General features: G+C 64.5%; 36 protein-coding genes. 22 read left to right on the top strand and 14 right to left on the bottom strand.

The features are described 5' to 3' along the window. Positions 1 to 56: 56 nt before the first annotated feature. Positions 57 to 1,175: a vWA domain-containing protein gene (locus QMZ05_RS26135; protein WP_353703367.1), complete on the bottom strand. Its 1,119-nt coding sequence runs from the start codon at positions 1,173 to 1,175 to the stop codon at positions 57 to 59. 148 nt (positions 1,176 to 1,323) lie between these two features. Here QMZ05_RS26135 and QMZ05_RS26130 point away from each other — a divergent pair, with 148 nt between their 5' ends. Further along, positions 1,324 to 1,809 carry an MmcB family DNA repair protein gene (locus QMZ05_RS26130; protein WP_353703366.1) on the top strand — a complete coding sequence of 162 codons (486 nt, stop codon included), beginning with the start codon at positions 1,324 to 1,326 and terminating at the stop codon, positions 1,807 to 1,809. Between the two features lie 173 nt (positions 1,810 to 1,982). Here QMZ05_RS26130 and QMZ05_RS26125 read toward each other — a convergent pair whose 3' ends face one another. Continuing rightward, positions 1,983 to 2,537 (bottom strand): ActR/PrrA/RegA family redox response regulator transcription factor, encoded by a 555-nt coding sequence (locus QMZ05_RS26125; protein ID WP_353703365.1) that lies wholly within the window; start codon positions 2,535 to 2,537, stop codon positions 1,983 to 1,985. A 135-nt stretch (positions 2,538 to 2,672) separates the two neighbouring features. Further along, positions 2,673 to 3,992, bottom strand: a complete 1,320-nt coding sequence (locus QMZ05_RS26120) for an ActS/PrrB/RegB family redox-sensitive histidine kinase (RefSeq protein WP_074131593.1) — start codon at positions 3,990 to 3,992, stop codon at positions 2,673 to 2,675. Positions 3,993 to 4,115: 123 nt separating this feature from the next. On the opposite strand from QMZ05_RS26120, the gene QMZ05_RS26115 reads away from it, so the two are divergent. The 4 genes from QMZ05_RS26115 (at position 4,116) to QMZ05_RS26100 (ending at position 8,239) form a co-directional block, all read left to right on the top strand. Beyond that, on the top strand, positions 4,116 to 4,922 hold the full coding sequence (locus tag QMZ05_RS26115) for an ABC transporter ATP-binding protein (protein WP_353703364.1): 807 nt from the start codon (positions 4,116 to 4,118) through the stop codon (positions 4,920 to 4,922). Further along, a complete protein-coding gene (locus QMZ05_RS26110) occupies positions 4,919 to 5,743 on the top strand; it encodes an ABC transporter permease (protein ID WP_353703363.1) in 825 nt (274 codons plus the stop codon). Before QMZ05_RS26115 ends, QMZ05_RS26110 begins: the two co-directional genes overlap by 4 nt. Before the next feature lie 129 nt (positions 5,744 to 5,872). After that, entirely contained in the window at positions 5,873 to 7,201 is a 1,329-nt protein-coding gene (gene phaZ / locus QMZ05_RS26105; protein WP_353703362.1) for a polyhydroxyalkanoate depolymerase, read from the top strand. 198 nt (positions 7,202 to 7,399) lie between these two features. Next, positions 7,400 to 8,239: a SprT family zinc-dependent metalloprotease gene (locus QMZ05_RS26100; RefSeq protein WP_353703361.1), complete on the top strand. Its 840-nt coding sequence runs from the start codon at positions 7,400 to 7,402 to the stop codon at positions 8,237 to 8,239. A 185-nt stretch (positions 8,240 to 8,424) separates the two neighbouring features. Here the strand turns inward: QMZ05_RS26100 and QMZ05_RS26095 are convergent, their stop codons facing one another. After that, entirely contained in the window at positions 8,425 to 10,692 is a 2,268-nt protein-coding gene (locus QMZ05_RS26095; RefSeq protein ID WP_353703360.1) for a penicillin-binding protein 1A, read from the bottom strand. A 222-nt stretch (positions 10,693 to 10,914) separates the two neighbouring features. Here QMZ05_RS26095 and QMZ05_RS26090 point away from each other — a divergent pair, with 222 nt between their 5' ends. Then, a complete protein-coding gene (locus tag QMZ05_RS26090) occupies positions 10,915 to 11,340 on the top strand; it encodes a DUF1330 domain-containing protein (protein WP_050426137.1) in 426 nt (141 codons plus the stop codon). A gap of 351 nt (positions 11,341 to 11,691) precedes the next feature. On the opposite strand, the gene QMZ05_RS26085 is transcribed toward QMZ05_RS26090, so the two are convergent. From QMZ05_RS26085 to QMZ05_RS26075, 3 genes are all read right to left on the bottom strand, one after another. Continuing rightward, entirely contained in the window at positions 11,692 to 12,918 is a 1,227-nt protein-coding gene (locus tag QMZ05_RS26085; protein ID WP_353703359.1) for an ABC transporter substrate-binding protein, read from the bottom strand. A gap of 364 nt (positions 12,919 to 13,282) precedes the next feature. Further along, positions 13,283 to 14,503, bottom strand: coding sequence for an ABC transporter substrate-binding protein (locus tag QMZ05_RS26080; RefSeq protein ID WP_050426139.1), 1,221 nt, complete (start codon positions 14,501 to 14,503; stop codon positions 13,283 to 13,285). A 326-nt stretch (positions 14,504 to 14,829) separates the two neighbouring features. Next, complete coding sequence (locus QMZ05_RS26075; RefSeq protein ID WP_353703358.1) at positions 14,830 to 15,192, bottom strand: DUF1304 domain-containing protein; 363 nt, start codon at positions 15,190 to 15,192, stop codon at positions 14,830 to 14,832. A gap of 210 nt (positions 15,193 to 15,402) precedes the next feature. Here QMZ05_RS26075 and QMZ05_RS26070 point away from each other — a divergent pair, with 210 nt between their 5' ends. Beyond that, positions 15,403 to 15,927: a methylated-DNA--[protein]-cysteine S-methyltransferase gene (locus tag QMZ05_RS26070; RefSeq protein ID WP_353703357.1), complete on the top strand. Its 525-nt coding sequence runs from the start codon at positions 15,403 to 15,405 to the stop codon at positions 15,925 to 15,927. Positions 15,928 to 16,289: 362 nt separating this feature from the next. Here QMZ05_RS26070 and QMZ05_RS26065 read toward each other — a convergent pair whose 3' ends face one another. The 4 genes from QMZ05_RS26065 to QMZ05_RS26050 form a co-directional block, all read right to left on the bottom strand. Continuing rightward, positions 16,290 to 16,616, bottom strand: a complete 327-nt coding sequence (locus QMZ05_RS26065; RefSeq protein ID WP_353703356.1) for a hypothetical protein — start codon at positions 16,614 to 16,616, stop codon at positions 16,290 to 16,292. 13 nt (positions 16,617 to 16,629) lie between these two features. Continuing rightward, positions 16,630 to 17,019, bottom strand: a complete 390-nt coding sequence (locus QMZ05_RS26060) for a response regulator (protein WP_353703355.1) — start codon at positions 17,017 to 17,019, stop codon at positions 16,630 to 16,632. Between the two features lie 90 nt (positions 17,020 to 17,109). Beyond that, positions 17,110 to 17,784 carry a response regulator transcription factor gene (locus QMZ05_RS26055; protein ID WP_353703354.1) on the bottom strand — a complete coding sequence of 225 codons (675 nt, stop codon included), beginning with the start codon at positions 17,782 to 17,784 and terminating at the stop codon, positions 17,110 to 17,112. Then, on the bottom strand, positions 17,778 to 19,547 hold the full coding sequence (locus QMZ05_RS26050) for a PAS domain S-box protein (protein WP_353703353.1): 1,770 nt from the start codon (positions 19,545 to 19,547) through the stop codon (positions 17,778 to 17,780). Before QMZ05_RS26050 ends, QMZ05_RS26055 begins: the two co-directional genes overlap by 7 nt. Positions 19,548 to 19,898: 351 nt before the next feature. Here QMZ05_RS26050 and QMZ05_RS26045 point away from each other — a divergent pair, with 351 nt between their 5' ends. The 3 genes from QMZ05_RS26045 (at position 19,899) to QMZ05_RS26035 (ending at position 23,839) form a co-directional block, all read left to right on the top strand. Beyond that, a complete protein-coding gene (locus tag QMZ05_RS26045; protein WP_353703352.1) occupies positions 19,899 to 20,165 on the top strand; it encodes a hypothetical protein in 267 nt (88 codons plus the stop codon). A gap of 360 nt (positions 20,166 to 20,525) precedes the next feature. Continuing rightward, on the top strand, positions 20,526 to 21,896 hold the full coding sequence (locus QMZ05_RS26040; RefSeq protein WP_353703351.1) for an HlyD family efflux transporter periplasmic adaptor subunit: 1,371 nt from the start codon (positions 20,526 to 20,528) through the stop codon (positions 21,894 to 21,896). After that, entirely contained in the window at positions 21,893 to 23,839 is a 1,947-nt protein-coding gene (locus QMZ05_RS26035; RefSeq protein WP_353703350.1) for a glycosyltransferase, read from the top strand. Before QMZ05_RS26040 ends, QMZ05_RS26035 begins: the two co-directional genes overlap by 4 nt. Positions 23,840 to 24,051: 212 nt before the next feature. On the opposite strand, the gene QMZ05_RS26030 is transcribed toward QMZ05_RS26035, so the two are convergent. Further along, positions 24,052 to 26,844 carry a [protein-PII] uridylyltransferase gene (locus tag QMZ05_RS26030; RefSeq protein ID WP_353703349.1) on the bottom strand — a complete coding sequence of 931 codons (2,793 nt, stop codon included), beginning with the start codon at positions 26,842 to 26,844 and terminating at the stop codon, positions 24,052 to 24,054. A 198-nt stretch (positions 26,845 to 27,042) separates the two neighbouring features. On the opposite strand from QMZ05_RS26030, the gene QMZ05_RS26025 reads away from it, so the two are divergent. The 5 genes from QMZ05_RS26025 to QMZ05_RS26005 all read left to right on the top strand — a co-directional run bounded on the left by QMZ05_RS26025 (position 27,043) and on the right by QMZ05_RS26005 (position 31,424). Next, positions 27,043 to 28,017 carry an aliphatic sulfonate ABC transporter substrate-binding protein gene (locus tag QMZ05_RS26025; protein ID WP_353703348.1) on the top strand — a complete coding sequence of 325 codons (975 nt, stop codon included), beginning with the start codon at positions 27,043 to 27,045 and terminating at the stop codon, positions 28,015 to 28,017. 227 nt (positions 28,018 to 28,244) lie between these two features. Then, a complete protein-coding gene (locus QMZ05_RS26020; protein ID WP_353703368.1) occupies positions 28,245 to 29,081 on the top strand; it encodes an ABC transporter permease in 837 nt (278 codons plus the stop codon). Further along, positions 29,081 to 29,866: an ABC transporter ATP-binding protein gene (locus QMZ05_RS26015; RefSeq protein ID WP_353703347.1), complete on the top strand. Its 786-nt coding sequence runs from the start codon at positions 29,081 to 29,083 to the stop codon at positions 29,864 to 29,866. The genes QMZ05_RS26020 and QMZ05_RS26015 overlap by 1 nt, the downstream gene beginning before the upstream one ends. 56 nt (positions 29,867 to 29,922) lie before the next feature. Continuing rightward, a complete protein-coding gene (locus QMZ05_RS26010) occupies positions 29,923 to 30,432 on the top strand; it encodes an OsmC family protein (RefSeq protein ID WP_353703346.1) in 510 nt (169 codons plus the stop codon). 185 nt (positions 30,433 to 30,617) lie between these two features. Continuing rightward, positions 30,618 to 31,424: a hypothetical protein gene (locus QMZ05_RS26005; RefSeq protein ID WP_353703345.1), complete on the top strand. Its 807-nt coding sequence runs from the start codon at positions 30,618 to 30,620 to the stop codon at positions 31,422 to 31,424. Between the two features lie 194 nt (positions 31,425 to 31,618). On the opposite strand, the gene mutS is transcribed toward QMZ05_RS26005, so the two are convergent. Beyond that, on the bottom strand, positions 31,619 to 34,345 hold the full coding sequence (gene mutS / locus QMZ05_RS26000) for a DNA mismatch repair protein MutS (RefSeq protein ID WP_353703344.1): 2,727 nt from the start codon (positions 34,343 to 34,345) through the stop codon (positions 31,619 to 31,621). A 213-nt stretch (positions 34,346 to 34,558) separates the two neighbouring features. On the opposite strand from mutS, the gene pcaF reads away from it, so the two are divergent. The 7 genes from pcaF to QMZ05_RS25965 all read left to right on the top strand — a co-directional run bounded on the left by pcaF (position 34,559) and on the right by QMZ05_RS25965 (position 40,169). Next, a complete protein-coding gene (pcaF, locus tag QMZ05_RS25995) occupies positions 34,559 to 35,767 on the top strand; it encodes a 3-oxoadipyl-CoA thiolase (protein ID WP_353703343.1) in 1,209 nt (402 codons plus the stop codon). A gap of 105 nt (positions 35,768 to 35,872) precedes the next feature. Then, positions 35,873 to 36,574 (top strand): protocatechuate 3,4-dioxygenase subunit beta, encoded by a 702-nt coding sequence (gene pcaH / locus QMZ05_RS25990; protein WP_353703342.1) that lies wholly within the window; start codon positions 35,873 to 35,875, stop codon positions 36,572 to 36,574. A gap of 1 nt (position 36,575) precedes the next feature. Continuing rightward, a complete protein-coding gene (gene pcaG / locus QMZ05_RS25985) occupies positions 36,576 to 37,166 on the top strand; it encodes a protocatechuate 3,4-dioxygenase subunit alpha (RefSeq protein WP_353703341.1) in 591 nt (196 codons plus the stop codon). A 145-nt stretch (positions 37,167 to 37,311) separates the two neighbouring features. Beyond that, a complete protein-coding gene (locus tag QMZ05_RS25980) occupies positions 37,312 to 37,635 on the top strand; it encodes a metalloregulator ArsR/SmtB family transcription factor (protein ID WP_353703340.1) in 324 nt (107 codons plus the stop codon). Between the two features lie 10 nt (positions 37,636 to 37,645). Then, positions 37,646 to 38,110: an SRPBCC domain-containing protein gene (locus QMZ05_RS25975; protein WP_353703339.1), complete on the top strand. Its 465-nt coding sequence runs from the start codon at positions 37,646 to 37,648 to the stop codon at positions 38,108 to 38,110. Between the two features lie 21 nt (positions 38,111 to 38,131). After that, positions 38,132 to 38,983, top strand: coding sequence for a shikimate dehydrogenase (locus QMZ05_RS25970; RefSeq protein WP_353703338.1), 852 nt, complete (start codon positions 38,132 to 38,134; stop codon positions 38,981 to 38,983). 16 nt (positions 38,984 to 38,999) lie between these two features. Next, positions 39,000 to 40,169, top strand: a complete 1,170-nt coding sequence (locus tag QMZ05_RS25965) for a Gfo/Idh/MocA family oxidoreductase (RefSeq protein ID WP_353703337.1) — start codon at positions 39,000 to 39,002, stop codon at positions 40,167 to 40,169. 280 nt (positions 40,170 to 40,449) lie between these two features. On the opposite strand, the gene QMZ05_RS25960 is transcribed toward QMZ05_RS25965, so the two are convergent. Then, positions 40,450 to 41,760, bottom strand: a complete 1,311-nt coding sequence (locus QMZ05_RS25960) for an ABC transporter substrate-binding protein (protein ID WP_353703336.1) — start codon at positions 41,758 to 41,760, stop codon at positions 40,450 to 40,452. Positions 41,761 to 41,976 lie beyond the last annotated feature (216 nt).

Genomic DNA, 41,976 nt, shown 5'->3' with positions numbered 1-41,976 from the left:
ACCCATCCCCTCCCCCGCAGGCGGGGGAAGGGATGGAGAAAGCGTGCCACCAATCCCTACCGCTTGATCTGCGTCTTCAACGTGTCCTCGACCACGCGGTCGAACGACGATGCCTTCGGCGCACTCTTGCGGTGCTCGGCGACATATTTGTCGCGCTTGGCGACCAGCGCGGCGAGCTTCTCGTTGAGCGCCTTGCGCTGGGCGATCTGCTTGTCGATCTCGGCGCTGCGTGCCTCCGGCTTCATCGCGCGGAGATTATCGGGCAGGTCCTCATCCCTGACCTTGGCGATCTCGTTGCGGCCGGCTGCGACGTCGGCAACCAGGTCGCCATCGCCGGTCACCGCCTCCGACGTCGCCTTGGCGCGCTTGTTGATGAAGCTTGCCATCTCCGATGCCCGCGCCGGCGAGGCCGCGGCGACGCTCGCGAGCTGCTGGGTCTTGGATTCCGTGCGCTTCTGCAGTGCGCGTGGCCCGTAGGGGATCACGGTGCCGTTGATCTCACGCTGCAGGATGATGATGTCCTCGTCGAACGGCGTCTCGATGGTGACGATCTGGCCGCCGTCCTGCGGGATCGGGATGAATTCGCCATTGCCGTTCTGCGCGATATCGCGCCACACCCGCTCGGTATCCTCCGCGTTGCCGGCGAGCACGGCGTTGACGATGATGTCCTTCTGCTTGGCGACGGCAAGCGTCACCGGATATTTGGTGTCCTGCGCATAATCCATATGCGGCGGGGCATCGCCGACCAGGAACACGATGCGCGTGCCGTCGCGTCCCTGCGTCCACTGCATCTTGTTGACGGCGACGTCGAGCGCCTCGTTGACGCTCTCCGGCCAGTCGCCGCCGCCGCGCGCCTTCAATTCCAAGAGATTGGCATAGAGGTCCTGGATATCGCGGGTCAGCTCGACCTTCTTGGTCACATACTCATCGCCGATGTCGCGATAGGCGATCAGGCCCATCCTGATGTCGGCGTCGGGATTGGAATCGACGATCGCGGTCGCGATCGACCAGATCTTGCGCTTGGCGCCCTCGATCAATCCGCCCATCGAACCCGTGGTATCGAGCACGAAGGCGACCTCGACCACGGGCTTGGCGATGGCCGAGGACAGTCCGACTGTTAGCGGCAGGGTTGCGAGAGCGAAGACGAACGAGCGAAGTGTGATGCGTGACCGCATGGGTCTCTCCTGCAGTGGTTTCGTCCCTCGGAACCCAGGTTCCATCGGCTTCGCGGTGGCTTGAGGCCGGAATCAAGGCGCCTTCCTCGCGAATTTGCGGCCGATTCCGGCGCTGCCGTTGGGTTATGGAATCGGCTAGTCTTGGCGGATGGAATCGCCCGCCCGCCAGATCGCGCTCGTGCCCGCGCCCGACCGACGCCAGTCGGAAACCGCGCTCGCGATCGCGCGCGGCACCGCGAGACTTCTGCGATCGCTCGGATTTTCCTGCATCAGCGAATTGCCGCTGCCGTCCGGCCGAAGGGCCGATCTCGTGGCGCTGAACGAGCGCGGCGAGATCTGGATCGTCGAGATCAAGTCATCGATCGAGGATTTGCGCGCCGACCAGAAATGGCAGGACTACCGGATGCACTGCGACCGGCTGTTCTTCGCGTTCACGCAGGACCTGCCGTGCGAGATCTTCCCGGTCGACACCGGCCTGATCATCGCCGACGCCTACGGCGCGCATCTGCACTGCGAGGCACCGGAGCATCGCCTGCCGGCGGCGACGCGGAAGGCGATGACGGTGCGCTTTGCGATGGCTGCCGCGCAGCGGATCAACCGCCTGGTCGATCCGCAGGGGCACAGCGAGTTCTAGAAGCGCGATCTCGTAGGATGGGTAGAGCGCAGCGAAACCCATCGACTTCGTGCCGCTGGGACAGATGATGGGTATCGCTTCGCTCCACCCATCCTACGCAGCTCTACGAAGCGTTCAACAAAAGCAAATGGCCGGGACTGAGCCCGGCCATCGCAAAACAATATGAATGCTGCTTACCGCGGCGCGCGCTTGGCGAGGATGCGCTGCAGGGTGCGGCGGTGCATGTTGAGGCGGCGCGCGGTCTCGGAGACGTTGCGGTTGCACATCTCGTAGATGCGCTGGATGTGTTCCCAGCGCACGCGGTCCGCCGACATCGGATTGGCCGGCAGCTCGGACTTCTCGGTGCCGGTCGCCAGCAGCGCGGCGACGACGTCGTCGGCATCGGCGGGCTTCGACAGATAGTCGACCGCGCCCATCTTCACTGCGGTCACGGCAGTTGCGATGTTGCCATAGCCGGTGAGCACGATCGCGCGTGCTTCGGGGCGCTTGCGCTTCAACGCCGAAACGACGTCGAGACCGTTGCCGTCGCCGAGGCGGAGGTCGACGACTGCGAAAGCGGGCGGGGCGCGGCCGATCTCGGCGAGACCATCAGACACCGTGTCGCATGACTTCACTGCGAACCCGCGCGTCTCCATCGCGCGCGACAGGCGTTCCAGGAACGGCTTGTCGTCCTCGACAATGAGGAGCGAGCGGTCGGCATGGTCATTCAGTTCAGTGATGGCGTTCACGTTCCATTTTTCCCTGTGGCAGACACCTATAATATGGGGACCTAGTGGGGCGCTGCCAAGGCAGCCGAAAGTCGCGTGCCATTCTGGAAAGTGTGCTGCATCCGGTATGCCAGGAGTTGCGATTAAGAACCGTTCTTAAGCTTCGGTCTCGTCACCAGGCGCGGATTCCTCAAAGCGCTCGCGCGGCCAGACGATCTGCACCACGGCGCCGTGATCGGGGAAGGGCCGATTGGTAAACGACACCTTGGCTCCGGTGCGTTCCAGCAGCGTCCGTGCGATGAAAACACCCAAGCCCAAGCCGCCACGTGCATTTTGGGCCTCATCCGCGCCCCGGCGGCGCGACAGATACGGCTCGCCGATCCGCTTCAGCATGTCAGGCGCGATGCCCGGGCCATCGTCGGAAACGACGATCTCGATGGTTTCAGCGTTCCACCACGCGTTCACCTCGACGGTCTGGTGCGCGAAATCGACCGCATTTTCGAGAATATTTCCGACACCATAAAGGATCGCGGGATTGCGCGCGGCGACCGGTTCGCGCGTTGCTGCGACAGCAAGCCGCACCTTGATGTTGATGCCGAAATCGCGATGCGGCGCCACCGCCTCCTCGATCAGGGTCGACAGCTTCATGGTGTCGAACGGCGCGCCGCTTGATGACAATTGCGCAATCTTGCTCAAGATGTCGCGGCAGCGCTGCGCCTGTTCGCGCACGGTCTTGAGGTCGCCGGCAATCGCCGGGTCGTGCACCGTCTTCTCGAGCTCGCGCGAGATCAGGAAGATCGTCGACAGCGGCGTGCCGAGTTCGTGCGCGGCGGCGGCGGCGAGACCGTCGAGCTGGGTCAGATGCTGCTCGCGCGTCAGCACCAACTCGGTCGCGGCAAGCGCATCGGAGAGCTGGCGGGCCTCCTCCGTCACCTGGAACGCATAGAGGCTGGTGACGCCGATCGCGAGCAGGATCGAAAGCCAGACGCCGATCAGATAGATCGGCGGCAGCACCAAGGGATCGTCGCCATCCCAGGGCAGCGGCAGATGATAGAAGAACAGCGCCGAGGCGCAGGCGACCGCAAGGCAGCCGAGCGCGATCGTCAGCCGGATCGGCAGCACCGTGGCCGAGATCAGCACCGGTGCCAGGAACAGGAACGAGAACGGGTTCTGCAAGCCCCCGGTGAAGTAAAGGAGGCCACCGAGCTCGACAATGTTGAAGGCGAGCAGGGCCGCGGCATAGGCCGGCTCCAGCCGCTGCATTGGATTGAATGCGATCTGCAGCGCCAGATTGAGCAGCGCCGAGAACGTCACAATGATGACGCAGGGCACGATCGGAACGTCGAATTCTAATCCCTGGGCGACGACGAAGATCGCGACCAGCTGGCCGAGTGCGGCAAGCCAGCGCAGCCGCAGGATCGTATCGAGGCGGACATAGCGGCGAGGTTGGCGGAAATCGGAAGCGACGTCGGTCATGTCAGGGACTTTAGCTTTGCCGTGGGCGGCGCACAAATTCGCGACTTAGCGCAAGGATGCAGACCAAGCCTTTATTACCGCTAAGCCTTGCGCTTATTGTCGCAATGGCTCAATGACGGCCATATGCAACAGCGCGGGACAGGTCAGGCGCAAGCGCCCAATCAGCCGCCGGTGGCCGATCAGGACGGATCGGCCGCGATCGAGGTCGTGGACCTGGTCAAGCTCTACAAGACCACCCGCGCCGTGGACGATATCTCCTTCCGCATCGCGCGCGGCAGCATCACCGGCCTGCTCGGCGGCAACGGCGCCGGCAAGACCACGACGATCGCGATGATCATGGGGCTGGTGCTGCCGACCTCGGGCCGCGTCAACGTGCTGGGCGCGAAAATCCCCGAGCAGCGCTATGATGTGCTCGGCCGGATGAATTTCGAGAGCCCCTATGTCGACATGCCGATGCGGCTCACGGTGCGGCAGAACCTGACCATTTTCGGCCGCCTCTATGCCGTGAAGCAGCTGCGCGAACGGATCGACCAGCTCGCCACCGATCTCGATCTCAAGGAATTTTTGGACCGCTCCAACGGCAAGCTCTCGGCCGGACAGAAGACCCGCGTCGCACTGGCGAAGGCGCTGATCAACGAGCCGGACCTGCTGCTGCTCGACGAGCCGACCGCCTCGCTCGACCCGGATACCGCCGACTGGGTGCGGCAGCATCTCGAGACCTATCGCAAGACCCATAACGCGACCATCCTGCTGGCGTCGCACAACATGCTGGAGGTGGAACGCCTCTGCGACCGCGTCATCATCATGAAGCGCGGCAAGATCCAGGACGACGACAGCCCGGAACGGATCATGGCGCGCTACAACCGCGACACGCTGGAAGAGGTGTTTCTCGACGTGGCGCGCGGCCGCCTCCGCGAGGACGCACCATGAGCGAGATCGTCAGCCATCCGCCGCGCAGCATTTCACTGCAACGCATCAATGCGATGGTGCTGCGCTATTGGTATCTCCTGATGTCGTCATGGCCGCGGCTGCTGGAGCTGATCTACTGGCCGGCCTTGCAGATCATCACCTGGGGCTTCCTGCAGAACTACATCTCGCAGGCATCCGGCTTTTTCGCCAGAGCGGGCGGCACGCTGATCGGCGCCGTGATCCTGTGGGACATCCTGTTCCGCGGCCAGCTCGGCTTCTCGATCTCGTTCCTCGAAGAGATGTGGGCGCGCAATCTCGGCAACCTGATGATGAGCCCGCTGAAGCCGATCGAATTCCTGCTCTCGCTGATGATCATGAGCCTGATCCGGCTTGCCATCGGCGTGATCCCGATGACGCTGCTGGCGCTGTTCTTTTTCGGCTTCAACTTTTACGCCATCGGGCTGCCGCTGATCGCGTTCTTCTGCAATCTGATCTTGACCAGCTGGTCGGTCGGCGTGTTCGCCTCAGGCCTCGTGCTGCGCAATGGGTTGGGGGCGGAGAGTATCGTCTGGACGCTGATGTTCGCGGTGATGCCGCTCGCCTGCATCTACTATCCGGTCGAGGTGCTGCCGGCCTGGCTGCAATACGTCGCCTGGACGCTACCGCCGACCTATGTGTTCGAAGGCATGCGGTCGCTCCTGATCCATCAGGTCTTCCGCGCCGACCTGATGGCGTGGGCGCTGGTCATCAATGCGATCCTGCTGGCTGCCTCTTTTGCGATCTTCCTTGCCCTTTTGCAGAGCGCCAAGCGCAACGGGTCGCTGCTCAACAGTGGTGAATAAATGTCACTTTCGCGTGGATTATCGGTGTTTTAGCCCGATATCGACCCCACATTCGGTTAGCGGCGCATTGACGCATTGTTACTCATTCGTCAGAGTGTTGCAGCGCAAAAGGGGGTCTGAAGAAATACTATGCCCATTGGTGAATTTGGCGGTGCACCGCCCCTAGCGGCGGGAGGCAGCCCGGCACTCACAACGCCGCTGTACTGGATGTACGAAATGGCGCAGGCGTCGCTCAACCCGGCGCGCGCGGTGACCGACGCCACCAAGATCCTGTTTGAGAATCCGCTCAATCCGTGGACCCACACCCAGTTCGGCAAGTCGGTCGCGGCGGCCTGCGAGCTGTTCGAGCGCACCACGCGCCGCTACGGCAAGCCGGATTGGAACCTGCCGACGACCGAGGTCAACGGCATCCGCACTCCGGTCGAGGTCCGCTCGATCTGGGAAAAGCCGTTCTGCCGCCTCTTGCATTTCGATCGCAAGCTGACGCGTCCGCTGCGCTCGCCGCAGCCGCGCGTGCTGATCGTGGCGCCGATGTCGGGCCACTATGCGACGCTGCTGCGCGGCACGGTCGAGGCGTTCCTGCCGACGCATGAGGTCTACATCACCGACTGGGCCGATGCGCGCATGGTCCCGCTCGCGGCCGGCCGGTTCGATCTGGACGATTATGTCGATTACTTGATCGAGATGCTGCATGCGCTCGGCGGCAACATGCACGTGATCGCAGTGTGCCAGCCCTCGGTGCCGGTTGTCGCGGCCGTCTCCGTGATGGAAGCGAACCACGACCCGTTCGTGCCGCTGTCGATGACGCTGATGGGCGGCCCCATCGACACCAGGCGCAATCCGACCGCGGTCAACAACCTCGCGGAAGAGCGCGGCATCGAGTGGTTCCGCAACAACGTCATCACCAAGGTGCCGTTCCCGCATCCGGGCGTGATGCGCGACGTCTATCCGGGCTTCCTGCAGCTCAACGGCTTCATCAGCATGAACCTCGATCGGCACATGGACGCGCACAAGGCGCTGTTCGCCAATCTGGTGAAGGGTGACGGCGATCTCGTCGACAAGCACCGTGAGTTCTATGACGAGTATCTCGCGGTGATGGACCTCACCGCCGAGTATTACCTGCAGACCGTCGACCTCGTGTTCGTCAAGCACGCGCTGCCGAAGGGCGAGATGACCCATCGCGGCAAGCCGGTCGATCCGTCGAAGATCCGCCGCGTCGCGCTGATGACGGTGGAAGGCGAGAAGGACGACATCTCCGGTCTCGGTCAGACCGAGGCAACGCACGCGCTCTGCACCGCCATTCCGAACCACCGCCGTGTGCACTATGTGCAGAAGGGCGTCGGGCACTATGGCGTGTTCAACGGCTCGCGTTTCCGCTCCGAAATCGTGCCGCGGATCTCCGATTTCATGGTTTCGGCGGCCAATACGCGGCTTTCCCTGGTCGCCGCGGCCGAATAGGTATCACCCCGGCCCCGATTATCGCGGTCGGGTAAGCCACTGATTTAACTAAAAGAATCTCAAATCAGCCGAGGCTCAAGTGATGAATTTAATTTCATCCCTTGGGCCTTTTTCGCGACTCCGATTCATCGCAAAAATTCCGGTTCCGACCCCTGCCGGTAGAGGTCAATTAACGGCCGACCCCTGTATATTGGGCAAATGATTTGTTTTTGCGCCGAGCGCTTTCCCTGGCGGCGGATATGGCAAAGTTCGGGCGAACTCCTGCTCCCCGGACTCTCAGAAATGGCTACTCGCGCGCTCCTCTATCGGCGGCCTGCCGAACCCGCGACCGTATTGGTCAGACACGGCTCCCAGTTTTTCACTGTCAGGTTGCGTCGGCATCGGCGTGCGCGCCGCTATACGCTCAGGATTCATCCAACCGACCGTGAAGCAATCCTGACCATGCCGCCGCGCGGCACGATCATCGAAGCCAAGGAGTTCGCCAATATCCATGGCGGCTGGATCGCCGCCCGCCTCGGCCGTCTGCCGAAGGCCGCGCCGTTCCAGCCCGGCACCGTCGTGCCGTTGCGCGGTGTGCCGCATCGGCTGGTGCATCGCTCCGGCGAACGCGGCACGGTCTGGACCGAGACGCGCGACAGCGGCGAGAAGATCCTTTGCGTCGCCGGCGGCGTCGAGCACATGGATCGGCGAGTGCATGACTTCCTCAAGCGCGAGGCGCGCAGGGATCTGCAGAAGGCGGCTTCACTGCATGCCGCGGAACTCGGCGTGCGGGTGCGGCGGATCTCGATCCGCGATCAGTCCAGCCGTTGGGGCTCGTGCACTTCGGCGGGGTCGCTGTCGTTCTCATGGCGGCTGATCCTGGCGCCGCCCTTCGTGCTCGATTACCTCGCCGCGCATGAAGTCGCGCATCTCGTCGAGATGAACCATTCGGCGCGGTTCTGGCGGGTGGTCGACAAGGCCTGCGCCTCGGTCACGCGCGCCAAGACCTGGCTCGACACCCACGGCAACGACCTGCACCGCTACGGGATCCAGGAGTAGGCGGCGCTCCCGTCGCTCTACCCGTCCCACACTATCTCCGTCACCTCTGCTGTCATCGCCCGCGAAAGCGGGCGATCCAGTATTCCAGAGGCGCCAGTTTTCAATCGATAGGCCGCGGCGTACTGGATCCCCCGCTTTCGCGGGGGATGACAGTTGGCGTTTTGGTGAGACTGTGCGCCTAACGCCTACCGAAACAACCGATCCGCCAGCCAGCCGTCCAGTCCCGCTGCCGCCTCGGGCCGCGCATTCGGGTTCGGCGGCGCCGAGGCGCGCGCCGGCATCGGCGGCGGCTGACGGTAATAGCCGCCTCCGGATGGCACCGGCGCGGGCGGCGGCGCCTGCATCGGCGGTTGAATCTGCATCGGGGCCGCCGGCGCCGAAGGTGCAGTGATCTGCGACGAGATCTGCATCAGGTTCGCCGGTGCCCAACTGCCTTGCGAGTTCGGGATCGCCGCGACCGGCACGCCCTGATGCGCCGCCTTCATGAAGCGGCTCCACACGTCCACCGGCAACCCGCCGCCGGTCGCCTTCTTGGTTGGCGAATTGTCGTCATTGCCGAGCCAGACGCCGGTGACGAGCTTGGCGGTGTAGCCGATGAACCAGGCATCGCGGTAATCCTGGCTGGTGCCGGTCTTGCCGGCGGCGGTCCAGCCGGGGATCTCGGCCTTGCGCGCGGTGCCCGAGATCAGCGTCTCGCGCATCATGGTGTTCATCATCGCGTCATAGCGCGGCTCGATCACCTGGTTGGGCGGATCAGTGGGGCGATCGTAAAGCAGCTTGCCCGAGCTGGTCTTGATCCTGGTCACCACATGCGGCGACACGGCGTAGCCGCCATTGGCGAACGGCGCATAGGCGCCGACCAGTTCGAGTACGGACACTTCCGAGGTGCCGAGCGCGATCGAGACGTTCGGCTCGAGCTTGGATGAGATGCCGAGCCGGTGCGCGGTGCGCACCACGTTCTTGGCGCCGACCTCGACGCCGAGCCGCACCGCGACCGTGTTCAGCGACATCGCCAGCGCCTGGGTCAGGGTCACCGAGCCGAAATATTCGTGGGTATAGTTCTCCGGCTTCCATCCCTTGATATCGAGCGGCGCGTCGGTGCGGATCGTATCCGGCGTCAGCCCGGACTCGACCGCGGTCAGATAAACGAACGGCTTGAACGACGAGCCCGGCTGCCGCTTCGCGGTCACCGCGCGATTGTACTGGCTCTCGGAATAGTTCCGGCCGCCGACCATGGCGCGGACCGCGCCGTCGGGCGTCATCGCCACCAGCGCGCCCTGGCTGACGTTGAACTTCACGCTCTTGGCGGCGAGCTCGTCGATCACGGCAGCTTCCGCGACGGCCTGCAGCTTCGGATCGATCGTGGTCTGCACGATGATGTCCTGGTCGATCTGGCCGACCAGATCGTCGAGCACTTCGCCGATCCAGTCGGCGACATAGTTCACGGTGCCGGCGCCGGCCGGTTTCACGGCGATCGAGGGCTGGCCGATCGAAGCTTTCGCTTGCGCTTCGGTGATGAATTTGGCGTCGGCCATCGCCGCAAGCACGACTTGCGCGCGCTGCTCGGCACCCTCGGGATTGCGGTTCGGCGCCAGCCGCGACGGCGACTTGACGAGGCCCGCCAGCATCGCTGCTTCCGGCAAGGTCACGTTCTTCGCCGACTTGCCGAAATAGCGTTGCGCTGCGGCCTCGACGCCATAGGCGCCGGAGCCGAAATAGACCCGGTTGAGATAGAGCTCGAGAATCTCGTTCTTGGAATGCTTGCGCTCCAGCCACAGCGCGAGTTCTGCCTCCTGCAGCTTGCGCTGCATGGTGCGTTCCTGGGTCAGGAACAGGTTCTTGGCGAGCTGCTGCGTCAGTGTCGAGCCGCCCTGCGAGACGCCGCGATGCAGGAGGTTGGTCACCGCCGCGCGCAGGATGCCCACCGGGTCGACGCCGAAATGCGAATAGAAGCGCCGGTCTTCGATCGCGATGAACGCCTTCGGCAGATAGGGCGGCAGATCCTTCAGCGCGATGTTGGCGCCGGCCATCTCGCCGCGTTGCGCCAGCACGCTGCCGTCGATGCCGACGATCTGGATCGTCGGCGGACGCTTGGGAATCTCCAGCGACTGGATCGGCGGCAGATGCGCGCCGACCCACACCACGACACCGATCACCGCAATGCCGGCCCACAGGCCAAGCACGGCGGTCCAATAGAACAGCCGGCCGATGCCGAAGCCGCGCGACTTGCTGCGCCGCTTGCTGCCGCTGCGCGACGGGCGCGGTCTCTCGCTACCGGAATCGCTGCTCTTGTCGGCGCTCTTTTCGCTGTTCTTGGGTTTCGATTTGGTGGGCTTGTCGTCGCCGCCGCCGGGAATGCGATCGGAGGGCGACAGTCTGAGGTCGGCAAGCGCGGCCGGGAGCCCGAACAGCGGCTCCTTGCGTCCACCGCCTTTTTTACGTCCCCACGCCATCCGCAACGCTCACCCTTCCAGGGGCGCACGCTAGCGTTCCCGGTTTAAGGGGCGGTTACGCAAAGCTTAACGGGGGATTAGGAGGTGAGGCAGCGCGTGCTAGATAGGAGCATGATCCGGAAAAGTGGGCACCGGTTTTCCGACAAGATCATGCTCAAACGAGGATGGTAGAGCGCGATCGAGCGATCGCGCTCTGGGGAACAAGAAAACAAGGAGCACCGCATGGGCCATATCGATCCGACCAAAGACGTGTTTGCGCAATTCCGGGACAACAACCGGCCGGGCCCGATCCACATGCTCAATCTGGTGCGCTTGCGCGAATCGGCGGCCTATCCCGACGGTCGGAAGGCGACCGGTGCGGAGGCCTATGCCGCCTACGGCCGCGAGAGCGGCCCGGTGTTCGAGCGGCTCGGCGGCCGCATCGTCTGGCAGGGCCGCTTCGAGCTGATGCTGATCGGTCCGCAGGAGGAGCGCTGGGATCACTGCTTCATCGCCGAATATCCAAGCGTCGCCGCCTTCGTCGAGATGATCCGCGATCCCGTCTATCGTGAGGCGGTCAAGCACCGCCAGGCCGCGGTGGAGGATTCGCGGCTGATCCGCCACGCCGTGCTGCCGGTTGGGAAGAATTTCGGCGAGATTCCGAAGTAGGCGCGCAGAAATCGATTGAGCGCAGCGATCTCCGTCCCCGTCATGCTGAGGTGCGAGCGGAGCGAGCCTCGAAGCATGCAGGCCACAGTCGGGCCGTCGACCCTTCGAGACGGCCGCTGCGCGGCCTCCTCAGCGTGACGGAACGCACTGCTCTATCCCCGTCATTGCGAGGAGCGATAGCGACGAAGCAATCCATCGCGCCGCAAGTGGAGGCATGGATTGCTTCGCTTCGCTCGCAATGACGGTGATAAAGCGTCGCAGCGCCTCGGAATGGCCGTGACAGGGCTAGGCCCCAAAAACAAATCGGCGGCCCGGAGGCCGCCGATTGCGTCTCAAAACCTGCACGAACCACTAGCCCGCCGGACCGGCGTCCTCGAGGATCGGGCCGAACAACTCCCAGCGCTCGCCGTTGAACTTCATCATCTGCAGCTGCTTGTTGACGCGATAGTCGTTCGGCGTGGTGTTGCCCTTGATGCCGGGCAGCGCCATGTCGAGATCGACGTTCTTCAAATTGGTGGCCTGCTTCAGCACGTTCTCGCGGGTCAGCTCGTCGCCGCACTGCTTCAGCACATGCACCATCAGCTGGGCGGTGGAGTAGCCGTAGGTGTTGAAGTTCGAGTTCTTGTCGCCGTCCGGATAGTACTTGGCCATGAAGTCGAAATAGCGCTTCATGCCCGGATCGTCCTTCCACTGCGGATCGGCGGGATCCTTGCCGTAGTTGGTCGAGATCAGGCCCTTGGAGGCTTCCAGGCCCGCCGGCTGCAACACCGCGCCGACCGAGGTCGCGTTGATGTCGACGATGTGGACCGGATGCCAGCCGAGCTCGGCGATCTTCTTGATCGCCTGCGCCGCCTGCTTCGGCGTCGAGGCCGAGAAGAACAGGTCGGCGCCGGCGTCCTTGATCTTGATCACCTGGGAATCGATGGTCGGGTCGGAAACCTCATAGGAGGCTTCGGCCACGATCATCTTGGCGGCCTTGTCGCCGAGGCCGGCCTTGATGCCGTTCAGGTAATCCTTGCCGAGGTCGTCGTTCTGATAGAGGATGCCGATCTTGGCGTTCGGATGCTCCTTCAGGATGTACTGGCCGTAGATGCGGCCTTCGACGAAGTAGTTCGGGTTGAAGCCGAGCGTCCAGGGGAAGTTCTTCGGGTCGGTGAACTTCGAGGCGCCGGTGGCAGCGAACAGCTGCGGCACCTTCTTGGCGTTGAGATATTTCTGCACCGCGGCGTTCGACGGCGTGCCGACGATCTGGAAGGTCAAGAGCACTTCGTCGCTCTCGACGAGCTTGCGCACCTGCTCGACCGCCTTCGGCGGCGAATAGGCGTCGTCATACTGGATCAAATTGATCTTGCGGCCGTTGATGCCGCCCTGATCGTTGATCATCTTGAAATAGGCTGCCTGGGTCCTGCCGATCGAGGCATAGGCGGAGGCCGGTCCGGAGAAGGGGACGGTCTGGCCGATCTTGATCTCGGTATCGCTCGCGCCGGGATCGTATTTCTTCTGCGCGGAGGCCGACGTTGCTGACAGCGCGATCGCGAGCGCCGTTCCCGTGACCAGGTGGAAAATCCCGTTCCTCATAATGCTGTTTCCCTCACGTGACTGATGTTGGCCGATGATCTTGTCCGCGGATTCAAGGTCCGCGGTCGCCATCGCTGGGCCGGGATACTGGCGGAACGCTTGCTGCGACGCAAGACGAGCAATGCCGAAAAGGTGAGCGATTTCAGTCAACGAAAGTAGGGGGCGATGCGAAAAGAGACCGGCCCGGCACACTCGGTGTCGTCCCTGCGAAAGCAGGGACCCATAACCACAAATGGCCATTGTTGGCGGACGCTGAAATGACGAGTCCCGTTCACAATTCCCGCCGCGGAGTATGGGTCCCTGCTCCCGTGCGCAATTGCGCACTAGGCAGGGACGACACGTGGCAAGAGCTGCGCCGCGCGGCCTAACCCGCCGGGCCGGTGTCCTCGATAATCGGGCCGAACAGCTCCCAGCGCTCGCCGTTGAACTTCATCATCTGCATCTGCTTGTTGATGCGATAATCGTTCGGTCCGGTCGTGATCGACATGCCCGGCAGCGCGAGCGACGGCACGAACTTCTTCAGGCTGGTCACCTGCTTCATCAGGTTCTCACGGGTGAGATCGTCCCCGCACTGCTTGAGCACCTGGATCAAGAGCTCGGCCGTCGAGTAGCCGTAGGTGTTGACGGTGTTGAGCTTGTCGCCTTCCGGATAATACTTGTCCATGAAGGCGAAATAGGCCTTCACGCCGGGATCGTCCTTCCACTGCGGGTCGGCGGGGTCCTTGCCGTAATTGGTCGAGATGATGCCCTTGGATATGTCGAGGCCGGCCGGCTTCAGCGTCGCCGACACCGGGCTCGCATTGATGTCGAGGATGTGGACCGGGTGCCAGTCGAGGTCCGCGACCTTGCGGATCGCCTGCGCGGCGAATTTCGGCGTCGAGGCGTCGTAGAGCAGGTCGACGCCGGCGGCCTTCAGCTTGACGATCTGGGAATCGACGGTCGGATCGGTCAGCTCGTAGGACACTTCCGCGACGATCATGCTGGCGGCCTTGTCGCCGAGCCCGCTCTTCAGACCGGTGATGTAGTCGCGGCCGAGATCGTCGTTCTGGTAGAAGATGCCGATCTTGGCGTTGGGGTGATTGGCCAGGATGTATTTGGCGTAGATGCGTCCCTCGGACTGGTAGTTCGGGTTGAACGCGATCGTCCACGGCGCATTCTGCGGGTCGGAGAAGCGCGACGCGCCGGTGGAGGCGAGCAGCTGCGGCACCTTCTTGGCATTCAGATATTTCTGTACGGCGGCATTTGACGGCGTGCCGATGATCTGGAAGGTGAACAGCACCTCGTCGCCCTCGACCAGCTTGCGCACCTGCTCGACCGCCTTCGGCGGCGAATAGGCATCGTCATACTGGATCAGGTTCAGCTTGCGGCCGTTGATGCCGCCCTGATCGTTGATCATCTTGAGGTAGGCCGCCTGGGTCTTGCCGATCCCGGCATAGGCGGATGCAGGGCCCGAGAACGGTACGGTCTGGCCGATCTTGATCTCGGTGTCGGTGGCGCCGATGTCGTATTTCTTCTGTGCGGCGGCCGATGTAACCGACAACGCGATGGCAAGCGCTGTCGCAGCGAGCAATTGCACGCTCCTCATGTCCGTGACCTCCCATGTTGCCGGTGATCTTGTCCGCAAGCGGTGGGCCAGCGGATGTCACCGTTGTCAGGGATGATGGAGGAACGCCCTGAGCATTGCAAGGCAGGGCGCCCTGCGCGCGATGTCGCGTCAGCGCAGGTGTGTTCTCCCTCTCCCCGTTCTTACGGGAGAGGGTTGGGGTGAGGGGCTCTCGCCGCTTGTGATGTCGGCCGACGCACCTGTACCCCCTCACCCGGATCGCATCTTCGATGCGATCCGACCTCTCCCCGCAAGCGGGGCGAGGTGAAGCGGAGTCTGCCGCTCCACTCAACGCAACTTCGTTGCAATCAGGCCAGCCAGAGCAGGATCAATGCCAGCGCAGCCGGTGCGGCCTGCACATAAAGGATGCGGCGGCTGACGGTGGCGGCGCCATAGGCGTCGGCGACGATCACGCAGAGCAGGAAGAATGTCTTGATCTGGAACGCAAAGCTCGCATTGCCGTGCGCAAGACCCCAGATCAGGCCAGCGGCAAGGAAACCGTTATAGAGTCCCTGATTTGCGGCAAGCACCGCCGAGTCGGTTGCCTTCTCGATCGAGTTGCGAAAGGTCTTGAGCCCGAGCGGCTTGGTCCACAGGAACATCTCAAGGATCAAGAAATAGATATGCAGCGCGGCCACTACCGCGACCAGAAAATTGGCAAGCAAAAGCATGTTCGGTCCCCCCAGAGCTTCGGTTCTGATTGAATCAGAACCGAAGCTCTGGATCTTGTTTTGACGCGTTTTCTTCACGCGAACCGGAGTCTATCCCGCATCCAGTGCGGGACAGGCTTCGCTCGAAAACGCTCCTACCGGAATTCGGGTGGACGCTACCACGCGGGCGGTGAATTGTATGCCGAACACGCTGCTTACAGAGTGACGACCATGGCCGACCGCAAGACCGCGCAGACCTTCAACCTCGACCGCCTCAAGACTCCGATCGGCACCGCGCTGCTGGTGACCGACGATGACGGCGTGCTGCGCGCGCTCGATTGGGACGACTATGAAGGGCGCATGCTCGACCTGCTGCGGCTGCACTATGGCGCGGTGACCTTGCGGGATGGCCGCGCGCCGGCGGCGATGCGCAAGGCGCTCGGCGATTATTTCAATGGCGATCTCGATCGGCTCGCGGATGTCGAATGGCGCGTCGCCGGCACGCCGTTCCAGCAGAAGGTCTGGCACGCGCTGCCGAAGATCCCGCCTGGCACCACCATGAGCTACGGCGCGCTGGCGGCGAAGCTGAAAGTGCCGAACGCGATGCGTGCGGTCGGCCACGCCAACGGCTCCAATCCGATCAGCGTCGTCGTGCCCTGCCACCGCCTGATCGGCGCCAACGGCTCGCTGGTCAAATATGGCGGAGGCCTCGAGCGCAAACGCTGGCTGCTACGTCACGAGGGCGTGGAGGTCTAGCGGGCGACTTGTCTGCCTGTGAGGCGATCAGTCGAGATCCTCGCGCGGCATGTTTCGCAAATCGCGCAAGATGTAGAGGAAGACGATAAGCGAAGGCACCCATGCGAGGATCGCGCCTACCAGCATCGCATCGACCGTCGTCATCGGGACTCTCCTTGAGCGTTGGCGCCGTCAGACCAGTTTTCTCGATGGGCTGCCGCCGGTTCTGGCGAAGGGATAGAGCCACTTCCAGTAAGCCCTGTTGCGCTCCAATTGCCGCTTGTAGATTTCGCGGCACTTCACCGAACAAAATTGCTCGAAGTGCCAGCTATGCCGGATCAACCCGAACGGCCGCTTGCATCCCGGATTCCCGCAGCGGCCTGTCATGACGCAGCCTCGGCATTCGAACGCGTAAACCAGCGAATGAAGTTCGCCTGACCTTGGTAGAGGCAGAGGCGTCCGCAGTAGCGTTCACCTGCCGGATTTCGCAAACAGATGATCTTGGGCTCTTCGCTGTCGCACTGGGCACAGCGCGGTTCCGCACGCATGGCGACCTCCCTCCGAGGAATTGCCATTTGCCATTCAAAATGTCTGACGTGGTCCTTGCCGTCGGTGAAGAGCGGCGACGCGAAATCTCGCGCCACCGCCGCGCCTGCACAACTTGTCCAGATGTTTGGCGGCATCATCCTTGCGTATACCGGTCCGGTCATGCCCGATCTGAGCTCAATCGCTCGTCGCGGCGTCGCGCTGGCCGAGCGCGGTATCGAGGCATTTGATCAGGACATCCCCGTCGAAGGGCTTGGCCAGAAAGCAGATGGCTCCTGCCTTCAGGGCTCGGGCGCGATCGTTCTCGACCGAGAAGGCTGTGATGAAAATGAACGGAAAGTGCCGTCCGTTGGCAATCAGGTGACTCTGCAGGTCGAGCCCGCTCATCGCCGGCATCCTGACATCCGTGATCACACAGGATGTGTCGTTCAGGCGGGGCGAGTGCAGGAATTCCTCGGCCGACGCGTAGGTCTCGACCGCATAGCCCAGCGACCTGACGAGATTGTGGGTCGCGGTGCGAACCGAGACGTCATCGTCGATGATTGATATCACTGGCGGATTGGACAAGGAGGTCTTCCCGGGGACGGTCGGATAGGGCTCGGTTTGTGCGATGATGCGGCGCACAGTGCGTCGTCAATCGGGGCCGGAGAATCATACTTAGGTTTGCGCCCCGCCGGATGCCCGTCCGATCCCGAGGATCTCGGCCATCCTGACCAGATCGGGCAGCGACTTCGCTGCCATTTTCCGCATGATCTGGCCGCGGTGGATCTTCACCGTGATCTCGGCCACGCCGATTTCCGCGGCGACCTGCTTGTTCATCCGTCCGGCCGTGACGAGAGTCATCACCTGACGCTCACGCGGCGTCAGGGTCGCGAAGGCGGCGCGGAGATTTGCGAGAACCTTGGCCTCATCGCGACGATTCCTGTCGCGGTCGATCGCTGTCGTAACGGCATCCAGCATGTCCTGATCGCGGAATGGCTTGGTCAGGAAGTCGACCGCTCCGGCCTTCATGGCCCTGACCGTCATCGGGATATCGCCATGGCCGGTCATGAAGATGATCGGAATATGAATGCCGGCCTTCGCCAGCTCTGCCTGAAAGTCGAGGCCGCTCAGCCGGGGCAGCCTGATGTCCAGGATCAGGCAGCTCGGGACATCCGCTGGCTTGTGCTGCAGAAATTCATGGGCCGATCCGAACGCCGCGGTTCGCAGCCCGACCGACCGGAAAAGACTGCTCAGCGCGTCCCGCACCGACGCGTCGTCGTCGATGACGAAGACGATCGGATCCTCGGCGTTGGCGTGAGTGGGAGGCGATGCCGCGCGCCCGGTCACCATGCATGCTCCTCTTGACGGAGTGGCAGGGTGAACTGGAATGTCGCGCCGGGGCCGATCTGTTCGACCACGGACAGGCGGCCTTGGTGAGCTTCGACGATCGAGCGGCAGATCGACAAGCCCATTCCCATGCCGCTGGCCTTGGTGGTGTAAAAGGCGTCGAACAGCCGGTCGGCATTCCCGGTCGCAACCCCGACGCCACAATCGGTGACCGTGACCAGGATTAGCCCGGCATCGTCGTCATGGCGAGTCCGGATCACGAGCTCCCGCGGCCGCTCCGTGACCGGCTGCATCGCCTCGATGCCGTTGAGGACCAGGTTGAGGATGACCTGCTGCAGCTGGACACGGTCGGCAACAACAGGCGGGAGCGCGGAAGTGAGGTCGAGCTGCAGGGATATCAGGTGGCGCTGCAGTTCATGCTGCACCAGGCCGATCACCTCGTTGATGACCTCATTGATGTCGAGCGGCGCCTTCTGATCGGTGGTCTTGTTCACCAGCGCGCGGACACGCTGAATGACTTCGCCCGCCCGGTTGCCGTCGCTGATGATCGACCTCACCGCTCCGCGCGCCTCATTCAGATCGGGCGCCGCCCGGTCGAGCCAGCGCAGGCAGGCCGCGGCGTTGGTGACCACGGCGGCAAGCGGCTGGTTCACTTCATGGGCGATCGATGCGGCGAGCTCGCCGAGCGCCGTCACGCGCGTGACATGCGCAAGGTTGGTCTGCGCTTCGTGCAATTTCGCCTCGGCCAGCTTGCGCGCGGTCACGTCGGTGACCGCTCCGACGAATTCGGTGTCGCCCGACATGTTCGTCACCGCGTGGGCCCTGGCGTGGACATATTTGATCGCCCCACTGGGCATCAACAATCGGTAACCGTGCTCGAAATCCTTGCGATCGAGCGAGGCGCGATCGATGGTCCGCTGCACGCGGTCGCGATCATCAGGATGGACGCGCTGAAGGACCGTGCCATGCTTGATCGATGGAACCCGGTCGAACTCGAATATCCTGAAGGTTTCCTCCGACCAGATGATCTCGCCGCTGGCGACATGCCAGCCAAAGCTGCCGGTATGGCTCAATCGCTGGGCCTCGGTCAGGTACATTTCACTCTGCTGCAGCGCATTCTCAGCGTGCTTGCGTTCGGTGATATCCTCGCAGGCGATCAGGACGATCAGCTGATCGTCCAGCCGCCGCACCGCCTTGGCATTTTCGCGGACCCAAAGCCTGGAACCGTCCTTGCGGACCTTGCGGATTTCCCAGCTGCGGGTTTGCCCGATGTTGTCGAGGCATGCGGCAACGCTGCGCTGGACCATTTGTTGTTCCTCGGCGGCAAATACCCGCAGCACGGATTGTCCGAGCAATTCGTCGACGGTGTAGCCGAGCTGCGCCGCGCCGAACGTGTTGACCGACAGCACGAGGCCCGTCGCGTCGACCATGAAGTACATGACGGGGTTGTGCTCGAACACCTCTTTCCATTGCGCTTCGCTGTTGCGCAGCGCCTCGATCGCGCGCTCTTCGCCGCTGGCCCGGCCGCGCAACATGGCCTCCATCTGCCTGTGGGTGCGGCCGACCAGGCGCATCATCAGCAATGCTGCGGTCAGTGACGCGACGAGCAGCGCGAGGGCAATCAGGTGGGCGGACGCTGCAGGCTGCGGACCAAGCACCAGCCCAATGCAAGTTGCGGCCAGGGCCAGCACCATGCCGCCGAGCAGCCATTGTTCGGCTGACCAGGACCTCGTGGTCGGGTTGGGCATCATCGGCAGCACCAGCACTTGGCCATCATGGGCCGCGCTGCGTCGCTAGGTGACCGCTATCATCAGCGGCGACAACGTCGCCCTCCTAACAGGCATGATATTAGCAGCTTTACCGACGTCCGGACGAAATCATGCGGGGGCCTTCGGCGATCCACGCGCGCGAGATCGCGCGGGAAGCGAAGCGCGCAGGCGCCCTCAGTCCCAGGTTGCGACTAAACCTAAGTATGGTCCTCCCCAGCCGAATGTAACGGCCGGATCAACCTCCGTTCAATGGCCCGTTTCTTCCCGGTGACTACGCTTATTGGGTAACTCGATGACAGTAGAGGTTTCCGGGCTTCGGCAATCGCCAATCAGAGACGGGAGATTGAAATGCCCAACAGGCGCCTGCATTTGATCCTCTGCTCCGAAGATGCCGGGCACGAGGCAACGCGTCAGAGGCCCAAGCGCGGCTTCCAGCCGACCGTTATCGATGGTGGCAAGCAAGCCGCGAGCGTGCCGGCCGATCAATCCTGGATCGATCTGCTCGACGTCTTCGATTTGGGCGTCGTGATCTGTCAGGCGAGCTACCTGGCCTTGCTCGGCGCGAGCCTGGCAGCGCTGCAGGCGCAAGCAGGCGTGCCGGATCAAGCATCGTAGGCCATCCCAGGAGTTAGCCCCGGCAGGCTGCCGGACCGGAGCGATGGCTGCTCACGCCAGGGTCGCGCAGACGGGTCCGATAACAGCCTCCGTGAGAGCCCGGAATCCAGTCCCCTCTAGCCCTGATGGATTCCGGGCTCAGTTTTTTCGGAAGCGTCCCGAATGACGGGCCAAGCAGGTCGACGGCGTCCGTCCCGCGCCGGGTTCTCGGCCATCGCGAATTGCCGAAAGTTTTCCGAAAGATGCCGGGTTCGCTTTAGCTGCTTTTGAAGCACCTGATTATTGGATCGGTCCGGCAACGGCATCGCTCTGGTGAGCTGTGCGTTGGTTCGCGCACTGACAGATCAGGGGCCGGTCATCATGAATCAGGCACAGCAGCACAAGCCGCTTCCCAACGACAATACTTCGGTCACCAAGGATGAGGCCGAAGGCGCCCGCGGATTGCAGCGCGCCTTGCAGGACCGGCTGCAGCCGGCGCACGACGAGCCGGTCAGCGAGCCCGCCGGCGATAGCGCTCCCCACCCCGAAGCGCCGGCAGGCTCGGGCCGGTGGGTTCGGCGCCTGCTCAAGGTCGGCATCGGCCTTGCGATCGTTGCCGTGTTCGGGTGGCTGCCGCTGAAAGCCGTGCTGCAGATCTCGAGCGTCGAGGCCGTGGTCAATGCCAGGATCGTGACCCTGCGCTCGCCGATCGACGGCACCGTCAGCGCGAAGCCGCAGCAGGGCTCGACGCAGCTCAGCGTGGTCCATGAGGGCGATGCGATCCTGCACGTCGTCAATGCGCGCGGCGATCGGGTGCGGCTCGACGATCTCCGGCGGCAGATGTCGCGGCTGGAAAATGAGCGCCCGAGCTTCGCCGCCAAGCTCGCCGCCGCCGAGACTGCGCAACAGGACCTCGCCCGCCAGGCCGGTCAGTTCCGCGACGGCCGCATTCTGCAGCTCGAGGCGCGCATCGCCGAAATCCAGACCGCGATCGAGGCCGCGGCCGCGCGGCGGGAGGAGGCCACGGCTGCGGTCGAACGCGCCTCGTCGCTGATCAAATCGGGCAGCGTCTCGACGGTCGAGATGGCCCGGCTGACGCGCGAGCAGTCGATCGCCCAGCAGACCGAGATCGGCGCGCAGCGCCGCCTCGATGCCGCCAAGGTCGAGCTCACGGCAGCCAGGCATGGCACCTATCTCGGCGACAGCTACAACGACCGGCCGAGCTCGGTGCAGCGCGAAGAGGAGATGCGCCAGCGCGTCAGCGACCTGCGCGCCGATCTGGCGCATGCCGATGCCGAGATCGACTGGCTGACCCACGAGATCGCCTCCGAGCAGCTGCATTACATCAACCGCGCCGAAGCCGACATCAAGGCCCCGGTCGGGGGCCGGATCTGGGAGATGATGACCTCGCCCGGCGAAGACGTCAGGGCCGGGCAGCCTTTGCTCAAGCTGCTCGACTGCACCGGCGAGGTGGTCACCGCGAACGTCACCGAAGGCGTCTACAATCGCCTCAGGCTCGGCGAGCAGGCGAGCTTCGAGCCGAACGACGGCAGCGCCGCGATCCAGGGTGAGATCGTCAACCTCACCGGCGCCTCCGGCGCGCCCGCCAACCTTGCGATCAATCCGGATGCACTGAACAAGGAGCCGTATCGGGTGACGGTCTCGATGCCGACGACCGACAGCACGGGCAAGGATTGCGCGGTCGGCCGCACCGGGCGGGTGGTGTTCAACACGGACGCGGCAAAGCCATGATGACGGCATTTGCGCCCGGGCTGGTCGCCTTTGGCGCCTGCCTTGCGATCCTGCCCTTGCTCCGGCGCGAGCAGACGCTGGCCCGCGTCATGATGACCGGCATGTCGTTCGTCCTGCTGCTGCACTATTTCGCCTGGCGCGTAACCCAGACCTTGCCGCCGGTAGGCCTCACCGCCGATGCGCTGGTCGGCTATCCCTTCGTGGTGGCCGAGGCGGCCTCGATGTTTGCGGTGTGCCTGTCGCTTCTGTTCCTCAGCCGGACCATCGATCGCTCGCCCGAGGTCAATGCCATCTTGCGCCGATCCCGGGCGGCCACGGATGCGCCGCTCGTCGACGTCTTCATCTGCACCTACAATGAGGAGAAGGCGATCCTCGAGCGCACCATCATCGGCGCGACCGGGCTCAACTATCCCAATTATCGCGTCTGGGTGCTCGACGATGGGCGCAGGCTGTGGCTGCGCCGGCTCGCCCAGGAGCTAGGCTGCAACTACCTGACCCGTCCGGACAACAGTCACGCCAAGGCCGGCAACATCAATCATGCGCTCCAGCACGTGTCCGCGCTGCCGGACCGGCCGGAGTTCGTCTCGATCCTCGATGCGGATTTTGTCCCGATGCCGGAGTTCCTGACCCGGGCGATGAGCCTGATGCAGGACGGCACCATCGGCGTCGTGCAGACGCCGCAGCACTTCATCAACCCGGATCCGATCCAGACCAATCTCGCCGCGACCGACGTCTGGCCCGACGAGCAGCGCTTCTTCTTCGATATCCTGATGCCGGCCAAGGACGTCTGGGGCACCGCGTTCTGCTGCGGCACCTCATCGCTGATCCGCTACGCCGGCCTGATGCAGATCGGCGGCTTCCCGACCGATTCGGTGACGGAGGATTACCTTGTCACGCTGCGCCTGAAGGAGAAGGGGCTGCGCACGGTCTATCTCAACGAGCGCCTGACGCTCGGCCTCGCGCCGGAGGGATTGAAGGAGTACATCACCCAGCGTGGGCGCTGGTGCCTCGGCTTCATGCAGATCGTCCGCGGCCGCAGCGGGCCGTTCTCGCGGCAGTCGAAGCTCGAATTCATGGATCGCCTGTCGCTGGTCGATGCCTTCATGAGCTGGGCGGCGGTCTATGGCACCAAGATTCTCGGGCTGGTCGTGCCCTGGCTCTATCTGCTGTTCGGGATCAAGGCGGTTCACGCCGACCTGTCCGAACTCCTGAAATACTTCATGCCGTTCTACGTCTGGCACGCCTTCACCATGGCCTGGATCTCCCGCGGCCGCTCGCTCGCGATCATGACCGACGTCTCGCAATACATCGCAGCCCCCGCGGTGTTGAAGGCGGTCGTGACCGGGCTGGCCCGGCCGCAGGGCCACAAGTTCAAGGTGACGGCGAAGGGCGGCGACCGCAATCGCCGCTTCATCGAATGGCCGCTGCTGCGGCTCTATGGCGGTGCCCTGCTGATCACGCTGTTCGCGATTGCCTACGCCTTCATCCTGCATCTGCGCGGCGAGAACATCGCCTATGGCGGGCTGGCGCTGGGCTGGAGCCTGTACAATTGCGTCGTGCTGGCGATCGTCTGCTTCATCTGCATCGAGCAGCCGCGGCGCAGGAAGGCCGAGCGCTTCGAGCGCGACGAGCCGATCCTGATTCAGGAAGGCGCTGGGTCGCGGCTGGTGCGGATGGCCGACATCTCGATATCGGGCGCGCGCTTCATCGATCCCGCCCCGCCGGCAATCGGGGTCTCGATCAAATGCAATGTCTACGGCCAGAATGTCACCGCGCTCGTGGTCCGCCGCACCCGCGACGGCTTCGGCGTCCGTTTCGAGGACGCGGCCGCGACGCGGATCAATGTCGTGCGCGCATTCTATGCCGGCGAATATGTCCGCGCCTTCCACGGCGTGCGCGCCGCCCCGGTCGGCAAGGCGTTGCTGATGCGGTTGTTTGGTTGAATCGCTGCGATCGGGCTTCGCGGTGTTGCTCCTTCCGCGGAGCGCTTTCCATTCCGTCATCCTGAGGAGCGCGGAACGCGCGTCTCGAAGGGTGAACGGCCCGGACGCTTCCGCGTACTCCGACTCGTTCGGCAATAGCCGGGCCGTCGATCCTTCGAGACGGCCGCGGCCTCCTCAGGATGACGGGACAGGCCTATGCGCCTCTGCGATTTCTACGCCGCCGGCTTCGCGGCCTGGTCCTCGCTCGACAACAGATGCAGCAGCGAGCTCTTGATCGCCGATTGGCGGGTCGGCGCGGTGATCTGGGCGCCGAGCAGATCGGTGACGTAGAACACGTCGCGGGCGCGTTCGCCGAAGGTCGCGACGTGGGCGGAGGCGATGTTGAGGTTGAGCTTCGAGATCGCCGTGGTGAGCTGGTAGAGCAGGCCGGGGCGGTCGAGGCCGGAGACCTCGATCACGGTGTAGCGGTCGGACCACTGGTTGTTGATGGTCACTTCGGGCTCGACGATGAACGGCCGCGTCTTGCTGCGCACCGCGCGCTTCGCCACTGCCTCGGGCAGCCTGAGCTTGCCTTCCAGCACGTGCTCGATCATCTCGCCGATCCTTGTGGCGCGGCGGCCCTCATCCTCGTCGCGGTCGTATTCACGCGAGATCGAAATGGTGTCGAGCGCACGGCCGTCGGTCGTGGTGTAGATCTGCGCGTCGACGATGTTGGCGCCGGCCGAGGCGCAGGCGCCCGCGATGATCGACAGCAACCAGGGATGGTCGGTTGCCAGGATCGTGAGCTCGGTGACGGCACGGATCTCGTCGAAGCCGACATTGATCGCAAGCTTGTGGCCGGCCTGCTCGCTGGCGCGGATGAAGCGTGCCTGGCGGATCTTGCGCGGCAGCTCGACCTTGAGCCAGTAGGCCGGATAGTGCCGGCCGATATAGGCGTTGAGCTCGGCTTCCGGCCATTCGGTGAAGGCGCGGCGGAATTCGGCTTGCGCCACCGCGATGCGCTGGGCGCGGTTGACCTCCGAGAAGCCGCCGGTCAGCACCGGCTCGGTCTCGTAATACAGCGTGCGCAACAGCTGCGCCTTCCAGCCGTTCCAGACGCCGGGGCCGACGCCGCGGATATCGGCGGTGGTCAGGATCGTCAGCAGCTTCATCTGCTCGACGGACTGCACCACGGCGGCGAAATTCTCAATGGTCTTGCGGTCCGACAAATCGCGCGATTGCGCCACCGTGGACATGGTCAGATGTTCCTCGATCAGCCACGCCACCAGCTCGGTGTCGGCGGCCGAGAAGCCGAGCCGCGGGCACAGCCGCCGCGCCACCTTGGCGCCGGCAATCGAGTGATCCTCCGGCCGGCCCTTGGCGATGTCGTGCAACAGGGTCGCGATATAGATCACCGGGCGGTGCTCGGGGCGGATCTTGCGGAACAGGTCGCTGGCGACCGTGAACTCCTCGTTGCCGCCGCGCTCGATGTCCTGCAGGAAGCCGATGCAGCGCAGCAGATGCTCGTCCACCGTATAGTGGTGGTACATGTTGAACTGCATCATCGAGACGATCTTGCCGAAGGCGCGGATGAAGTGGCCGAGCACGCCGGTCTCGTTCATCCGCCGCAGCACCACCTCCGCATTGTCGGAGGTCAGGATCTCCATGAACAGGCGGTTGGCTTCGTCGTTCTCGCGCAGCTGGGTGTTGATCAGCTTCAGCGAACGCGTCACCGTGCGCATCGCATCGGGATGGAAGGCGAGGTTGTTCTGCTGCGCGAGGCGGAAGATCCGGATCAGGTTGACCGGATCGTGCTTGAACACGTCGGGCGCGGCGAGGTTGATGCGGTTGTTGTCGACGATAAAGTCGTCGCTGCCGTTAACCCGCCGCCGCTTGGTGCCGGGCCGCAGCCGCGCCACCATCCGGCTCAGCACCGGCGCCGGCTTGTTGTGCTCCTCCTCGAGCTTGGCGCACAGGATCGCGGTGAGGTCGCCGACGTCTTTCGCGATCAGGAAGTAGTGCTTCATGAAGCGCTCGACGTCCTGCATGCCGGGATGCGAGGTGTAGCCGAGCCGGACCGCGATCTCGCGCTGCATGTCGAACGACAGCCGTTCCTCGGCGCGCCCCGCGAAAAAGTGCAGATTGCAGCGCACCGACCACAGGAAGTCGGCGCAGCGGCGGAAGGTGCGGTACTCCTGCGCGTCGAACACGCCGCGTTCCAAGAGCTCGTCGGTCTCGCGCACGCGGTAGACGTATTTGGCGATCCAGAACAGCGTGTGCAGGTCGCGCAGGCCGCCCTTGCCGTCCTTGACATTGGGCTCGACCAAATAGCGCGACTGGCCGGCGCGGCGGTGCCGCTCCTCGCGCTCGGCAAGCTTTGCGGTGACGAATTCCGCCGCGGTGCCCTGCACCACTTCCTTGTCGAAGCGTTCGACCAGCTCGTCATAGAGCGGCTGGTCGCCGGTCAGGAACCGGGTCTCCAGGATCGCGGTGCGGATCGTCATGTCGCCGCGCGCCTGCCGGATCGATTCATCGACCGAGCGGGTGGCGTGGCCGACCTTCAGCCCCATGTCCCAGAGGCAATAGAGAATGGCTTCGGCGACCTGCTCGCCCCAGGCGGTCTGCTTGTAGGGCAGGATGAACAACAGATCGATGTCGGATTCCGGCGCCATCAGCCCGCGGCCATAGCCGCCTGTCGCGACCACGGCCATGCGTTCGGCACCGGAGGGGATCGGCGAGTGGTAGAGATGCCGGGTCGCCGCGGCATAGAGGATGCGGATGATCTCGTCCTGCACGAAGCAGAGCCGTTCGGCGCAGCGGCGGCCGTGGCGGTCCTTCAGCAGCAGCGCCTGCGCCGTGGCGCGCGCCGCGATCAGCTCGGCCTTGAGCAGTTGCGCCATCGCGGCGCGGAACTGGTCCTCGCGGCCGGCATGCTGTTCGGCGAGTGCATTGACCGCCGCGGTGATCCGCTCGGTCTCGAAACGATCATCCGCTTCAGGGCGGACTTCGGCTACGACGCTGTCCATACGTTCATCCGATATCGGACGGAGCTGTTGCTGTCACTGACCAAAGTATGACGACAGCAGCTCCATGCTTTCCCGGCGGCGCTTCGGGCAAGATCGTTCTCGCGCCGTCGCGTAAAGGGTAGAGATTTTCTCGTTGACCGCAAGGCTAACTCATTGAAATAAAAGATTGTTTCTTAATCTGATCGAGGGGGTCGACGAATGCACAAATTTTCCCGGCGCGCCTTTGCAGCGCTCTTCGCGATCTCGACATTGCTGCCCGGCGCGGCGCTCGCGGCCGACGCGCTGAAGGAGATCCGGATCGACTGGGCAACCTACAATCCGGTGTCGATGGTCCTGAAGCAGAAGGGCCTGCTGGAGAAGGAGTTCGCCAAGGACGGCATCAGCATCGTCTGGGTGCAGTCGGCCGGCTCCAACAAGGCGCTCGAATTCCTCAATGCCGGCTCGATCGATTTCGGCTCGACCGCGGGCTCGGCCGCTTTGGTCGCGAGGATCAACGGCAACCCGATCAAGTCGATCTATGTCTATTCGCGCCCCGAATGGACCGCGTTGGTTGCCACCAAGGATTCCAAGATCGCGTCGGTCGCCGATCTCAAGGGCAAGCGCGTTGCGGTGACGCGCGGCACCGACCCGCACATCTTCCTGGTCCGCGCGCTGCTCGGCGCCGGCCTCACCGAAAAGGACATCACGCCCGTGCTGTTGCAGCACGCCGACGGCAAGACTGCACTGATCCGCGGCGACGTCGACGCCTGGGCCGGCCTCGACCCGATGATGGCGCAGGCGGAAGTCGAGGAGGGCGCCAAGCTGTTCTACCGCAAGGCCGACGCCAACACCTGGGGCATCCTCAATGTCCGCGAGGAGTTCCTGAAATCTCATCCGGATATCGTGCGCCGGGTGCTCGCAACGTATGAGGAAGCGCGGAAATACTCGCTGACGAACTATGATGAGCTGAAGAAGACCTTCATTGCGGTGACGAAACTGCCGGACGCCGTGGTCGACAAGCAGCTCAAGGAACGTACCGAGCTGACCCACAGCCGGATCGGCAGCCCCCAGCGCGAATCCATCCTCGCCGCCGGCCTCGCCCTGCAACAGGCCGGCGTGATCGACGCCAAGACCGACGTGAAAGCCGCGCTGGATGCGCTGATCGACGACCAGGTCCCGCTGCCGACGAACTAGCTCCGCCTTCACCCTCCCCTGGAGGGGGAGGGTCGGCTCACAGCGCGCGAAGCGAGACGGGAGCCGGGGTGGGGTGATCTCTCCACTCGGGCAGCGCCCGATCCGAGAGACCTTCACCCCACCTCGGTTCGCATTGCATGCGAACCGATCCTCCCCCTCCAGGGGAGGATAAGAGGTCATCGCCCCCACCTTGCAATCCCCCGCGAAGAATAGTTCTTGCTATGGCCATGACCGTTGACCTGCCCGCGCTGGAACAGACGGCCGCGCCGCGTGCGGCGCCGGCGCGGTGGTCGCGCTTTGCGCGGCCGGCGCTCGGGCTTCTGGTGCCGGTGGTGTGTGCGCTCGGCTGGGAACTGGTGGTTTATCTCGGCTTCTCCAACGGCCGCCTGGTGCCGCCACCGTCCAAGGTGTTTCAGACCATCGTCGAGCTCGCCAGGAGCGGCGAGCTGTCGCGGCATATCCTGGCGACGCTGTGGCGCGTCGGTGCGGGCTTTGCGCTCGGCGTGATCGCCGGCACCATCATGGGGGCGATCTCCGGCTATTGGGATTTCGCCAAGCGGCTGCTTGATCCGACGGTGCAGGCGTTGCGCGCGATCCCTTCGCTGGCCTGGGTGCCGCTGTTCGTGCTCTGGCTCGGCATCTTCGAGACCTCGAAGGTCGCGCTGATCGCGGTCGGGGTGTTCTTTCCGATCTATCTCGGCGTGATGGGCGCGATCCTCTCGGTCGATCGCAAGATCGTCGAGGTCGGGCGCGTGTTCCGCCTGTCCGGGCCGGCCATGATCCGCCGCATCCTGTTGCCGGCGGTGCTGCCGGCCTATGTGGTCGCGCTGCGGGTCGGCCTTGGCCTCGGCTGGATGTTCGTGGTCGCGGCCGAATTGATCGGCGCCTCCGAAGGCCTCGGCTATCTCCTGCTCGACGGCCAGCAACTCGGCAAGCCGGCGCAGATCCTCGCCGCGATCGTGATCTTCGCGATCCTCGGCAAGCTGACCGACTGGCTGATCGAGGTCGCCGCCGCGCCGCTGCTGCGCTGGCAGGACGCATTCGGCGCGCGGGGAGGGCAGTGATGCTCGCACTCAAAGACGTCGGCAAGACCTACCCGAACGGCGTCCACGCACTGGAGCGCTTCTCGGCGGAGATTGCGCCCGGGGAGATCATCGCCATCATCGGCGGCTCCGGTTGCGGCAAGTCGACGCTGCTGCGCGCCATCGCCGGTCTCGATCGCGCCAGCACCGGCAGCGTGACGCTCGACAATGCCGTCATCACCTCGCCGCACGCCAAGATCGGCATCATCTTCCAGGAGCCGCGGCTGCTGCCCTGGCTCAGCGTCGCCGATAATATCGGCTTCGGTCTCGCCGACCTTGCGGCTGATGCGAGGGGCGAGCGAGTCGCATCGGCGCTGGCCCGCGTCGGTCTTGCCGACAAGGCCTCAGCCTGGCCGCGCGAGCTCTCCGGTGGGCAGGCACAGCGGGTCGCGATCGCCCGCGCTTTGGTGCCGCAGCCGGAAGTGTTGCTGCTCGATGAGCCGTTCTCGGCGCTCGATGCCTTCACGCGGCGCGATCTGCAGGACCATCTGCTCGATCTCTGGGCCGACGCCCGCCCCACCCTGATCCTGGTCACCCATGACGTCGACGAGGCCGTGGTGCTCGCCGACCGCGTGCTGGTGATGCGGCCGCGGCCGGGCCGGCTGTTCGAGCAGATCACCATCAACCTGGCGCGGCCGCGTAACCGCAAATCGGAGCTGTTCGATACCTTCAAGCGCCGCGTGCTGACCGCGCTCGACCGCTCGCTGGATCGCTCGGTGCGTGACGTTACGGACAAATCCAGCGCCGGCGAGGCGATGTGGTGGTGACATCGGCGGCTTAAGGCCTTACACCGGAATAAAGAAAAATAGCCGGGAGCAGAACCATGGACTCCGCCGAACTCCGCGCAATGCAGGCTCCGATCAAGGAGCGTTACAAGGCCGACCCGCAGGCCGCCGTGATCACGCTGAAGGCCAAGGGTACGATCGACAGCGAAAGCCTGTCCTGCAAGGTCGAGACCGGCCGCGCGCTAGCGGTCGCCGGCCTGCATCCCGCGACCGGCGGCTCCGGGCTCGAGCTTTGCTCCGGCGATATGCTGCTGGAGGCGCTGGTCGCCTGCGCCGGCGTCACGCTGAAATCGGTCGCGACCGCCGTCGAGGTGCCGCTGAAGGTCGGCAATGTGTTCGCCGAGGGTGATCTCGATTTCCGCGGCACGCTCGGTGTCGACAAGGAGGCCCCGGTCGGCTTCCGCGAGATCCGCCTCCGATTCGACGTCGGCACCGACGCGCCGCAGGACAAGCTCGATCTGTTGCTGAAGCTCACCGAGCGCTATTGCGTGGTCTATCAGACCATCAAGAGCGGCCCGAAGGTGACCGTGACGATGCTGCGGGTGTGATCGCTCTTACCCTCCCCTGGAGGGGGAGGGTCGTCTAGCATCGCCAGATGCGAGGCGGGGTGGGGTGACGGTCCCTCCACCCGATCAGTCTTTCCTGTTGAGAGATCACCCCACCTCGGTTCGCATTTCGCTGCGCTGCATGCGAACCGATCCTCCCCCTCCAGGGGAGGATAAGAAAAAAAGAAATGTCCCCCGAGCTCCACTTCATCCTGCTCCTCGTGCTGCGCATGGCGGTTGCGGCCGCGTTCGTGGTCAGTGCGTCCATCATCACGGAGCGGTCGGGGCCGGTGATCGGTGCGCTGATCGCGACCCTGCCGATCTCGGCCGGGCCGTCCTACACCTTCCTCGCGCTCGACCACGATGCCGCCTTCATCGCCGAGGGCGCGCTGTCGAGCCTGCCGGTCAATGCGGCGACGATCTTCATGGGCCTGACCTACGCGGTGCTGGCGCAGCGCTTCAGCATGTGGATCAGCGCGGGAAGCGCGATCGCGTTGTGGCTGGTGCTCGGCACCATCATCCGCCAGTTCGCCTGGACGCTGACCGGCGGGCTGATCCTCAACGCCGTTGCGTTCGCGATCTGCATCCCGCTGCTCAAGCCGTATCGGCACGTCGCCAAAATGCCGCTGATCGCGCGGCGCTGGTATGACATTCCGCTGCGGGCCGCGCTGGTCGCGAGCCTGGTCGGCACCGTGGTCACCGCGTCGACCTGGGTCGGCCCGCGCGTCACCGGCGTGATCGCGCTGTTTCCGATCGTGTTCTCCTCGATGATGCTGATCCTGCATCCGCGGATCGGCGGCCCCGCCACCGCCGCCGTGCTCGCCAATAGCGCCTGGGGCCTGCTCGGCTTTGGTCTCGGCATCGCCGTGCTACACGTCGCGGTGCTGCAATTCGGCTCGGCGATCGGCCTCTGCTGCGCGCTCGCCACCTGCATCGCGTGGAATCTGGTGCTGTGGCAGCTCGGGCGGAGGAAGCGGTTAGCGCACAAAGCCTGACGTCCGTCATTGCGAGGAGCCCAGCGACGAAGCAATCCATGCCACCGCATATGCTGAGGCATGGATTGCTTCGCTTCGCTCGCAATGACGGTGGAGAGTTTTGTAGCCCGGATGGAGCGCAGCGCAATCCGGGGCGGTCGCGCAAATGGCGGAAGCGGTCCCGGATTTCGCTTCGCTGCATCCGGGCTACGAAGCTACTGCTTCGGCAGCTTCGCCTGCAGCGCATACAGCGCATCCAGCGCCTCGCGCGGTGACATCTCGTCGGGGTGCAGCGCTTTCACCGCCTCGACCAGCAGATCCGCCTCGCTCGGTGGCTTGTCCTCGGCGGCGGCGCGGGAGGGCACGGCGAACAGCGGCAGGTCGTCGGCGAGTGCGCGGGCGGTCTGGCCGCGGTCCTGGGCCTCGAGCTTGGCCAGCACCGATTTGGCGCGCGCGATCACCGCGGGCGGCAGGCCGGCGAGTTTTGCGACCTGGATGCCGTAGGAGCGGTCGGCGGAGCCCGGCAACACCTCGTGCAGGAACACGACGTCGCCCTGCCATTCCTTGACCCGCACCGTGGCGTTGAACATCCGCGGCAGCTTGGCCGAGAGCGCGGTCAGCTCGTGATAGTGGGTGGCAAAGAGCGTGCGGCAGCGGTTGCTCTCATGCAGATGCTCGATCGCAGCCCAGGCGATCGACAGGCCGTCGAAGGTCGCCGTGCCGCGGCCGATCTCGTCGAGGATGACCAGCGACCGCTCGCTGGCCTGATTGAGGATCACGGCCGTCTCGACCATCTCGACCATGAAGGTCGAGCGGCCGCGCGCCAGGTCGTCCGCCGCGCCGACGCGCGAGAACAGCCGGTCGACGATACCGAGCCGTGCCCGCGACGCCGGCACATAGCTGCCAATCTGAGCAAGGAGCGCGATCAGCGCGTTCTGGCGCAGGAAGGTCGATTTACCGGCCATGTTCGGACCGGTGATCAGCCAGAGCTGGCCGGACTTCTGCGCGGGCGCGGGAGAGAGATCGCAGGCATTGGCGATGAACGGCTGGCCGTCGCGCTTCAGCGCCTGCTCGACCACCGGATGCCGGCCGCCCTCGATCGCAAAGCCGAGCGAGCCGTCGACATCGGGCCGCACGTAATTGTCGTCGATCGCAAGCTTCGCCAGCGAGGTCGCGACGTCGAGCATCGCGAAGGCATGCGCGGCGTTGCGCAGATCGTCGCTGGCCGCGAGCGCCATCGCGCTCAGCCGCTCGAAGACCTCGAGCTCGAGATTGAGCGCGCGCTCGCCGGCATTGGCGATCTTGGCCTCGGTCTCGCCGAGCTCTGACGTGGTGAAGCGGACCTGCCCGGCCAGCGTCTGGCGATGGATGAAGGTCGCGTTCAGCGGCGGCGCGAACAGCTTGTCGCCGTGCTGCGCGGTGACCTCGACGAAATAGCCGAGCACGTTGTTGTGCCGGATCTTCAGCGTCTTGATGCCGGTGTCCTCAGCATAGCGCGCCTGCATCGCGGCGACGACGAGGCGCGAGGCGTCGCGCAGATTGCGGCTTTCGTCGAGCGCGGCCTCATAGCCCTCGCGGACGAAGCCGCCGTCGCGCTTGATCAGCGGCAGTTGCTCTGACAGTGCGCGGGAGAATTCCTGCGCCAGGTCGCGCGAGGGGCGCCGCAAGGCCGCCATCACGGTCGAAACCTCGGCCGGCGGATCGGCAAGCTGCGCCAGCAGGTCCAGCGCCTGGTCGGCGGCAAGGATGCCGTCGCGCAGGCTGGCGAGATCGCGCGGGCCGCCGCGGCCGACCGAGAGCCGTGCCAGCGCGCGCGACATGTCGGGCGCCGCGCGCAGCACGGTTCTGATGTCTTCGCGTGCCGCGGAGTCTGCCACGAAGGCCGAGACCGCATCGAGCCGCCGCGCGATCACGGCAACGTCGGTGAGCGGCGCGGCAAGCCGCTGCGCCAGCAGCCGCGAGCCGGCCGCGGTCACGGTGCAGTCGATCGCATCGAGCAGCGAGCCGCGGCGCTCGCCGGCCAGCGTCCGCGTCAGTTCGAGGTTGGCGCGGGTCGCGGGGTCGATCGCCATCGTGGTGTCGGCGGCTTCGCGTGCCGGTGGCGACAGCGGCGGACGTTTGCCGACCTGGGTGCGGTCGATATAGGTGACGGCCGCGGCGGCAGCGGTCGCCTCCAGCCGCGACATTGCGGAGAGACCGTCCATCGTCGCAACCGCGAAATAATCGCACAGCCGCCGCTCGGCGGTGGCGCTGTCGAACACGTCGCGGGTCAGCGGCGTTACCGACGGCAACTCGCGCAGGGTCGGCGCCAGCTCGTGGTCGCTGTAGAGGGCGTCGGTGACGATCGCCTCGTTCGGGTTGATCCGCGCCAAGGTCGCGGCGAGCTCTGATGTCGCGCACTCCGTCACCATGAATTCGGAGGTCGAGATGTCGATCCAGGCAAGGCCCAGCCGGTCGGCGCCGGCCGAGCCGCGGGCGCGCGCGATCGCGATCAGATAATTGTTGGTGCGGGCGTCGAGCAGCGTGTCTTCGGTCAGCGTGCCCGGCGTCACCAGCCGCACCACGCCGCGGCGGACCACGCTCTTGTTGCCGCGGGCCTTGGCCTCCGCGGGATTTTCGGTCTGCTCGCACACCGCGACGCGGTGGCCGGCGCCGATCAGGCGATGCAGATAATCCTCGGAGCGCTCGACCGGCACGCCGCACATCGGGATGTCCATGCCGTGATGCTTGCCGCGCTTGGTCAGCACGATGCCGAGCGTCTTCGAGGCGATCTCGGCATCCTCGAAGAACAGCTCGTAGAAATCGCCCATCCGGTAGAACAGCAGCAGGCCGGGATGGGCGGCCTTGATCTCCAGATACTGTTCCATCATCGGCGTGACGCGCGACGGCGCCTCGGCGGGAGTGGCTTCGGGCGGAACGGGGATCGGCTGCTGAATGGTCATGAGGTGGCGGAAACTACAGAATTTCGCGCCGCGGTCCTATCCGAGAGGCCAGGGTTTTCCACCCTGTCCACGGTCGTAGATATGACAAGACATCACGGCAATGCGCGCTTGACGCGCGTTCCGGTCAATTGACCTGCCGCGGGCACGCTCCTAAAACCATCTCAAGTTCCAGCCGATCCAGCGCCTAAGTCGCGGCATTCAGGGAGAGATTCAATGCGTGATGTGTTCATTTGCGATGCCGTCCGGACCCCGATCGGCCGTTTCGGCGGTTCGCTCGCCAAGGTGCGCGCCGACGATCTCGCGGCGGCCCCGATCAAGGCGCTGATGGCCAAGCACCCGACGCTCAATTGGAACGAGGTCGACGAGGTCTATTTCGGCTGCGCCAACCAGGCCGGCGAAGATAACCGTAACGTCGCGCGCATGGCGCTTCTGCTCGCCGGCATGCCGGAGTCGGTTCCCGGCCAGACCCTGAACCGGCTGTGCGCCTCCGGTCTCGATGCGGTCGGCGCCGCCGGCCGCGCCATCCGCGCCGGCGAGATCGATTTCGCGATCGCGGGCGGCGTCGAATCGATGACGCGCGCGCCGTTCGTGATGGGGAAGGCCGCGGAAGCCTTCTCGCGCTCGTCCGACATCTACGACACCACGATCGGCTGGCGCTTCATCAATCCCTTGATGAAGGCGCAGTACGGCGTCGATGCGATGCCGGAGACCGGCGAGAACGTCGCTGAGGAATTCCAGGTGTCGCGCGCCGATCAGGACGCGATGGCGATCCGCTCGCAGCAGCGCGCGGGTGCTGCGATCGCATCGGGCTATTTCGCCGAGGAGATCGTGCCGATCCAGGTGCCCGGCGGCAAGGCCGGTCCGATCACCGTCGACAAGGACGAGCATCCGCGCCCGGAAACCACGCTCGAAGGTCTCGCCAAGCTGAAGCCGATCGTGCGCAATCCGGGCACGGTGACCGCGGGCAACGCGTCGGGTGTCAATGACGGCGCTGCCGCGATGATCCTCGCCTCGGAAGCTGCGGTGAAGAAGCACGGCCTGATCCCGCGCGCAAAGATCCTCGGCCTCGCCTCGGCCGCGGTGCCGCCGCGCATCATGGGCATCGGCCCGGTGCCGGCGACCAGGAAGCTGGTCGAGCGTCTCGGCATCAAGGTGTCGGACTTCGATCTGATCGAGCTCAACGAAGCCTTCGCCTCGCAGGGCATCGCCTGCCTGCGCCAGCTCGGCGTCAAGGAAGATGCCGATTTCGTCAATCCGCATGGCGGCGCGATCGCGCTCGGCCATCCGCTCGGCATGAGCGGCGCGCGGCTGGTTCTGACCGCCGTGCACGGCATGGAGAAGCGGGGCGGGAAGCTTGCCTTGGCAACTATGTGCGTCGGCGTCGGCCAGGGCGTCGCGGTCGCGATCGAAAAGCTGAATTGATCCAATGGCTTGGAAGGGCTGAAAACAGCCCTTCCCCAATTTGGTTATGCACTATAATGATCTGATGTGAGCTCACCGGGCGCGTGGGCCGCGGAGGAATTCGCCATGACCCTGTTGTACCCGCTGCAATCGCTTGCGGCCCATCCGGCGCGATTGTCGCCGGACTATCGCTCCACCGTGAAGCGTTCGCCCTCGAAGCCGCTGATCCCGATGCGGCACACGCTCTCGGAGCTGACCGGGCCGGTCTATGGTCATGAGACGGTGCGCGCGAACGACAACGATCTCACCATCCAGGCCAAGGGCGAGCCGCTCGGCGAGCGCATCATCGTGCATGGCCATGTGCTCGACGAGGACGGCCGCGGCGTGCCCAACACGCTGGTCGAGCTGTGGCAGGCCAATGCCTGCGGCCGCTACATCCATGTCGTCGACCAGCATCCGGCGCCGCTCGATCCGAACTTTACGGGCGCCGGTCGCACCCAGAGCGATGACAAAGGCTATTACAAGTTCATCACCATCAAGCCCGGCGCCTATCCCTGGGGCAATCACCACAACGCCTGGCGGCCGGCGCATATCCACTTCTCGGTGTTCGGGCACTCGTTCGTCTCGCGCCTCGTGACGCAGATGTATTTCCCCGGCGATCCCTTGTTCCCGTTCGACCCGATCTTCAACTCGGTGACCGATGAGAAGGCGCGGGCGCGGATGATCTCATCCTTCGATCTCGACAACACCAAGCCGGAATGGGCGCTGTGCTACCGCTTCGATATCGTGCTGCGCGGCCGCAACGCCACGCCGATGGAGACCAAGTAACGTGTCACGCCCTGATGGAATCACGCCCTCGCAGACCGTCGGTCCCTATTTCAAATACGGCCTGACGCCGAACGGCGAGTATGAGTGGAACGACGCCTTCACCAACAATCTGCTGACGCCGGATACATCCGGCGAGCGCATCCGCGTCGAGGGCAAGGTCTATGACGGCGATGGCGCCATGATCCCGGATTGTATGCTGGAGATCTGGCAGGCCGACAGCCAGGGCCGCTTCTCCGATCCGCAGGACACACGCGCATTGCCGAACTCCTCGTTCAAGGGCTTTGGTCGCTGGGGTACCGACAAGAGCGGCGGCTATTCCTTCGACACCATCAAGCCGGGCGTGGTGCCGGATGCCGACGGCAAGCCGCAGGCGCCGCACATCCTGCTTGCGGTGTTCGCGCGCGGCATGCTGTTGCACCTCTACACCCGGATCTACTTCGACGACGAAGCCGGCAACGCCGCTGACTCCACCCTCGCGCTGGTGCCGGCCGATCGCCGCGCGACTCTGATCGCGAAGAAGGCGGGCGGCAACGTCTACACCTTCGACGTCCATCTGCAGGGCAACGACGAGACGGTGTTCTTCGACGTCTAGGCTGTGACCGCGCCAATCGGCACGCCAATCCAGCATTGAAGGGACGACCCGAATCCGCTGCGCGCCTTCGCCGCAGCGGATTTTGCTTGACCATGCGTGTCTGTTTATATAACAAGTAATTTATATAAAGAATATGAGATCAAGCATGGCCAACCTCGATGCCGCCTTCTCCGCGCTCGCCGACCCGACCCGCAGGGCGATCCTGGCGCGTCTGGCTCTGGGCGAAGCGACGGTCATGGAGCTGGTCGAGCCGTTCGAGCTGACCCAGCCCGCGATCTCCCGCCATCTCAAGGTGCTCGAGGGCGCCGGCCTGATCGTGCGGCGGATCGAGGGCACCAAGCGGCCGTGCCGGCTGGCGCCGACGGCGGTTGCCGAGATCGATCAATGGCTCGGCATGCTGCGCCGTGCGCTGGAAACCAACTACGACCGGCTGGAAGGAGTGCTGGCCGCCATGAAGCCTGAGAAGTGAAAGGTGCCCTATGAGTAAGTTGACGCTGAAGACTGAAGGCGACCGCTATATCGTCGTGACCAGGCGCTTCGTCGCACCGCCCGAGGCGGTGTATCGCGCGCATACCGAGCCGGAGCTGTTGCAGAAGTGGCTGCTCGGCCCTGAGGGCTGGACCATGCCGGTCTGCGTCAGCGAGCTCAGGCCCGGCGGCAAGATCCGTTACGAATGGACCGACGGCAAGGGCGGCGGCTTTCATCTCACCGGCGAGTACGTCGAACTCGAACCGTTCAGCCGCATCGTCCATGTCGAGCGCATGCATCTGCCGGATCCGACGCCGGACAATCATGTCGAGACCCGCTTTGTGCCCGATGGCGACGGCACCGTGATGACCATGCGGATGACGCTGCCGGATGCCGAGACGCGCGCGGCGATGCTCGCGACCGGTATGGAGCACGGCATGGAAGACAGCTATGCTCGGCTCGACCGCATGAGCTGAGCACTGCCGATGTGAGGGACAATGCGCGACCGCTTCCTGACCGGTCTGATTGGGTATCCGATCGCGCATTCGGCAGCGCCTGCGATGCACGAGCAGGCCGCCGCCGCGCTCGGCGTTCACGCGCATTACCAGCTGATCGAGGTCAACGGCGCCGGGGGCGACGATTTGCGCGCGATGCTCGAAGGCATCAGGCGGCTCGGCTTTGCCGGCGTCAACGTCACCTTTCCATACAAGGAGGCGGTCGTCGATCTGCTCGATGACCTCGCACCGGACGCGCGCGCGATCGGCGCCGTCAACACCATCGTGGCCCGCGGCGCGCGGCTCGTCGGATACAACACCGACGCATCGGGCTTTGCGCGGGCGATCGAACCTCTGTTCGCCAGCGCACCGCGTGGCCCGATCGCGCTGATCGGTGCCGGCGGCGTCGGCAAGGCGATCGCCTTCGCGCTCGCCGGCCTCGGTGTGACCGAGCTTCGGATCTTCGACGCCGATGCGACAAAGGCCGCGCAGCTTGCGGCCCAACTGCGGGATCGTCATGCGGTTCACGCCGCCAGCGTCGAGGTGGCGGCGCAAGGGGCCGCGGGTCTCGTCAACGCGACGCCGGTCGGCATGCTGCCGAGCCGCGACACGCCGGTGCCGGACGCGCTGCTGCATCCCTCGATGTGGGTCGCCGACGCCGTCTATACGCCGCTCTGGACGCCGCTGCTCACGGCAGCCAAGGCCAACGGCGCCAAAGTCCTGACCGGGCGCGATCTCGCGATCTACGCAGCAGCGCACGCATTCGAATTGTTCACGAGCATGATGCCTTCGACGGACGTCATGGCAAATGCGTTCGACGCCGTGATGGCCGCACGCTACTCTCCGCCCGCCTGAAGGGCGGAGACATATAATGACAAAAATCAGGATCGGTCTGGCCGGCTGTGGCTTCGTGTCGGAGCTGCACATGTACGCGTATCGGCGCGTCTATGGCGTCGATGTCGAGGTGAGGGCGGTCGCGGCGCGCGGCGATCACGTGGTCGAGTTCGCCCGCAAGCACCAAATCCCGAACGTCTATCGCAGCTTCGCCGAGCTCATCGCCGACCGCGAGCTTGATGTCATCGACATCTGCACGCCGCCGAACCTGCACGCCGCGATGATCGTCGAGGCGATGCAGGCCGGCAAGCACGTGATCTGCGAAAAGCCGTTCAGCGGCTATTTCGGCCGTGATGGCGACAGAGCGCCGATCGGCAAACACGTGCCGAAAGCGCTGATGTACCAGCGCGTGATGGAGGAGATGGAGGCGACCCGCACCGCGATCGAGCGAACCGGAAAACTCTTCATGTATGCCGAGGACTGGATCTACGCGCCGGCGGTGACCAAGACCGCGGAGATCATCCGCGCGACGCGCGACAAGATCCTTTTCATGAAAGGCGAGGAGAGCCATTCCGGCTCGCATGCAGCGCACGCCGCAGAGTGGGCGATGACCGGCGGCGGCTCGTTGATCCGGATGGGCTGTCATCCGCTGTCGGCGGTGCTCTATCTCAAGCAGGTCGAGGCCAAGGCCCGCGGCGAGATCATAAATGTCGCAAGCGTCACCTGCGACGTCGGCAACGTCACGGCCGGCCTCAAGCCGGAGGAGCGCGCCTACATCAAGGCCAATCCGGTCGACGTCGAGGATTGGGGCACGCTGACCGCGACCTTCTCCGATGGCACCAAGGCGACGGTGTTGTCCGGCGACATGATCATGGGCGGCGTCCGCAATCTGATCGAGACCTACACGAGCGGCGGCTCGCTGTTCGCCAACATCACGCCGAACACGCATCTGACCAGCTACCAGACCTCAGAGGAGAAGCTCGCGAGCGTCTACATCACCGAGAAAGTCGATCGCAAAACCGGCTGGCAATATGTCTGCCTCGAGGAGGAATGGACCCGCGGGTACTTGCAGGAGATCCAGGATTTCATGGAGTGCGTCGCCACCGGCCGGCAGCCGCTCGCCGATCTCGCGCTGGCGTATGAGACGACGAAAGTGAACTACGCCGGCTATTGGGCCGCGGACGAGGGCAGGCGGGTGGTGCTGTAAGGAAGCGAATTCCGGCAGTGATGCTTCTTCCCTTCTCCCCTTGTGGGAGAAGGTGGCGCGCAACGCGCGCCGGATGAGGGGTTGCCACCGCGAGCTCAATTGTCAAAGAGTTCGCGGATAGAGACCCCTCACCCGGTTTCGATGCAGAGCATCGAAGCCGCCCTCTCCCACACGCAAGTCGGGCTTGCCCGACTTACGCAGCTTCGTAATGCGCAACCGGGGTAAACCCCGGTTGCGTGGGAGAGGGTGCACCGCCGCTGCCGCCGCAGTTCTCCAACCACTAAGCCCCGTACACCGACCCTTTCGGCAGCGGGAACACCGGATCCTGCGTCCTTATATTCGTCGGCCACACCACGGTGATGCGCTCGCCGGCGTTCTGCATCACGACTGGGGTCGAGCGCTCGTTCTGGCCGGACATCGGCGTACCCGGCGGATAGAATTTTACGCCATAGCCTTGGATGGTGCCGCCCGGCGGGATGTCGACATCGAGCGCCGCCTTGCGGATCGCTTCGGGATCGAAGCCGCCATATTTCTCCTTGGCAACCGGCAGCACATTGTTGAGCAGGATCCAGGTCTGGTTGAAGCCCATCGAGCAGTGTGGCGGCACCTCGGTGGCGCTGGTCTTCTCGCGGTAGCGCGCAACCATGGTCTTGGTGAGATCGCCGACCCCGGGCGCGAGCTTGGCGGGATCGAGCAGCTGCGCCGGAACGGGATCGATGTTGCAGAAATTGTCGATGTCGGCGCCGAAGGTCGCGCGCAGCTTGTCGAGCTGGCTGTAGCCGGCGCCGGCGCCGAACAGCATCTTGAACTTCAGCCCGCTTTCGCGCGCCTGGCGCAGGAACAGCGTGATGTCGGGGTTGTAGCCGGCATGCGAGATGATGTCGGCCTTGGCGCGCTTCAGCTTGGTCACCAGCACCGAGAGGTCGGGCGCGGAGGCCGAATAGCCTTCCTTGAGCACGACCTGCAACCCGGCTTCCTTGGCGAACATCTCGTCGGCGGCGGCGACGCCGACGCCGTAGGGGCCGTCCTCATGGATCAGCGCGACCTTGACGTCCTTCGGGTCCATGCCGAGCTTCGCCTTGGCGTGCTCGCCGAGGAAGCCGCCAAAGGCCTGGCCGTATTGGTCGGAATGGATCTGCGCGCGGAACACGTATTGCAGGTTCTTGTCCTTGAACACGGCGGTCGAGACCGCGGTCGTGATCCAGAGGATCCGCTTCTGTTGCTCGACCTTGGCGGCGAGCGGCACCGCGTGCGAGCTCGCGAACACGCCGTTGAGGATGTCGACCTTCTCCTGATCGATCAGGCGATTGGCCTCGTTGATCGCGACATCAGGCTTGCTCTGGGAATCAACGTTGACAGGGGCGATCTTGTATTTGCCCCCGACGCCGCCCTTCTCGTTGACGAGATCGATCGCGATCTGGGTGCCGATCGAGGAGGCGACCGAGCCGCCGGCGGCGAATGGCCCGGTCAGATCATAGATCACACCGATCCGCACCGTCTCGGCCTGCGCCTGTGCGCGTGTCCAATCGAAGCTGAAAGCAGCGGCGGCAGCCGCTGAAGTCTTCAGCAGCGTCCTGCGTGAAGTCGGCATCGCGTCCTCCCCTGAAACCGTCAGCTGTGTGACGGGCATTTGTTTTTCGGGGAGTATTGGGAGGGGAGGTGGGAAAGTCAACGCGATTGCGGGCGCAGTGTCTTGCGCTTTGGTCGAGTGGGAGCTCTAGAACGCGCGACGACGGAATAAGAGCGCACGATGCCACCCTCCCCTGGAGGGGGAGGGTCGTTGCGCATGCAGCGAAGCGGAATGCGC

The sequence above is a fragment of the Bradyrhizobium sp. INPA03-11B genome, from assembly GCF_040446015.1.
Taxonomy (GTDB): domain Bacteria; phylum Pseudomonadota; class Alphaproteobacteria; order Rhizobiales; family Xanthobacteraceae; genus Bradyrhizobium; species Bradyrhizobium macuxiense_A.
Note: the sequence above shows the minus strand (reverse complement) of the source record. Positions and strands in the feature narration are given on the sequence as shown.

Coding starts and splice junctions, on each gene's coding strand:
- QMZ05_RS26135 (WP_353703367.1), bottom strand. CDS start 1,175: ATGCGGTCACGCATCACACTTCGCTCGTTCGTCTTCGCTCTCGCAACC.
- QMZ05_RS26130 (WP_353703366.1), top strand. CDS start 1,324: ATGGAATCGCCCGCCCGCCAGATCGCGCTCGTGCCCGCGCCCGACCGA.
- QMZ05_RS26120 (WP_074131593.1), bottom strand. CDS start 3,992: ATGACCGACGTCGCTTCCGATTTCCGCCAACCTCGCCGCTATGTCCGC.
- QMZ05_RS26115 (WP_353703364.1), top strand. CDS start 4,116: ATGCAACAGCGCGGGACAGGTCAGGCGCAAGCGCCCAATCAGCCGCCG.
- QMZ05_RS26110 (WP_353703363.1), top strand. CDS start 4,919: ATGAGCGAGATCGTCAGCCATCCGCCGCGCAGCATTTCACTGCAACGC.
- phaZ (WP_353703362.1), top strand. CDS start 5,873: ATGCCCATTGGTGAATTTGGCGGTGCACCGCCCCTAGCGGCGGGAGGC.
- QMZ05_RS26100 (WP_353703361.1), top strand. CDS start 7,400: ATGATTTGTTTTTGCGCCGAGCGCTTTCCCTGGCGGCGGATATGGCAA.
- QMZ05_RS26095 (WP_353703360.1), bottom strand. CDS start 10,692: ATGGCGTGGGGACGTAAAAAAGGCGGTGGACGCAAGGAGCCGCTGTTC.
- QMZ05_RS26090 (WP_050426137.1), top strand. CDS start 10,915: ATGGGCCATATCGATCCGACCAAAGACGTGTTTGCGCAATTCCGGGAC.
- QMZ05_RS26085 (WP_353703359.1), bottom strand. CDS start 12,918: ATGAGGAACGGGATTTTCCACCTGGTCACGGGAACGGCGCTCGCGATC.
- QMZ05_RS26080 (WP_050426139.1), bottom strand. CDS start 14,503: ATGAGGAGCGTGCAATTGCTCGCTGCGACAGCGCTTGCCATCGCGTTG.
- QMZ05_RS26075 (WP_353703358.1), bottom strand. CDS start 15,192: ATGCTTTTGCTTGCCAATTTTCTGGTCGCGGTAGTGGCCGCGCTGCAT.
- QMZ05_RS26070 (WP_353703357.1), top strand. CDS start 15,403: ATGGCCGACCGCAAGACCGCGCAGACCTTCAACCTCGACCGCCTCAAG.
- QMZ05_RS26065 (WP_353703356.1), bottom strand. CDS start 16,616: ATGACCGGACCGGTATACGCAAGGATGATGCCGCCAAACATCTGGACA.
- QMZ05_RS26055 (WP_353703354.1), bottom strand. CDS start 17,784: ATGGTGACCGGGCGCGCGGCATCGCCTCCCACTCACGCCAACGCCGAG.
- QMZ05_RS26045 (WP_353703352.1), top strand. CDS start 19,899: ATGCCCAACAGGCGCCTGCATTTGATCCTCTGCTCCGAAGATGCCGGG.
- QMZ05_RS26040 (WP_353703351.1), top strand. CDS start 20,526: ATGAATCAGGCACAGCAGCACAAGCCGCTTCCCAACGACAATACTTCG.
- QMZ05_RS26035 (WP_353703350.1), top strand. CDS start 21,893: ATGATGACGGCATTTGCGCCCGGGCTGGTCGCCTTTGGCGCCTGCCTT.
- QMZ05_RS26030 (WP_353703349.1), bottom strand. CDS start 26,844: ATGGACAGCGTCGTAGCCGAAGTCCGCCCTGAAGCGGATGATCGTTTC.
- QMZ05_RS26025 (WP_353703348.1), top strand. CDS start 27,043: ATGCACAAATTTTCCCGGCGCGCCTTTGCAGCGCTCTTCGCGATCTCG.
- QMZ05_RS26020 (WP_353703368.1), top strand. CDS start 28,245: ATGACCGTTGACCTGCCCGCGCTGGAACAGACGGCCGCGCCGCGTGCG.
- QMZ05_RS26015 (WP_353703347.1), top strand. CDS start 29,081: ATGCTCGCACTCAAAGACGTCGGCAAGACCTACCCGAACGGCGTCCAC.
- QMZ05_RS26010 (WP_353703346.1), top strand. CDS start 29,923: ATGGACTCCGCCGAACTCCGCGCAATGCAGGCTCCGATCAAGGAGCGT.
- QMZ05_RS26005 (WP_353703345.1), top strand. CDS start 30,618: ATGTCCCCCGAGCTCCACTTCATCCTGCTCCTCGTGCTGCGCATGGCG.
- mutS (WP_353703344.1), bottom strand. CDS start 34,345: ATGACCATTCAGCAGCCGATCCCCGTTCCGCCCGAAGCCACTCCCGCC.
- pcaF (WP_353703343.1), top strand. CDS start 34,559: ATGCGTGATGTGTTCATTTGCGATGCCGTCCGGACCCCGATCGGCCGT.
- pcaH (WP_353703342.1), top strand. CDS start 35,873: ATGACCCTGTTGTACCCGCTGCAATCGCTTGCGGCCCATCCGGCGCGA.
- QMZ05_RS25980 (WP_353703340.1), top strand. CDS start 37,312: ATGGCCAACCTCGATGCCGCCTTCTCCGCGCTCGCCGACCCGACCCGC.
- QMZ05_RS25975 (WP_353703339.1), top strand. CDS start 37,646: ATGAGTAAGTTGACGCTGAAGACTGAAGGCGACCGCTATATCGTCGTG.
- QMZ05_RS25970 (WP_353703338.1), top strand. CDS start 38,132: ATGCGCGACCGCTTCCTGACCGGTCTGATTGGGTATCCGATCGCGCAT.
- QMZ05_RS25965 (WP_353703337.1), top strand. CDS start 39,000: ATGACAAAAATCAGGATCGGTCTGGCCGGCTGTGGCTTCGTGTCGGAG.
- QMZ05_RS25960 (WP_353703336.1), bottom strand. CDS start 41,760: ATGCCGACTTCACGCAGGACGCTGCTGAAGACTTCAGCGGCTGCCGCC.